The 57,671-nt window shown below is 56.4% G+C and carries 44 protein-coding genes, 1 tRNA gene, 2 rRNA genes and 4 pseudogenes (1 of these 51 only partly in view); 23 read left to right on the top strand and 28 right to left on the bottom strand.

All coding sequences use genetic code 11. The annotated features are described in order from the left end of the window. The 5 genes from ACR3E2_RS16695 to ACR3E2_RS16675 form a co-directional block, all read right to left on the bottom strand. Positions 1-120, bottom strand: partial view of a Bug family tripartite tricarboxylate transporter substrate binding protein gene (locus ACR3E2_RS16695; RefSeq protein ID WP_480482322.1) — the start only. Its footprint begins 831 nt before the window's first position; 120 of the gene's 951 nt are visible here — the first part of the coding sequence; the start codon lies at positions 118-120; the stop codon falls past the left edge of the window. A gap of 20 nt (positions 121-140) precedes the next feature. Beyond that, entirely contained in the window at positions 141-1,670 is a 1,530-nt protein-coding gene (locus ACR3E2_RS16690) for a tripartite tricarboxylate transporter permease (protein WP_480482324.1), read from the bottom strand. Between the two features lie 2 nt (positions 1,671-1,672). Next, positions 1,673-2,170 carry a tripartite tricarboxylate transporter TctB family protein gene (locus ACR3E2_RS16685; RefSeq protein WP_480482326.1) on the bottom strand — a complete coding sequence of 166 codons (498 nt, stop codon included), beginning with the start codon at positions 2,168-2,170 and terminating at the stop codon, positions 1,673-1,675. After that, complete coding sequence (locus ACR3E2_RS16680) at positions 2,160-2,729, bottom strand: 2-oxo-4-hydroxy-4-carboxy-5-ureidoimidazoline decarboxylase (RefSeq protein WP_480482328.1); 570 nt, start codon at positions 2,727-2,729, stop codon at positions 2,160-2,162. The genes ACR3E2_RS16685 and ACR3E2_RS16680 overlap by 11 nt, the downstream gene beginning before the upstream one ends. A gap of 131 nt (positions 2,730-2,860) precedes the next feature. Next, positions 2,861-3,790 carry a LysR family transcriptional regulator gene (locus ACR3E2_RS16675; protein ID WP_480482330.1) on the bottom strand — a complete coding sequence of 310 codons (930 nt, stop codon included), beginning with the start codon at positions 3,788-3,790 and terminating at the stop codon, positions 2,861-2,863. A 201-nt stretch (positions 3,791-3,991) separates the two neighbouring features. Between ACR3E2_RS16675 and ACR3E2_RS16670 the strand changes: the two genes are divergently transcribed. After that, positions 3,992-4,378 (top strand): hydroxyisourate hydrolase, encoded by a 387-nt coding sequence (locus ACR3E2_RS16670; protein ID WP_480482332.1) that lies wholly within the window; start codon positions 3,992-3,994, stop codon positions 4,376-4,378. 493 nt (positions 4,379-4,871) lie between these two features. Here ACR3E2_RS16670 and ACR3E2_RS16665 read toward each other — a convergent pair. The 6 genes and pseudogenes from ACR3E2_RS16665 to ACR3E2_RS16640 form a co-directional block, all read right to left on the bottom strand. After that, positions 4,872-6,261 (bottom strand): annotated as a pseudogene (locus ACR3E2_RS16665) (IS3 family transposase). Between the two features lie 308 nt (positions 6,262-6,569). After that, the gene (locus ACR3E2_RS16660; RefSeq protein ID WP_170582983.1) at positions 6,570-7,427 is read right to left on the bottom strand and encodes a DUF302 domain-containing protein; all 858 of its coding nucleotides are present in this window, start codon (positions 7,425-7,427) and stop codon (positions 6,570-6,572) included. Position 7,428: 1 nt separating this feature from the next. Then, positions 7,429-7,818, bottom strand: a complete 390-nt coding sequence (locus ACR3E2_RS16655) for a DUF4345 domain-containing protein (RefSeq protein WP_170582982.1) — start codon at positions 7,816-7,818, stop codon at positions 7,429-7,431. Between the two features lie 126 nt (positions 7,819-7,944). Then, positions 7,945-9,507 carry an arylsulfatase gene (locus ACR3E2_RS16650; protein ID WP_480484940.1) on the bottom strand — a complete coding sequence of 521 codons (1,563 nt, stop codon included), beginning with the start codon at positions 9,505-9,507 and terminating at the stop codon, positions 7,945-7,947. A 303-nt stretch (positions 9,508-9,810) separates the two neighbouring features. Further along, positions 9,811-11,748, bottom strand: a complete 1,938-nt coding sequence (locus tag ACR3E2_RS16645; RefSeq protein WP_480474018.1) for an adenylate/guanylate cyclase domain-containing protein — start codon at positions 11,746-11,748, stop codon at positions 9,811-9,813. Between the two features lie 13 nt (positions 11,749-11,761). Continuing rightward, entirely contained in the window at positions 11,762-12,220 is a 459-nt protein-coding gene (locus ACR3E2_RS16640) for a hypothetical protein (RefSeq protein ID WP_480484939.1), read from the bottom strand. 550 nt (positions 12,221-12,770) lie between these two features. On the opposite strand from ACR3E2_RS16640, the pseudogene ACR3E2_RS16635 reads away from it, so the two are divergent. Next, a pseudogene (locus ACR3E2_RS16635) lies at positions 12,771-14,116 on the top strand (IS3 family transposase). Here ACR3E2_RS16635 and ACR3E2_RS16630 read toward each other — a convergent pair. The 3 genes from ACR3E2_RS16630 to ACR3E2_RS16620 form a co-directional block, all read right to left on the bottom strand. Next, positions 14,061-14,393, bottom strand: coding sequence for a hypothetical protein (locus ACR3E2_RS16630; protein WP_480492801.1), 333 nt, complete (start codon positions 14,391-14,393; stop codon positions 14,061-14,063). The pseudogene ACR3E2_RS16635 and the gene ACR3E2_RS16630 sit on opposite strands and share 56 nt — an antisense overlap. A gap of 189 nt (positions 14,394-14,582) precedes the next feature. Then, complete coding sequence (locus ACR3E2_RS16625) at positions 14,583-14,861, bottom strand: hypothetical protein (protein WP_170723698.1); 279 nt, start codon at positions 14,859-14,861, stop codon at positions 14,583-14,585. Positions 14,862-15,183: 322 nt separating this feature from the next. Next, positions 15,184-17,466, bottom strand: coding sequence for an adenosylcobalamin-dependent ribonucleoside-diphosphate reductase (locus tag ACR3E2_RS16620; RefSeq protein ID WP_480484817.1), 2,283 nt, complete (start codon positions 17,464-17,466; stop codon positions 15,184-15,186). Between the two features lie 114 nt (positions 17,467-17,580). On the opposite strand from ACR3E2_RS16620, the gene ACR3E2_RS16615 reads away from it, so the two are divergent. Beyond that, entirely contained in the window at positions 17,581-18,012 is a 432-nt protein-coding gene (locus tag ACR3E2_RS16615; RefSeq protein WP_267363648.1) for a DUF1489 family protein, read from the top strand. Here ACR3E2_RS16615 and hisG read toward each other — a convergent pair whose 3' ends face one another. From hisG to hisS, 3 genes are read right to left on the bottom strand one after another with little or no spacing between them, the layout of a single operon-like run. After that, positions 18,013-18,702, bottom strand: a complete 690-nt coding sequence (gene hisG, locus ACR3E2_RS16610) for an ATP phosphoribosyltransferase (protein WP_480484818.1) — start codon at positions 18,700-18,702, stop codon at positions 18,013-18,015. Continuing rightward, complete coding sequence (locus ACR3E2_RS16605; RefSeq protein WP_480484819.1) at positions 18,699-19,787, bottom strand: ATP phosphoribosyltransferase regulatory subunit; 1,089 nt, start codon at positions 19,785-19,787, stop codon at positions 18,699-18,701. The genes hisG and ACR3E2_RS16605 overlap by 4 nt, the downstream gene beginning before the upstream one ends. 3 nt (positions 19,788-19,790) lie before the next feature. After that, positions 19,791-21,278: a histidine--tRNA ligase gene (hisS, locus tag ACR3E2_RS16600; RefSeq protein ID WP_480484820.1), complete on the bottom strand. Its 1,488-nt coding sequence runs from the start codon at positions 21,276-21,278 to the stop codon at positions 19,791-19,793. Positions 21,279-21,409: 131 nt separating this feature from the next. Between hisS and ACR3E2_RS16595 the strand changes: the two genes are divergently transcribed. Further along, positions 21,410-21,604, top strand: a complete 195-nt coding sequence (locus ACR3E2_RS16595) for a SlyX family protein (protein WP_480484821.1) — start codon at positions 21,410-21,412, stop codon at positions 21,602-21,604. A gap of 4 nt (positions 21,605-21,608) precedes the next feature. On the opposite strand, the gene ACR3E2_RS16590 is transcribed toward ACR3E2_RS16595, so the two are convergent. From ACR3E2_RS16590 to dnaE, 3 genes are all read right to left on the bottom strand, one after another. Beyond that, positions 21,609-21,980 (bottom strand): hypothetical protein, encoded by a 372-nt coding sequence (locus ACR3E2_RS16590; protein ID WP_480484822.1) that lies wholly within the window; start codon positions 21,978-21,980, stop codon positions 21,609-21,611. A gap of 11 nt (positions 21,981-21,991) precedes the next feature. Beyond that, positions 21,992-22,210 carry a YMGG-like glycine zipper-containing protein gene (locus ACR3E2_RS16585; RefSeq protein ID WP_480484823.1) on the bottom strand — a complete coding sequence of 73 codons (219 nt, stop codon included), beginning with the start codon at positions 22,208-22,210 and terminating at the stop codon, positions 21,992-21,994. A gap of 85 nt (positions 22,211-22,295) precedes the next feature. After that, positions 22,296-25,796, bottom strand: a complete 3,501-nt coding sequence (dnaE, locus tag ACR3E2_RS16580; RefSeq protein ID WP_480484824.1) for a DNA polymerase III subunit alpha — start codon at positions 25,794-25,796, stop codon at positions 22,296-22,298. Positions 25,797-26,141: 345 nt separating this feature from the next. Between dnaE and xdhA the strand changes: the two genes are divergently transcribed. The 7 genes from xdhA to ACR3E2_RS16545 all read left to right on the top strand — a co-directional run bounded on the left by xdhA (position 26,142) and on the right by ACR3E2_RS16545 (position 35,526). Next, the gene (xdhA, locus tag ACR3E2_RS16575) at positions 26,142-27,503 is read left to right on the top strand and encodes a xanthine dehydrogenase small subunit (RefSeq protein WP_480484825.1); all 1,362 of its coding nucleotides are present in this window, start codon (positions 26,142-26,144) and stop codon (positions 27,501-27,503) included. Continuing rightward, entirely contained in the window at positions 27,500-29,902 is a 2,403-nt protein-coding gene (gene xdhB / locus ACR3E2_RS16570) for a xanthine dehydrogenase molybdopterin binding subunit (protein ID WP_480484826.1), read from the top strand. Before xdhA ends, xdhB begins: the two co-directional genes overlap by 4 nt. After that, positions 29,902-30,837, top strand: coding sequence for a xanthine dehydrogenase accessory protein XdhC (gene xdhC / locus ACR3E2_RS16565; RefSeq protein ID WP_480484827.1), 936 nt, complete (start codon positions 29,902-29,904; stop codon positions 30,835-30,837). Before xdhB ends, xdhC begins: the two co-directional genes overlap by 1 nt. Continuing rightward, complete coding sequence (locus ACR3E2_RS16560; protein WP_480484828.1) at positions 30,834-32,351, top strand: ABC transporter ATP-binding protein; 1,518 nt, start codon at positions 30,834-30,836, stop codon at positions 32,349-32,351. Before xdhC ends, ACR3E2_RS16560 begins: the two co-directional genes overlap by 4 nt. 63 nt (positions 32,352-32,414) lie before the next feature. Further along, positions 32,415-33,497 (top strand): ABC transporter permease, encoded by a 1,083-nt coding sequence (locus ACR3E2_RS16555; protein ID WP_267363631.1) that lies wholly within the window; start codon positions 32,415-32,417, stop codon positions 33,495-33,497. A 2-nt stretch (positions 33,498-33,499) separates the two neighbouring features. Then, on the top strand, positions 33,500-34,420 hold the full coding sequence (locus ACR3E2_RS16550; RefSeq protein WP_209598075.1) for an ABC transporter permease: 921 nt from the start codon (positions 33,500-33,502) through the stop codon (positions 34,418-34,420). A 32-nt stretch (positions 34,421-34,452) separates the two neighbouring features. Beyond that, positions 34,453-35,526, top strand: a complete 1,074-nt coding sequence (locus ACR3E2_RS16545) for a BMP family ABC transporter substrate-binding protein (protein WP_209598076.1) — start codon at positions 34,453-34,455, stop codon at positions 35,524-35,526. A 120-nt stretch (positions 35,527-35,646) separates the two neighbouring features. Here the strand turns inward: ACR3E2_RS16545 and ACR3E2_RS16540 are convergent, their stop codons facing one another. From ACR3E2_RS16540 to ACR3E2_RS16530, 3 genes are read right to left on the bottom strand one after another with little or no spacing between them, the layout of a single operon-like run. Further along, the gene (locus ACR3E2_RS16540) at positions 35,647-36,444 is read right to left on the bottom strand and encodes a metal ABC transporter permease (protein WP_480484829.1); all 798 of its coding nucleotides are present in this window, start codon (positions 36,442-36,444) and stop codon (positions 35,647-35,649) included. Next, positions 36,444-37,190, bottom strand: coding sequence for a metal ABC transporter ATP-binding protein (locus tag ACR3E2_RS16535; RefSeq protein ID WP_480484830.1), 747 nt, complete (start codon positions 37,188-37,190; stop codon positions 36,444-36,446). The genes ACR3E2_RS16540 and ACR3E2_RS16535 overlap by 1 nt, the downstream gene beginning before the upstream one ends. Before the next feature lie 2 nt (positions 37,191-37,192). Beyond that, positions 37,193-37,705, bottom strand: a complete 513-nt coding sequence (locus ACR3E2_RS16530) for a Fur family transcriptional regulator (RefSeq protein WP_480484831.1) — start codon at positions 37,703-37,705, stop codon at positions 37,193-37,195. Between the two features lie 57 nt (positions 37,706-37,762). On the opposite strand from ACR3E2_RS16530, the gene ACR3E2_RS16525 reads away from it, so the two are divergent. From ACR3E2_RS16525 to ACR3E2_RS16515, 3 genes are all read left to right on the top strand, one after another. Further along, the gene (locus tag ACR3E2_RS16525) at positions 37,763-38,725 is read left to right on the top strand and encodes a zinc ABC transporter substrate-binding protein (protein WP_480484832.1); all 963 of its coding nucleotides are present in this window, start codon (positions 37,763-37,765) and stop codon (positions 38,723-38,725) included. A 151-nt stretch (positions 38,726-38,876) separates the two neighbouring features. Next, positions 38,877-40,280, top strand: a complete 1,404-nt coding sequence (locus tag ACR3E2_RS16520; RefSeq protein WP_480484833.1) for a sensor histidine kinase — start codon at positions 38,877-38,879, stop codon at positions 40,278-40,280. Beyond that, positions 40,277-40,924, top strand: coding sequence for a response regulator (locus ACR3E2_RS16515; protein ID WP_480484834.1), 648 nt, complete (start codon positions 40,277-40,279; stop codon positions 40,922-40,924). The genes ACR3E2_RS16520 and ACR3E2_RS16515 overlap by 4 nt, the downstream gene beginning before the upstream one ends. Before the next feature lie 74 nt (positions 40,925-40,998). Here the strand turns inward: ACR3E2_RS16515 and ACR3E2_RS16510 are convergent, their stop codons facing one another. Continuing rightward, positions 40,999-41,751 (bottom strand): hypothetical protein, encoded by a 753-nt coding sequence (locus ACR3E2_RS16510; RefSeq protein WP_480484835.1) that lies wholly within the window; start codon positions 41,749-41,751, stop codon positions 40,999-41,001. Positions 41,752-42,091: 340 nt separating this feature from the next. Between ACR3E2_RS16510 and ACR3E2_RS16505 the strand changes: the two are divergent. The 9 genes and pseudogenes from ACR3E2_RS16505 to ACR3E2_RS16465 all read left to right on the top strand — a co-directional run. Beyond that, positions 42,092-42,728: pseudogene (locus tag ACR3E2_RS16505) on the top strand (IS5 family transposase); the annotation flags it as partial. Between the two features lie 80 nt (positions 42,729-42,808). Beyond that, positions 42,809-43,723: an ATP-binding protein gene (locus ACR3E2_RS16500; RefSeq protein ID WP_480484836.1), complete on the top strand. Its 915-nt coding sequence runs from the start codon at positions 42,809-42,811 to the stop codon at positions 43,721-43,723. Positions 43,724-44,175: 452 nt separating this feature from the next. Further along, positions 44,176-45,340: pseudogene (locus ACR3E2_RS16495) on the top strand (IS3 family transposase). A 464-nt stretch (positions 45,341-45,804) separates the two neighbouring features. Next, positions 45,805-46,989, top strand: coding sequence for a tyrosine-type recombinase/integrase (locus tag ACR3E2_RS16490; protein WP_480484837.1), 1,185 nt, complete (start codon positions 45,805-45,807; stop codon positions 46,987-46,989). Positions 46,990-47,156: 167 nt separating this feature from the next. Next, positions 47,157-48,860 carry a tannase/feruloyl esterase family alpha/beta hydrolase gene (locus tag ACR3E2_RS16485; protein ID WP_480492800.1) on the top strand — a complete coding sequence of 568 codons (1,704 nt, stop codon included), beginning with the start codon at positions 47,157-47,159 and terminating at the stop codon, positions 48,858-48,860. A 395-nt stretch (positions 48,861-49,255) separates the two neighbouring features. After that, positions 49,256-49,822, top strand: a complete 567-nt coding sequence (locus ACR3E2_RS16480; RefSeq protein WP_480484839.1) for a hypothetical protein — start codon at positions 49,256-49,258, stop codon at positions 49,820-49,822. A 120-nt stretch (positions 49,823-49,942) separates the two neighbouring features. Then, a complete protein-coding gene (locus tag ACR3E2_RS16475) occupies positions 49,943-50,182 on the top strand; it encodes a helix-turn-helix domain-containing protein (RefSeq protein ID WP_480474875.1) in 240 nt (79 codons plus the stop codon). A gap of 122 nt (positions 50,183-50,304) precedes the next feature. Continuing rightward, positions 50,305-50,523: a hypothetical protein gene (locus ACR3E2_RS16470; RefSeq protein ID WP_480474874.1), complete on the top strand. Its 219-nt coding sequence runs from the start codon at positions 50,305-50,307 to the stop codon at positions 50,521-50,523. A gap of 187 nt (positions 50,524-50,710) precedes the next feature. Then, entirely contained in the window at positions 50,711-51,859 is a 1,149-nt protein-coding gene (locus ACR3E2_RS16465; protein ID WP_480484840.1) for a hypothetical protein, read from the top strand. A gap of 177 nt (positions 51,860-52,036) precedes the next feature. Here the strand turns inward: ACR3E2_RS16465 and ACR3E2_RS16460 are convergent, their stop codons facing one another. The 4 genes from ACR3E2_RS16460 to ACR3E2_RS16445 form a co-directional block, all read right to left on the bottom strand. Then, on the bottom strand, positions 52,037-53,536 hold the full coding sequence (locus ACR3E2_RS16460) for an anti-phage dCTP deaminase (protein WP_480484841.1): 1,500 nt from the start codon (positions 53,534-53,536) through the stop codon (positions 52,037-52,039). A 625-nt stretch (positions 53,537-54,161) separates the two neighbouring features. Then, positions 54,162-54,238 (bottom strand) — tRNA-Met (locus tag ACR3E2_RS16455). A gap of 52 nt (positions 54,239-54,290) precedes the next feature. Next, positions 54,291-54,405: ribosomal RNA gene (gene rrf, locus ACR3E2_RS16450) — 5S ribosomal RNA — on the bottom strand. 163 nt (positions 54,406-54,568) lie between these two features. Continuing rightward, positions 54,569-57,406: ribosomal RNA gene (locus tag ACR3E2_RS16445) — 23S ribosomal RNA — on the bottom strand. Positions 57,407-57,671 lie beyond the last annotated feature (265 nt).

The raw sequence follows: 57,671 nt of genomic DNA, 5'->3' as shown, positions 1-57,671 counted from the left end.
GCTTGTGCCGCCTGGCGGGAACGTCACAACGATCCTGACCGGCTCATCGCTCCAGGCTCCGGGTTCTGCCAGTGCCGCAGGTGCGTGCAGAAAGAGGGCCGCTGCGGCTCCGGTGCTCATAAGTAGTCTTCGGTCAATTCTCATGTTGGTGTTTCTCCCTGATTGGCTTTCTTGGCCGCGCGACGGCGGCGTCGGTTCTGCTCTGTCTTGAACAGAGCAAATGCGAGAATGGCGACAGTGATTGCGATCAGCGTCGCGCTGATGGGTCTCTGCAGAAACACCATCGGGTCGCCACGAGACAGAAGCATCGAGCGACGCAGCTGTTCTTCCATGAGCGGGCCGAGAACGAACCCTAAGAGCAGGGGCGCAGGCTCGAAGCGGAAGAGTCTCATGACGTAACCGACGGCACCGATCACCAGCGTCAACCAGACGTCGAACACGTTGTTGTTCAGACTGTAGACACCCATGCAGATCAGAACGATAATCGTCGGGTACATATACTTGTAGGGAATTTTAAGAAGCCTAACCCACATGCCGATCAAGGGTACGTTGAGGATCAGCAGCATAATGTTGCCTACGAGAAAGCTCGCGACCAGACCCCAGAACATGTCGGGCTGTTCAGTGAGAAGACGGGGTCCTGGCGTGATCCCGTAGATCATCAGTGCCCCAATAACAATCGCCATTGGCGGGCTGCCGGGCACCCCCAGGGTGAGGGTGGGAATGAAGGCCGTTTGAGTCGCCGAGTTGTTCGCTGCCTCGGGAACTGCCACGCCAGGAACCACACCGGTACCAAAATCCTTCCGCCGGCGGTTCACCCGCTTCTCGACCGCATAGGCAAGGGCCGCAGCAATGGTCTGGCCGGTGCCTGGCAGAGCACCAATGAAGGATCCGATCGCACCGCCACGCAAGATCGGTGCAGGCAGTGATTTCCATTCTTCTTTTGAGGGATAGAAATCGTTGTAGTCGACGGTCTGAGCCGCCTTTCCGCTGGTCGCCGTGCGGATCGACGCGATGACCTCGGTCACGCCGAAGAGACCCATCGCCACGATTACGATGTGTACGCCATCGCGCAGTTCCGGAATGCCCATGGTGAACCTGAGGTCTCCTGTGGTCAGGTCGATGCCGATTGTACCAAGCATCAGGCCGGTCACCACCATCGCGATTCCTTTCAACGCACCGCCGTTACTCACGGCCGAGGCTGCGATCAGGCCTAGAAGAAGGACAGAGAAATAGTCAGGTGGTCCGAAACTGAGCGCGAGCTGCGCCAGGGACGGCGACAGGACGGCGATCACGATCATACCGATAATCCCGCCTCCGAAAGAAGCGGTAGCTGTCGAAAAGAACGCAACGCCTGCGCGGCCTTTTTTCGCGAGGGCGTGCCCCTCGATCGCGGTGATCGAGGCCGCCGGCGTGCCTGGAACGTTCATCAGGATCGAGGCGGTCGATCCGCCGTATTCCGCGCCGTAGAAGACACCGGCAATCATCACCAAGGCGGGTGTCGGATCGAGATAGAAGGTGAGCGGCAAAATCATCGCGATCGCCGCCATCGACCCGATGCCCGGCAGAACACCGATGAAGGTTCCAAGAAACACCCCAATGAAGCAGTACATCAGGTTCTGCGGCTCGAGAACCACCAGCAGGCCTTGGTAAAAGAGTGTTAGGACATCCATAGTCAGCCTCCCGGAAACGGCCGGAGAGGCAGATTTAGCAGTTCGATGAAGACTGCCCAGCATCCGAGCGCCACGACCACCCCGAGGATCAGTTTTCCGATCCAAGAAAGTGTGCGGTCCGGCAGGCTGGCAACGATCACCGTCAGGAAGACTGCGGGAACGAGTCCAAGCCAATCGGCTGTAAGCGCGAACATGGCGAGAGCCCCGCAGATCGCGAAAAGCTCAATCCAGTCCGGTGTCTCGGCGATACCATCGCCGCGCCGCTCTTCCACACAGATGATCAGCGCCAGGATCGCAAGAATGGCTCCGGTGACAAATGGGAAGGCCCCGGTTCCGAGGCGGGTCGGAACCCCGAGCCCCAACTGCCAGCCACCGACCATGAAGATGATGCTCAGACTGAAGAGCACCAACCCTCCGATCTCTTCGCCCCAACCGAGCGCTCCGTGGTTTCCTTCCGGCACCCGGTCGTCGGCGTCCAAATGTTCGGGATCAACTGGCATGCCCGGTCCCTCTTGTCACTGCGCCCCCTTTTCCGTGCATGTCTGGTTTCGAGGCCTGCCTGAAGATCGCAAGAACGCGGGCTGCGCTTACGGCAGAGATTTGGTCGATTGCCGAGCGGATTTCGGAGGCGCGATCGGCCTTTAGACGATCAGTGAACTCAGCGATTACGCTGTCCAAATCAGCATGGCGTGCCAGGGCGGTAATGAATGGAAAACCAAAGCGTTGCCGGTACGCGGCATTCATCGATGCAAGTCGGTCTCGGTATTCGCTTTTGGGAGAGGTGAGATCGAACCGACCCTGCTCGACTTGGGATTCCGCCGTCATGGTCAGGGGATTGTCGGGCGCGAGTTCGGGATGCGCGCAAAACAGGGTAATTCTGTCCGCTTCGCTCAGGGCAATGAGTTCTCGGTGAATGGCCGTCGTCAGCGCATCCAAATCCCGAAAAGGCCGGTGCGAGACCACCCGTTTTGCGACCTCGGGCGCTCGTTCGATCAAGGGTTCGATGTAGCCAAGCGCCGTCTGATCGTCCGCATGATTTAAGTCTTCCAATGATGTCATGTGACGTCCCCCTACGGTACAGCGTAGGCAGAGGCACTATTGTCGTCCATAGAATAAAAGTTTACGATACATTCGCATTTTTAGAATGATCTGAGAATCTCTCTCGAGGCTCGCCGAGATTCAACACCACGTCAGATCGGGTGACCGGACGTTCCAGAGAGGTCATCAAGACACCGGACTGATAGGTCGAGGATCTTCTGACGGAGGGCTGAAATCGGCATCTGAGCGTTGGATATCAGAGAGATGCTCTGACGAAACGCATCCTTGTCGCTAATCGGGACAAAGGCGAACCGGCCGTCCTTTATCTCCGGCCCTGCATCGATCTCCGAAGTGACAGCGACATACCTGCCTGTCGCGACAAGCAGCTTCATGAGTTGAATGGAGTTGACGACAACTGGCGTGCGAGCCTGCTCGAAGAGCCATCCATGACGAACCTCAAGAAGTTTCCGGATGGACAGTGCCGAGCTCTGGAACACGACGGGATTCGCCACGAATTCCGAGAAACTTATCGAGGACTTGGTCGCCACCGGATGATCTCTCGTGGCGATGCATCCCAGCGGAAACTCTCGTCGCCAATGAAAGTCGAGCGTATCGACGGGCGGTGCATTTGCAACAGCAGCGAGATCAAAGTCGCCGTTGAGAACGCCTTTGACGGCGGCGTCCGGGCTCATGATTTCGACATCGACGGTGACCATCGGGAAATCCAAAGCGACGGCTCGCACCACTTCAAGCACGAAACCGTTGACCATGCTATCCATAGCGGCGAACCTGAAATGTCCCTGTTCGATGCCTCGATTTTCCTGGACAGTAGACCACAGGCGCGCGTTGTCGAGGCGCCAACCGCGTGCAAGGTCCAGAACAAGCTTGCCTGTGGGTGTCAAAGTCAGGCCCTTGGGATCTCTGTCAAACAGAGCCTCTCCCAAGTCCTCCTCTATCGCCACGATCTGCCGGTGGACGGCAGATGCAGAGATACCGAGTTCCCGTGACGCCGCCTGGATTGATCCAGATTGCGCGACCTGCTCTAGATATTGAAGTGCGCGCGGAACCAGATGAAGTGCCATTTCTTGAGACCCCCTCCGAGGCATGGGAGAACGAGACGACGCTTTGCGCCAAAGCCGGTCGGCGTAGTCTCGACTAGGCTAACAGCCTATTCTGTATTTTGAAATGGCGCTTCCTTCTCTGTGGCAGATAATGAAATGACAGAACCATATCGATGGAGCTTGCGATCTGCATGGAGCTCCGCAAAGGAGGAGAATTGCGCCGTGACACCTCAGACCAATCCAACCGGTCCGGATGCTGGAGGAATTTCAATTCATGCGGTGGATGTTGCCGAAGGCATACCCGCTGCCGGCCTGGCTGTTCGGCTATGGCACGTGCGTCCTGCGAGAACGGAAATCGCATCCGGAGTCTGTGGTGCGGACGGGCTGCTGCTCCATCCGGTCAGCACGGGCCAAGATGTGCAGCCAGGCCTCTATGAGGTCGAGTTCGAGGTCGGTGACTACTATCGGCAAGCTGGTCGCTTGCTGCCGGATCCCTCGTTCCTCGAGACCGCGGTCTTTCGCTTTGGCATCGAACGTGTTGAGGAACACTTCCATTTGCCATTCAAATTCACCCCATGGGGGTTCTCGCTGTTTCGGGGCGGCGCCTAGAGAGCAGACCCCAGTGGGCAGCTCGGGTTGAATGCTAATGCCTGAGTTGACGCTGTTCAGCCCGTATGAACACTTTGGGAACAGGTGGTCGACAGCCGAGAAAGCTGCGCGGTCTGGCAGTCTTGTGGCGCTGTTGCAATCGCATGATCAGGATTTGCGCATCTGTTAGCATACCCACTATCCTGAAGAAGCGTCTCGACACAGGACAACCCCAGAAGAAATCCGGGGCTGTTCCTCATATCACCTGCCTTAAATGACCTATTAAAACGTTTAGGTCATGTCGCGTGACACGCCACACACATTTGTGTTCCGTTGGGCATATATAGCCCATAATCGGCAGCCATCAAAAACTAAAACATTGATTTTTATATATATTTAATATCACCCTTGGTCATACCGCGGCCACTTCGCCCATCTTGATGTCCGTCATCGAATGATTTGGAACACGAGCGTTTGATTGGCTTAGGAGGATCAGGCTCGCCGCAGTTTCAATCTACGCCGCGTTCTGATGATGCAGCAAGCGGCGTTTCTGGATTGTCTGGTGTTTGATTTCCTTTCTGCGTCTGAGGATTGTTTCGGCTCGACCGAAATAGACATCGGCGGGTGTCAGATTGCTGATGCTCTCGTGGTATCGGTTGTGGTTGTAGTGATTGATGAAGTCGCCGATGGCCTGTTCGAGCGCTCCTGGCAGATAGTAGTTTTCCAGCAGGACACGGTTCTTCATCGTCTGATGCCATCGCTCAATCTTGCCCTGGGGTCTGCGGATGGTTGGGCGCTCCCCGAACATGATCCATACCCTGCTCATCCAGCCATTTCGCCAACTCGCCAGAGATGTAACTGCTGCCGTTGTCGCTGAGCAGCCGGGGCTTGTGGGCAACGGTGACACTGTCACAACCTGATGCAGCCAAAGCGTCTTCCAGCGTTCCTGTGACATCGTCAGCTTTCATCGTGGTGCAAAGGCGCCAAGAGACAACGTAACGGCTGTAATCATCCAGGATCGTAGACAGGTAGAACCAGCCCCAACCGATGACTTTGAGATAGGTGAAGTCGGTCTGCCAAAGCTGGTTCGGCCGCACAGTCTTCTCATGGAATTCATCCGCCGCTTTGATGGTGATGCAGGCTGGGCTAGTGATCAGATCTTGTGCCTTCAGAAGCCTGTAAACACTGGCCTCAGAAACGAAGTAGCGCCTGGTGTCGGTGAACCGCACCGCAAGCTCGCGGGGCGATAACTCGGGTTCTTCCAGAGCCAGTTCCACGATCTGCTTGCGCACCTTGTCGGGGATGCGGTTCCAAACCCTACCTGGCCGGGAATGGCGATCCTCAAGCCCGGCCTCGCCGAAAGACAGATACCTGTCGTACCAGCGGTAGAAGGTCGTTCTGGGAATGCCGAGCTTTTCCAGTGTGCGTTTGATCGGCAGGTGCGAACCGTCAACCAGCCGAATGATCTCAAGCTTTTCGGATGTTGCCCTCTCATCGCTGCAAGCAGCGACTGTTGGGTGACAGATATCTCATTCGTCGTCTCCCCCATCCTCGAACATGCTTTTTTTGAGCAGCCGGTTCTCAAGGGTCAGGTCGGCGACTACCTCTTTCAGCGCCGACGATTCCGCTCTCAAATCCTTCACCTCAGAGCTGGTAGCCTGGCGTGCGGTATCGCCAGCCAACCGCTTCTTACCGGCCTCAAGGAACTCTTTCGACCAGCTGTAATACAGGCTCGTAGCTATTCCTTCACGGCGACACAGCTCCGCTATGCTGTCTTCACCACGAAGCCCATCCAACACAATACGGATCTTCTCCTCTGCCGAATGCTGGCGCCGTGTCTTCCTGCGGATGTCTTTGACAACTCTCTCTGCTGACGCTTTCTGTTTCCCGGATTTCATTCTCATCTCCACTCTCTGATGGTTACGATGAGCCTGAAATCCTCCGCTACGCAATCAACCTAGTCTGTTCCATGGGTGCTGATGGCGGACAACCACATATACGGAAGTCAGCGACGGTCGTTACCGAGTTCAAATTGACTGATGCCGCGCGAAGCTCCAATTACAGCAATGCGCAGAAAGCGGCCTTTGCAAAGTTTAACGAACGGCCCAAAGCGTGGTAGGCCTGTTGCGTTGAGAACCGCTGAAATCAACCCAAAGCGGACGACGAAAAGATGGCCAATCGGCAAAGGTTTTTTGCGTTTTCCTAACAGCGGCTACTCAATTGCCTTGCGAAATGTCTCCGTCAGCCGTTTGTTCAAACCGTGATGAGGTTCGGCTGAAGAACCGTAGTGCAACTCCGCCAAAGCAGCGATGTCATTGAAAATGACTACGGAGCCGCCTTCTTCATTCGCGTAAACCAATAGTTTTTGGCAAAAGGCATCCAAACCAATTGCCGGAAAGTCCGCCATAGCCACACCACCGGGCGCTGGTCCGCCGAATAGCAAGAGAACAGCATCCGGCAGCTCCGTCCCCAGTTGGGACGCTTCGGCCGCAAAATCGATCTCCCCAAACCAGACTGTATCGTCCTGTCCCATCACAGCTGTCCTGACACGTTCCACTGCCTCTGGAACGCTGAGCTCAGATCGCAATTCGATGATGCCATGGTTTGCAACTAATCCTTTGGTCGGCGCTGGTGCTGCATCCAAGTCGTTCAGGACTTCGAGCAACTTGTTCTCAAATGCATTCAACGCTTGGGTATTGATTAGACCATGCCGAACTTTGAGAAACTGAGAGTCTGTGTATTCGATCTGCGGTCGACCATCCTGATCGAATGAAAGAACGCGAAAAGGAAGGTCCAGACCTGCACGTACGTTCTCCTCCAGTATAGGTGTGTTTACCTCTGGATCAGAGAAAACGAGTACACGAGATGCTGGCATTTCGACGCCTTCGGCCTTGGCCAGGCGCGCGTGATCTATCGATGCGATTGGAGCAGCTCCCGCTTCGGAAACGGCAGTCTCAAGCTCTAAGAAGTTTTCGTCCACCGCGGTCTGGACAGATGAAGATTGTGCAAAAGCGGATGCCGAAACTGATAAAGTTGCGATCATCGAGAAAACAAAGCCAGACCTCACCATTTTACCACTTCCTGTTTCCTCGTACTTTTTTCAGAGAAACCGCCGCCAGAGCTGCAAAAGCTATCTCGGCTGCAAGATAAAAGAGAAGTACCCCGTTCGGAACTCCATCGATAAGGATGCTTAGTATGCGCCCAACGGCCAGTCCTGACATAAACAAAAATAGAACCCACAGCGCGGGGCGTTGTAACTCTGGTTTCGAAGCAGCCGCCAACCAAAACAGAGCGTTTGCCATGTAAAGACCCATAATCGCTCGGAAAACATGCGTCAGGTTCGTCCCTTCCACTGGAAATCCCAGCAAAACTGGGATCGAACGGCCGGGCATCAGACCGTATGACAACGCAATTGGCACGAGGCCGACGGCAGCAAGCAGAAGGACTAATCTAGCACTCATGGAGGACTCCTTCTCGTAGAGGTTTCGCTTTTTGCGAAATTCCTAGTCGGTTATTTTGGGCATCCGATGATCCGAGCCGGATGCCCACGCTGCGGTGGGAAAGGCGTATTGGTTGCCTCGCTTCCTCTACTGAGAGATGCCGCCTTCGGTTGATGTTTGTTCTTCAACATGGTCTTGATTGGCGACCGGCTTCCCGCGCGGAGGGAACTCCTCGAAAGTAGCGAGATGTGCCTGCACTAACCGGGCGGCTGGGCCGAATGCCCACATTTTCTCACCCATCCAGCGGACGTACATACCGCTTTCCTCCGCAGCTTTTTCGTAGGGATCGCGGCGGAGGTTGAAAAGCAAGGGGGCGACCAATTCTTCCTTCGGGCCTGACCAGCCGTGGTTTTGAACGACAAAGTGCGCTTTCCAATCGTTGTAGCGTACTGCTTGGAGGTCTGTACCCTGATAGTAAATCAGCTCGCGGCGATTGCTCTCTTCATCCTCACCCGTCAGGTAAGATAGTTGATTGTAGCCATCGAGATGCACTTTATAGCCTTCATATCCCTCTAGGAGCTTTTCTCTTAGATCTGTCGGACCTCCAGCCGCAGCTACAAATGTTGGCATCCAGTCCATTCCGCTGAAGATGCCATTCAAGACTTGACCTTCTGGAATTTTGCCCGGCCAGCGAATAATCGCAGGAACTCTAAAGCCACCTTCCCAAGTAGTACCCTTTTCCCCATGAAACGGTGTCGTACCACCATCAGGCCACGTCAGTGTTTCCGGGCCATTGTCTGCGGTGAACATCACTATGGTATTATCGGCGACTCCCAGATCCTCAAGGTGGCTGAGAACGTTACCAACGTTGTTGTCCAACTCCTTCATGACAACATCCTGAAGTCCGCGCCCATTGCCCAACATAGCTTCGTATTCGGGGCTGAGGTGGGTCCAGACGTGTGCACGGGCTGGAGCCATCCAGACAAAAAACGGAGTGTCCGACTCTACTGCACGAGAAATGAAGTCCTTCGTGTGAGATGTCACTTCGTCATCCAAAGTCTTTTGGCGCTCAGGAGGCGCAGGCCCGTCATCAATAATGCGCTGCTTCCCGACTTTTCCAAATCGCGGGTCGACTGTTTCGTCTACCTCCTCTGTTGCAAATGAATGAATGATGTTGCGAGGCGCAAATTGCGCGTTGAATTCTGGGTCGTCTGGCCAATCCGGATCAGACGTATATTCCATAGCATTCAAGTGATAGAGCCAACCCCAATACTCGTCGAAACCTTTTGCAGTCGGTAGGAACTCATTGAGGTCGCCTAGATGGTTTTTTCCGAACTGCCCCGTCGTATACCCCAACTTTTTCAGGAACATCGGAAGCGTTGGGTCATCTGGGTTTAAACCTACCGGATCTCCCGGCAGTCCAACCGTGTGCATACCAGTCCGTATTGGCAATTGTCCGGTCATGAAAGCTGATCGACCGGCAGTACAACTTGGCTCGGCATAATAATCTGTGAGACGAGCACCCTCAGAGGAGAGGCGATCCAAGTTCGGCGTCTCGATGCTTTTGACACCTCCGTGGTAAACGCCGACGCTCGCCCAACCTACGTCATCTGCCATGATGACAAGAATGTTGGGCGGGGTATGTTCGTCGGCCCAAGCTCCAGTGAAAGCAAAGCAGACGGCACCCGTTACTGAGATAAGCTTGTTCATTAAGACCTCCCGACTTGGTACTTCTTACCAACCATAGGAAAAACATCGGCTTAGAGGAACGGTCTTATTTGTTAACTTTTTGGGCTCAGCACCTTGGTGCAAGAAATTTCTTCGACCAAAAAGCCCGCCAAGCCGGAATTGCAAAGTCCTGGGTTGAATGTCCGTTTTGGGCTGGAAACAGTCGTCGCCGATTGAAGCAATGAGCGATTGCTTAGAACCTTTCGAGGACATTGCGCTAAAATTGGATTGGCCCTTGGCACGATTTGTCTGCGATAGTTTCGAGCTTTGGCATCCTGACCAACTCTACGGCTTAACACCAGCTTTCTTCAAGCCTTCGACCAAAAGCGCATTGTGTTCGGGTAGACGGAAGAGGATCAAAGCTCCGGAGACAATGCTGTCTAGGAACGCTGGGGCGAAATCCGCCAGCGCCTGCTCATGTGGCAGGCCTGCTTCGGCGCGCCCGAGGTGGGCGGCACTGGCGATCATAAGAGCCCGGCGGATCGGCGCACGCGGCGTCATCTGAATGGCGTGCTCACCCCAACGCATTGCGTCTTCAAAATCAGCGTCGGCGAAGGCAGCTTGGGCGAGCGCCAGATAGGCGTCTCCTACCCAGAGGTCAGTGTCGCGTGGGGAAAGCTGGAGGGCAAGGTGGGCATGTTCGCGCGCCTGTGTGGTTCGGCCGACCAAAGATTCATGCCAGGCCATGAAGAAGATGTTCCGGGCAAAGTTCGGGTTCAGTGTGAAGCCCAAACTGAAGTCGGCGTTGGCCCCGTCAAAATCTCCACGGAAATGACGAACCATACCGCGAACGCATAAGGCGCGCGGGTCGAGTTGACCACCAAGAAACAGAGGTTCAACGCTTTTATCAGCTAGGCCCAGGTTTTCGGTGGGGTCCTCATCGAACTGGTATAGATAACGCATCAGGTAGGCAAACGCTTTGATCCAATGGGCCTGGACGTTGCGCGGGTCGAGATCAATGGCGCGATCAGAGACCGATATGACCTCATCGAACTTATCCTGAGAGTAGAAGCCTCCCGCGTAGAAGATCGCCATTGCACGTAGCGAGAGGTCGTAGGAGTTGAAGTCGATATCTCGAGCCACAGACGCGCGATCTATTTCGGCAATGGATATCTGGGGGGCGATGGCGCCGACCACGCTGCGTGTAATCTCATCCTGTAACGCGAAGATGTCGTCTAGCGTGCGGTCGTAGCGCTCGGCCCAAACATGGGCTCCATTTGTGCAGTCGATGAGTTGGGCAGTAATGCGTACGCGGTTTTGGGCTCGACGGAGGCTACCCTCTAGCATGTAGCGAACACCGAGTTCTCGAGCGATATCTATATGGGTGACGGGGCGACCCCTGAACGAAAATGAGGAGTTGCGGGCGATGACGAAAAGCTCGGGAAAGCGCGAGAGCTCTGTGATGATGTCTTCGGAAACGCCGTCACAGAAGTATTCCTGTTCTGGATCATTGGACATGTTCTGGAAGGGCAAGACAGCGATGGAGGGTTTGTCAGTGGGTTGAGATTGGTTTTGCGTGGAATCTGATTTGCCCTCCATCGCCAATTTGTAGGCGCGAACTGGCTCGGAGATGTTTTTGAGCGCTACTTCGCCAAGGTCTATGATGTCGTGTTCGATTTTGCCTCGAACCTGCCGGCATGCGTCGTCAGACAGTATGACACCGCCTGGGTCAGCGATGCCTTCGAGTCTTGCGGCAAGATTAACACCCTCGCCATAAATGTCGCCCTCGTCCAAGATTACGTCTCCAATGTGCAACCCTATTCGGAAGCTGATCCGGCTTTCGGTGGGGCTCTCGGCTTCGGCGGCGTGCAGCGCCTTCTGGAGCGTCGCTGCGGCCTCAACGGCAGAAACGACCGAGCTAAAAAGTGCAAACAGGCCATCACCGGTAAGCTTGATAATCTCACCTCCGGCACTTTCGATACTTGGATTGATGATGTCCCGTCGTAGGTCTTTGAGACGAGCAAGTGTTCCCGCCTCGTTAGCCGCCATAAGCCGTGAGTAGCCGACCATATCGGCGGCAAGTATGGCGGCAAGTCGGCGTGTCATGCGCATTTCCCAATAGCAACCTTTTTTCGAATCTATCAAGTTCGGCAGTAGTGTGCCAACTTTCGAGAATGTCCGCTTCGGGCTGCCACCGGTCATTAATGTGAAAAGTAACGAAAGGCGACAACAAGCCCAATGCGGGCTTTGCCAACCTTTCAAATCAGCATCATCCCCGACCATTTCAGTTCGAGTTTCAATCCCTAGCGGGCAAGGCAACCTCGCCTTCCCAGTCAGAAATACGGTGCGGTAGCGCCAGGAAATTTGACGCCACACGTGTTTTGGTCGTTCCACTTCCAGTCATCCCCGAATATTTGCCGGTGGAGGAAACAATCCGCCAGTTGTTGACGCCGAAGGCAACAACCTCCCATCTCATGGTGAACGTGTCCTCTTCTTCACCATAAACACAGACGCCACCGCCGCTGACACCGCTGGGTCCGCCGAAACCCGAGCCCACGCACCGGACAAAACCAGGATCGATTGGTCCCTCGTCAACGGTATAAGTCCCATAGTTGTCCTCTTTCCAGAACACGTCCTCGCCCGCGGAAATTTGCTCTTGGTTGACGACATAGAAGTTCGTTGCCGACACTTTCTCTGCAGCAGTCAGACAATGAGGCGCAAAGAGAACTGCGGGGATAAGCATTGAACGCAACATGTTGTTTCCTTCGACAGTGGGGCAAAACCAGCATGATAGAGACTACGAAATTTATTGCTAGGTAAGGAACGCATAGCCGGACCTGAAAAGTCAGCTTCGTCCCGCATCTCAGAGATTGCAAAGCTTAGTGATGAAGGTCCGCTTTGGGCTGCGACCAGCTATTCATGCAGGCCGCGGAGAATGGCCAAGTCGACTCTAAACCTACCGAATGCTGCGACCTGTACGAATTCCGGCGCAGCACAGAAAGCTGACTTTGCAAAGTCAAAAGACAGCCCAAAGCGGCATTCGTGGTACACTCTTGCGCCGAGGCGCGTTCAGCCACTTAAACGTGAGGTGGCGAAAGTCGACCGCCAACTCATAACTGTCTGAACGCGCAGGAAGAAACGAAACATCGAACGCAGAAGTTGGCCAATGTACTGGCGGCAACATCCGTTACGGCCCGGATCAGGGGGCTCGCTCACACCATGTCCGCCATCAGCACCCATGGAACAGACTAGGTTGATTGCGTAGCGGAGGATTTCAGGCTCATCGTAACCATCAGAGAGTGGAGATGAGAATGAAATCCGGGAAACAGAAAGCGTCAGCAGAGAGAGTTGTCAAAGACATCCGCAGGAAGACACGGCGCCAGCATTCGGCAGAGGAGAAGATCCGTATTGTGTTGGATGGGCTTCGTGGTGAAGACAGCATAGCGGAGCTGTGTCGCCGTGAAGGAATAGCTACGAGCCTGTATTACAGCTGGTCGAAAGAGTTCCTTGAGGCCGGTAAGAAGCGGTTGGCTGGCGATACCGCACGCCAGGCTACCAGCTCTGAGGTGAAGGATTTGAGAGCGGAATCGTCGGCGCTGAGGTAGTCGCCGACCTGACCCTTGAGAACCGGCTGCTCAAAAAAAGCATGTTCGAGGATGGGGGAGACGACGAATGAGATATCCCGCATCCGAAAAGCTTGAGATCATCCGGCTGGTTGACGGTTCGCACCTGCCGATCAAACGCACACTGGAAAAGCTCGGCATTCCCAGAACGACCTTCTACCGCTGGTACGACAGGTATCTGTCTTTCGGCGAGGCCGGGCTTGAGGATCGCCATTCCCGGCCGGTAGGGTTTGGAACCGCATCCCCGACAAGGTGCGCAAGCAGATCGTGGAACTGGCTCTGGAAGAACCCGAGTTATCGCCCCGCGAGCTTGCGGTGCGGTTCACCGACACCAGGCGCTACTTCGTTTCTGAGGCCAGTGTTTACAGGCTTCTGAAGGCACAAGATCTGATCACTAGCCCAGCCTGCATCACCATCAAAGCGGCGGATGAATTCCATGAGAAGACTGTGCGGCCGAACCAGCTTTGGCAGACCGACTTCACCTATCTCAAAGTCATCGGTTGGGGCTGGTTCTACCTGTCTACGATCCTGGATGATTACAGCCGTTACGTTGTCTCTTGGCGCCTTTGCACCACGATGAAAGCTGACGATGTCACAGGAACGCTGGAAGACGCTTTGGCTGCATCAGGTTGTGACAGTGTCACCGTTGCCCACAAGCCCCGGCTGCTCAGCGACAACGGCAGCAGTTACATCTCTGGCGAGTTGGCGAAATGGCTGGATGAGCAGGGTATGGATCATGTTCGGGAGCGCCCAACCATCCGCAGACCCAGGGCAAGATTGAGCGATGGCATCAGACGATGAAGAACCGTGTCCTGCTGGAAAACTACTATCTGCCAGGAGCGCTCGAACAGGCCATCGGCGACTTCATCAATCACTACAACCACAACCGATACCACGAGAGCATCAGCAATCTGACACCCGCCGATGTCTATTTCGGTCGAGCCGAAACAATCCTCAGACGCAGAAAGGAAATCAAACACCAGACAATCCAGAAACGCCGCTTGCTGCATCATCAGAACGCGGCGTAGATTGAAACTGCGGCGAGCCTGATCCTCCTAAGCCAATCAAACGCTCGTGTTCCAAATCATTCGATGACGGACAGTTGTCTGCAAAGTATGTTGCCAAACTTTCTAGAGAGTGCTTTTCAAAGGTATCTGCTTCTAAAATTTCAAGTTCAAGTGTCGGCAACAACCCGTGTGAGGCACCTGAGCCGATAAGAAAGTTCAGGTTTTTGTCGTAAATGTCGCTTCTATTAATTTTAGTCACATTCAAACTCCGCAGCAAATGTCGCAGTGATACTTTCATGCTGCACTGCCCACAAGTAAAAGCTGTCTGTTGGTTGGCCTTTCGCGTCGACCGTTCTAACGTTTTGTTTTGGCATCGACATACGGAATCTTCGACCACGCCACAGAGCGTCACACTGAACCGAGAACTGGTTTACTTGATTGTGTGAACGTCAGATTGGTCTACACGCCAGTTTCACGCCTTCCGGCCTCATTCGTCTTGTAGCTCAGAGCCCGCTTCGGGGCGGAGAAGTACAGACAATACTCGGCGGTGAATACGATCTAGATCGTAATCGGTTAGTTCTAATCCCTCAGTCATCCGCGCTTTGAATGATTGAAAGTCTCCGCGAGTAATCTCGTCACGGTTTTTGTCGTCTCCGGCGAGTTGCTGCGCGAGTTTTTCCTTTCGGAAGTCCAGCAGAAAACGGGAAAATCGAGCGTTCAATTCGGAGTACTGAGGGGACTCCTCGATAGGCGATTTGTTTTTCATCAATTCGGTATCCGATAGCCATGGAACTGCCCGAGCGGTTTTGCTGGGCAAGTACAACATTCTGGTCAGCTTTTGCGTGTGACGCGTATGAGACGATTTGGTTCCATGGCCACAGTCTTGAGATTTTCTGGTCTTGGTCAATAGCGCGAATGTTATCGACGGTCGCCTAACGCAGAACAATCTCAGAACTCTACAGGAATCTTTTTTATTTTATTTCAAAGTCTTAAGAATCTGCGGGCATTAAAGACCGTTCAAATGGGCGCAAAAATCAACCTTATGGGCTATTTATGCCCACCCACACAATTTGTGCAGCGCTTCATACCTATCCGCATTTGGAATGACCGCAGCTGCGGCAGGTCATGCAGCCTTCGATCATGACCATGTCGTACTGACCGCAGGACGGGCAGGCTTTGCCACGTGGCGCGTCCAGGTTCACCACTTGCGCCTGGGGATCGGATTTCAACCCCATCCCTTCGCCTTCCAGAAAGCCGATGGCGACCATGTGCTGTTCGATCACGCCCCCGATCGCGGCCAGGATCGATGGGATATACTTGCCTTTGACCCACGCCCCGCCGCGCGGGTCGAAAACGGCTTTCAGCTCTTCGACCACAAAGGACACGTCCCCACCCCGACGGAACACGGCCGAGATCATCCGCGTCAGCGCCAGTGTCCAGGCGTAATGTTCCATGTTCTTGGAGTTGATGAACACTTCGAACGGGCGGCGGCGGCCCGAGATGATGATGTCGTTGATGGTCAGATAAATCGCGTGCTCGCTATCGGGCCATTTCAGCTTGTAGGTCGACCCCTCCAGCGATTGCGGGCGATCCAGCGGTTCGGACATGTAGATGACGTCGCCGCCTTCAATTTCATGAGGCGCATTCGCGCTTTCCCCCGGCACCTTGTCATCGCTTTCCGAAACGGTCAGAACCGAGCCGGTCACATCGTTGGGGCGATAGGTCGTGCACCCTTTGCAGCCCTGATCCCAGGCCTGCATGTAGACATCCTTGAATGCGTCAAAGCTGATATCTTCCGGGCAGTTGATGGTCTTGGAGATCGAGCTGTCGATCCATTTCTGCGCTGCCGCCTGCATCTTGACGTGATCCGACGGCGTCAGGGTCTGGGCATTGACGAAATAGTCCGGCAGAGCTGCGTCGCCAAACTTGTCGCGCCACATCTGAACGGCGTAATCCACGACCTCTTCTTCGGTGCGCGAGCCGTCTTTTTGCAGAACCTTGCGGGTGTAGGCATAGGCAAAGACCGGTTCAATCCCTGACGACACGTTCCCGGCATAAAGCGAAATCGTGCCCGTGGGCGCAATCGAGGTCAGCAGAGCGTTGCGGATACCATGTTCGCGGATCGCATCGCGGACGTCGTCATCCATTTGCTGCATCGTGCCGCTGGCCAGATATTTCTCGGCGTCGAACAGGGGGAACGCGCCTTTCTCCTTAGCCAGATCGACCGAGGCCAGATATGCGGCGCGGGCGATTGCGTGCAACCAGCGTTCCGTCTGGCGCGCCGCCTCGTTGGACCCATAGCGCAGGCCCAGCATCAGCAGCGCATCCGCAAGACCCGTCACGCCCAGCCCGATGCGGCGCTTGTCCTGCGCTTCCGCCTCTTGCTCGGCCAGCGGGAATTTCGAGGCGTCCACGACGTTATCCATCATGCGCACGGCTGTCGCGACCAGTTCCTGCAACGCCGGTTCATCCAGATGCGCGGCATCCCCAAATGGTTCGGCAACCAGCCGCGCCAGATTGATCGAGCCCAGCAGGCAAGCCCCGTACGGCGGCAGAGGCTGTTCGCCACAGGGGTTCGTCGCGGCGATGGTTTCAACATAGCTCAGGTTGTTGGCCTGATTGATGCGGTCGATGAAGATCACGCCCGGTTCAGCATAATCATATGTGGCCTGCATGATCTTGTTCCACAGATCGCGCGCCTGAACGGTATGATAGATCTTGCCGTCAAACTGCAACTCCCACGGGCCGTCGGCCTTGACCGCCTCCATGAAGGGATCGGTCACCAGCACCGACATGTTGAACATGCGCAGGCGGGCCGGGTCGGATTTGGCGGTGATGAACTGTTCGATATCAGGGTGATCACAGCGCATGGTGGCCATCATCGCCCCCCGGCGCGAGCCCGCGGACATGATTGTGCGGCACATTGCGTCCCACACATCCATGAAGCTGAGCGGGCCAGAGGCATCTGCCGCCACACCTTTCACATCCGCGCCGCGCGGGCGAATGGTCGAGAAATCATAGCCGATCCCGCCCCCCTGCTGCATGGTCAGCGCGGCCTCTTTCAGCATGTCAAAGATACCGCCCATGCTGTCGGGGATGGTGCCCATAACGAAGCAGTTGAACAGTGTCACCTGCCGCGCGGTGCCTGCGCCAGCAGTGATGCGCCCGGCGGGCAGATATTTGAAATCTTCCAGTGCCTCGTAGAACCTGTCTTCCCAATGATCCGGGTCGTCCTCGACCCGCGCGAGGTCACGGGCGATGCGTCGCCAGCTGTCTTCAACCGTCTGATCGATGGGCGTGCCATCCGCCTGTTTGAAGCGGTATTTCATGTCCCAGATCTGCTCGGCGATGGGGGCGGCAAAGCGGCTCATTGGTGATTCCCTGTGCTGAAAGAGGTATCCAGACTAACACCCACTACACCTTGATGAAAGCCAATCCTGAGCTACAATGGATAGATAGCAAAGGGACGACTCTGTGGGAAAGCTGTGGATAAGTACGTGAACCTCATCAAACTTTCGGTTGGTTCGGAAAGCGTGGACTCTCTGATCGCGTGGCAAGACAGCCGCAAACCGCTTTATGAGGACGGATATCCGCGCCACGTAACCCGCATGTGGCCCAAACGTGATGCCGAGATTCTGAATGGCGGATCAATCTATTGGGTCATCAAGGGTGTCGTACAGTGCCGTCAGCGTATTCTGCGCCTGGACGAGGTGATCGGCGAGGACGGTATCCGCCGCTGCGCCATCGTTCTCGACCCTAACGTACATCGGACCCAGAACGCCTTGAAACGCCCGTTTCAGGGTTGGCGATACCTGAAGCCCGAAGATACACCAGCCGACTTGCCGAAAGGGCGCGCGCAGGATGACACCCTGCCCGATGATCTGAACCGCGCCCTTGCGGATATCGGTGTGCTGTAGTTACCGCAGCCGATCCAGCAATTCCGTCAGAACCGCCTTATCCGCCGCGTCGACCTTTGCAACCCGGCTGCGCCACAACGTGGCCTGCGATTGCAGGATCAGACCGTCCGACAGGATCTTGAGGTGGTTTGCCCGCAGGGTTTCACCTGAGGAGGTGATATCAGCAATTGCCTCGGCTGTTTCGTTCATGACCGTACCTTCGGTCGCCCCCTGGCTGTCGACCAGAGTGTAGTCGGCCACGCCCGCGTCGGTCAGGAACTCCCGCACCAGTCGGTGATATTTGGTGGCGATCCGCAGCCGGTGGCCGTGGGTGTTGCGAAATGCTGCTGCCGCCGCATCGAGATCGTCCAGCGTGTCCACATCGACCCAGCAGGCGGGTGTGGCAATGATCAGATCGGCTTTGCCAAAGCCCAGCTGCGCAATCTCTTCGACCTGCTGTTCCCAGCGTGGCAGCTTCTCATGCACCAGATCGATGCCGGTGACGCCCAGATGAATACGTCCCGACGCAAGTTCGCGCGGAATCTCACCCGCCGACAACAGAACCAGCGAGACGCCGTCAATCCCGTCAACCCTACCCGCATATTCCCTGTCCGAGCCGTTGCGGGACAGCATGATGCCATGTTTTTCGAACCATGAAACGGTCTTTTCCATCAACCGGCCCTTCGAGGGCACGCCCAGTTTCACACTCATTGCGCGGCCTCCTCGATTTCAAGCATCAGGTCCGGGCGGATCACGCCACCGATTGCGGGGATTTCGGCTCCATCGCCCAAGCGGCGCGTCAGCGCATCATAGCGCCCACCGGTGGCGACAGGCGGCAGGTCGGGACGGCCTTCGGCGTAGAACCCAAAGACAAACCCGTCATAATATTCCATTGATGTCCGGCCATAAGACGCTTCGAAATCCAGCCGTGCGACATCGACACCACGCGCCTGCAGGGCTGCGATCCGCGCCTCCAACCGGTCCAGAGCCGGGGTGATCTGCGGCAGATCCACTGCCACATCCCTCAGCTGTTCCAACGCGAAGGGCATGGTTTCACGCACATTCAGCAGCGTTTCCAACCCGGCCAGCTCATTGTCAGAGATCGGCGGCGCAGCGCGATCTTCACGCAGGGCTTTGATCCGGTCGGCAATCTCGGGCCCGCGGCGCTTGCCGATCATCGGAACATCAACCGCCATCGGGTCGTCCGCGTCCAAAAGCGCGTCACGGCCTTCGGGCCCCGGTTTACGCCCTGCAAACCGGTCCAGCAGCGCACGAAACCGGCGCGGCCGCCACAGGTGCCGCATCAGCGCGGCCTTGCGGCGGTCTGTGGTCCGAAGCCCTTCGACAGCCGCGGTTAGGATACCGATATCCCCGGTCGCTGCGCGCAGAGGCAGCCCGCGCAGTTGCATTGCCATCAGCGAAAACACTTCGGCATCGGCACCAGCGGGATCATCGCGGTCAAAAACCTCGTACCCCACCTGAATATATTCGTTCGAACGGTCCGGGTCGTGTTCCTGACGGCGGAACACCTCACCTGAATAGGTATAGCGCGCTGGCTCGGCCCTGTCCCGCATGTGCATCTGAACAACAGGCAGGGTGAAATCCGGGCGCAGCATCTGCTCGCCCCGCAGCGCGTCCGAGGTGACGTAGGCACGGGCGCGGATATCCTCGCCATAGAGGTCCAGCAACATTTCAGCGGGTTGCAGCAGCGGGGTATCCACCACCTGCGCGCCCGCAGCCTCGAACCGGACACGCATCATCGCGGCACGGGCCTGTATCTGGGAACGGTTGGGCATGGGTCAGTCCTGACTGTTCAGAATTTCACGCACTTTCGCGACCAGATCAGCGCGCGATACTTCGAACTGGCTGGGGCGTTCTTTCCATTCCTCCAGCGTGGCGCTTTCGGCGATCTTAGCCCCAAGGATCAGGTCCTTGATCTGCACGATGCCTTTTGCCTTTTCGTCCCCGCCTTCGATCACCGCAACCGGAGAGTTGCGCTTGTCCGCGTATTTCAACTGATTGCCAAAGTTCTTGGGATTGCCCAGATACACCTCGGCCCGGATGCCCGCATTGCGCAGCTCGGCCACCATCGCCTGATAATCGGCCATCCTGTCGCGATCCATGACGGTGACGACCACGGGGCCTTTGGCCTGGGCGCTGATCCGGCCCTTTTCGCGCAGCGCCGCCAGTAACCGATCGACGCCGATGGACACCCCGGTCGCGGGCACTTCCTGCCCGGTGAACCGCTTGACCAGATCGTCATAGCGCCCGCCGCCCGCAACCGAGCCGAATTGCCGCTTGCGGCCTTTCTCGTTGAAGATTTCGAACGTCAGTTCGGCCTCGTAGACCGGACCGGTGTAATAGCCCAGGCCACGGACGACGGAGGGGTCAATGACAATGCGGTCGGGGCCGTAGCCGCCAGCGGAGAGAAGTTCAGCGATCTGTTCCAGTTCAGCAATCCCATCCGCCCCAATCTTGCTGTCACCCACGGCAATGCGGAGGTTGGCCAATGTACCAGCGGTATCGACGGCCTTGGAAGTCAGGAAGGCGATAACCGGGTCTGCCTGATCATCGCTGAGACCAACGCCGTCGATAAACGCGCCCGACGCGTCCAGACGGCCCTTGGTCAGCAACTCGCGCACACCCTGCTCACCCACCTTGTCGAATTTGTCGATGGTGCGAAGAACATTGTCTCGTGCGGCTTGATCATCGCCAAGCCCCATCGCCTCCAGCACACCGTTCAAAACCTTCCGGTTATTCACCCGGATGATGTAGTCACCGCGCGGGATGCCAACCTCTTCCAGCGTGTCGGCCAGCATTGCACAGATCTCGGCATCAGCAGCCATCGAGGCGGTTCCAACCGTATCTGCATCGCATTGATAGAACTGCCGATACCGCCCCGGCCCCGGCTTTTCGTTGCGCCAGACCGGACCCATCGCATAGCGGCGATAAGGCGTCGGCAGGTCGTTGCGGTGCTGGGCGTAAACCCGGGCCAGAGGCGCGGTCAGGTCATAGCGCAGGGCCATCCAGTCGCCATTTCCGCCCTCGTCAAACTCCTGCCACGCAAAGACGCCTTCGTTCGGGCGGTCCACGTCGGGCAGGAACTTGCCCAGCGCCTCGACGGTTTCGACCGCACTGCTCTCAAGCGCGTCAAACCCGTACCGATGATAGACGCCCGCAATCGTCCGCAGCATCTCGGTGCGCTGCGTGACTTCCTCGCCGAAATAGTCACGGAACCCTTTCGGCGTTTCGGCCTTGGGGCGGGGCTGTTTCTTGGGCTTGGCCATGTGGGGCGTCCTTGGGAGTGTACCTGTTCCGCGCGCGGTCTATCCCATGGCCCGCATCTGGGCAAGGCGCGCTTTCTCTGGCCAAGGCGTCACGGGGTCGCTATGTGCAGCCTGAAAGACAGGAGCATTCCATGCAGCATCTGGAAGAACAGATTGCCCATCTGACCCGCACGGTTGACGAATTGAACGCGGTTGTCACCCGGCAACAGGCCGAGATTGACCGGCTGACCCGCCGTGTCGAGATGCTGCTGCACCGTGAGGCCGAGCGCGCACAGGAAGGGTCAGGCGGCGTTGTCCTTGGTGACGAACGCCCGCCACATTACTGAAAGCTTACAGCCCCAGCGTTGATTTCACCGCATCGTCGACGACGCCACCCAGCAGGGCGTTTTCATCCCCGGCGCAGCCGTCTTTCAGAGCCGCCACAAATGTTTCGCGCAGCGCGGCCTTTTCCTCGTCCGAACCGGCATGAGCTTCGAGGTCGATCTGACGGTTATAAAGTGACAACGCCGTCATCTTGCCGACCACGTCCACAATGTATTCTTCATTCCCGTCAGCCTCTTCGATGACCGACGCGCATGTGTGATACATGAGCGGCAGCGCCGCTTGCACCATCTGTTCGGCTTCCTCGTCCGCAAGTGCAAAACCGGGCCCTGTAAGCAGCGCGGCGGTTGTGATCACTTTCATCGCGTTCAAACGCATCATCCCGCCCCCGCTTATTTCGAGTTCGCGCCGATCAGCGCACCAGCAATTGCCCCTGCGGCGGCACCCTTGCCGTCGCCGATCAAGGCCCCGACACCGGCCCCGATCACAGCACCTTTGATCGTGTTCTCTTTCTTCTTGTCGTCCGCAAGCGTGGCTGTCGCCGAAACCAAAACCAGCGATGCCGCCGCCCCCAATACAATCGTTCTGAGATTGAGACCTGCAATCGTCATATCAACGCCCTCCCGTGGCATGATCAGAAGACATATTTGCAAGGTCAGCCTAGCGATGCGCTAACTGTCTGGCAACAAAGCGGTGTCAGATCTCTTCGACGGTCATAACACCTTCCAGCGATTTGATCGCGCCCTTGATCTGGGGATTGATCGGGAACACACGCCCCAAGTCGATTTCGACGTCGCCGGGCAGGCCGGGGTCCAGCAACAGCAGTTGGATCGGGCCGCGGGCCGCACCCTTGGCGGCGGTTGCGGCTTCTTCAAGAACCGTTGCAATCGTTGGCACCGCCCGCGCTTCGTCTACAAAAATGCGCAGTCCCGTCGCCCCGGCTTCGGCCACTACAGAATCCGCTGGTCCAACCGAACGACCCAGCAGCTTGAGCTGATCGGACTCCATCGTCGCCTCGACGGTCAGAACCACCTGAGCGCCGGTTTCCAGAAACTCGCGGCATTTCTCCAGCGTGTCGGAAAACAGCGTGACCTCATAAGCGCCGGTCGGGTCCGAAAGCTGGGCAAAGGCGAACCGGTTGCCCTTGGCCGATTTCCGTTCCTGCCGCCCGGCAACCACTCCGGCCATCTTGGCAATCAGCGGGCCAGAACGGGCTTTCTCGGTCACCTCGTCCAGCGTCAGAACCTGTTTACGCTTCAAGGCCGGCATATAGTCATCCAGCGGATGACCAGAGAGGTAGAAGCCGATGGCCTTGAACTCTTCGCTCAGACGTTCAGCCGGCAGCCAGTCGGGGGTCGGCGACAGGCGTGGTTCGGGCAGGTCATCTCCGGCCTCGCCAAACAGCGACACCTGGTTCGAATTCTTCTGTTCATGGATCGCTGCCGAATACTGCACCAGCGCATCTAGGCTTTCAAACACGCGGCGGCGGTTTCGGTCCAGCTCATCAAAAGCCCCGGCGCGGGCCAGCATCTCAAGCGGGCGTTTGCCCACTTTTTTCAAATCCACGCGGCGGGCGAAATCGAACAGGTTGACAAATGGCTTGTCCGCGCGACCCGCAACGATCAGGTTCATCGCCTCGACACCCACATTCTTGAGCGCGCCCAGCGCATAGACCAGATGTCCGTTATCAACATCGAACGTGGCCTGAGAGCGGTTCACACAAGGTGGAATATACGGCAGTTCCAGCCCTTTTCGGACCTCTTCGAAATAGATCGCCAGCTTGTCGGTCAGATGAATATCGCAATTCATGACACCCGCCATGAATTCGACCGGATGGTTCGCCTTCAACCAGCCGGTTTGATAGCTGACCACCGCATAGGCGGCAGCGTGGGATTTGTTGAAGCCGTAATTGGCGAATTTTTCCAGCAGGTCGAAGACTTCGCTGGCTTTCTTGGCATCCACCCCGTTTTCTGCCGCGCCTTTTTCGAACTTGGGGCGTTCGGCATCCATCGCCTCTTTGATCTTTTTACCCATCGCGCGGCGCAGCAGGTCCGCGCCGCCCAGGCTGTACCCGGCCATAACCTGCGCGATCTGCATCACCTGTTCCTGATAGACGATAATGCCTTGAGTTTCCTCAAGAATGTGGTCGATCAGCGGATGAACGGATGTAATCTCGCGCAGCCCGTTCTTGACCTCGCAATAGGTCGGGATGTTTTCCATCGGGCCGGGGCGGTAGAGCGCCACAAGGGCCACGATATCCTCGATGCAGGTGGGTTTCATGCGCTTGAGCGCGTCCATCATGCCCGAGCTTTCCACCTGGAACACCGCGACCGTCTTGGCCGCTGAATAGAGCTTATACGTCGCCTCGTCATCCAGCGGGATGGCGTTGATCTGGTTCTCGGCCCCCTCGGCAGGTTCGTAAAGCTCGGTGCCATCGGCGGCGATATGCAGCTTCCGTCCGGACTTGAAGATCAGGTCCATCGCGTTCTGGATCACGGTCAGGGTTTTCAGACCCAGAAAGTCGAACTTTACCAGCCCGGCCTGTTCCACCCATTTCATGTTGAATTGGGTCGCAGGCATGTCGGATCGCGGGTCCTGATAGATCGGCACCAGCGCGTCCAGTGGCCGGTCGCCAATCACAACCCCAGCCGCGTGGGTCGAGGCGTTGCGCAGCAGCCCTTCGACCTGCTGGCCGTATGTCAGCAGACGATCCACCACCTCTTCGTTGCGCGCTTCTTCCCGCAGGCGCGGCTCGTCCTTCAGGGCTTTTTCGATGGAAACCGGTTTGACACCTTCCACGGGGATCATCTTAGACAGACGGTCCACCTGCCCGTACGGCATTTGCAGCACCCGCCCGATGTCGCGCACGGCGGCCTTTGACAGCAAGGCACCAAAAGTGATGATCTGCCCCACCTTGTCGCGCCCGTATTTCTGCTGCACGTAACGGATCACCTCTTCTCGGCGATCCATGCAGAAGTCGATATCGAAGTCGGGCATCGAAACCCGTTCGGGATTCAGGAACCGTTCAAACAGCAGGCTATAACGCAGCGGGTCGAGGTCGGTAATTGTCAGCGCATAAGCCACCAGCGAGCCCGCACCCGATCCCCGCCCCGGTCCAACCGGAATATCGTGATCCTTGGCCCATTGGATAAAGTCGGCAACGATCAGGAAGTAACCAGGAAAGCCCATGCCTTCGATGATGCCAAGTTCGAAATCCAACCGCTCCTGATACTCCTCGGGCGTCACCGCATGGGGGATTACCGCCAAACGTTTCTGCAAGCCTTCATTCGCGATGCGGCGCAGTTCAGCGACCTCGTCATCGGCGAATTTCGGCAGGATGGGATCGCGGCGATAAGCCATAAAGGCGCAACGCCGCGCGATCTCGACCGTGTTCTTAATGGCCTCGGGCAGATCAGCGAACAGCGTCACCATTTCCTGCTGCGACTTGAAATAATGCTGCGCGGTCAGGCGGCGGCGACCTTCCTGCTGGTCGACATAAGCCCCTTCGGCGATACAGATCAGCGCATCATGGGCCTCGTGCATATCCGAGGTCGGGAAATAGACGTCATTGGTGGCAACCAGCGGCAGGTTCTTGGCATAGGCCATCTCGATATGGCCGCGCTCGGTCTGGCGTTCGGCCTCGGGTTGGCCGTCTTCACCTGGGTGACGCTGGAGTTCGATATACAGACGATCCGGGAAAATCGCGGCCAACCGATCCACCAGCGCCTCGGCCGCCGGACGTTGCCCCTGTTGCAACAGGCGGCCCACCGGCCCGTCAGGCCCTCCGGACAGGCAGATCAGCCCGTCGGCGCGGTCCGCAAGCTCGTCCAGCGTGACCTGCGGCAACTGCCCGCCCTTGTCCACGTAAAGGCACGTGCTCAGCTTCATCAGGTTCTCGTACCCCGCCTCGGACTGTGCCAGCAGAACAAGCGGCGCGGGCGATTTTTGTTTTTCCCCCGGTTGCGACTGCACATAAGTCAGATCAACCTGACATCCCATGATCGGCTGGACACCAGCCTGACTGGCTGTCACCGAAAATTCCAGCGCCGAAAACATGGAATTCGTGTCAGTCACTGCAACGGCAGGCATCTCCATCTTCTCGCACAGGGCGGGCAGTTTTTTCAGCCGCACAGCGCCTTCCAGAAGGGAATATTCGGTGTGAACACGTAGGTGAATGAATCGGGGGGTACTGCTCATGAACGGCAGGCTACCCTAGCCGCGAGGCATGCAAAAGCCGGAACCTGCGCCGTTGTTTGGCAAAATAATCATTTTCGATTATTCGGATTTTCCAGAAGGTGCTTCGGAAAGCGACATCTTCACTGACAAAAAAACGCTTTAGTTTCAAACAACTGATATTTACACAGGGTGCGCAATTCCACGCCGATTGGCTGTAATGATGCATCATACAGGCAGTTTTTCTTGCCAGATCACGCATGCTGTTTCTAACATCCATTGGCAAGCTATCCGCCCGCCACTCTTTCTACGTCGCATCGAAGGAGGGCACCACCAGGGCGCAACCGGGTAAGGCGACGGGTTTCTCGAATGGACATCACGTTTCTTCTGAACGGAGAGACAGTGGAGCTGACGGACATCGATCCGACAGCCACTCTGCTGGATTGGCTGCGTGAAGATCGTGGCCTGACCGGCACCAAGGAAGGCTGCAACGAAGGCGATTGCGGTGCCTGCACTGTCATGGTGACGGATGCGGGTGGTGCAAAGGCCCTGAACTCGTGCATCCTTTTCTTGCCGCAACTGCATGGCAAGGCGGTTCGAACCGTCGAAGGCGCCAGCAGCCCCGATGGCGAGGTCCATCCGGTTCAGCAGGCCATGGTTGACCTGCACGGTTCGCAATGCGGCTTTTGCACGCCCGGTTTTGTCATGTCGATGGTGGCCGGTCACACCAATGGCGCGACGGATCACGATACACAGCTTGCCGGTAATCTGTGCCGTTGCACGGGTTACGCTCCCATTATTCGCGCAGCCGAAGCGGCCGAGAAACAGCCCGTGCCTGTCTGGGTTAAAGACAAGCCTGTCGCAACGCCCGCCACCTCACCCATGCTGCCGGGCTCGTCCGACGCGCTGGCTGCCGTATATGCCGAGAACCCGAATGCCACTTTGGTTGCGGGCGCAACAGACGTTGGGCTTTGGGTGACCAAGCAACTACGCGATCTTGATCCGGTGATCTTCCTGAACCGCTGTGACGATCTCAAAGAGATCACGATCACCGACGAAGAAATTCGTTTCGGTGCCATGGTCGATATGAACCGTATGGGCGAAGCCTTGGCGGACATTCACCCATCCTATGCAGAAATGATCCGGCGCTATGCCAGTGTTCAGGTCCGTCACGCGGCCACTGTGGGCGGCAACATCGCCAATGGCTCGCCAATCGGAGACAACCCGCCCGCGCTGATTGCATTGGGTGCGACGCTGCACCTGCGCAAAGGTGATGAGCGCCGGTCAGTCCTGCTGGAAGACTTCTTCATCGATTACGGCAAACAGGACCGCGCACCGGGTGAGTTTGTCGAAGCCGTCAGCTTCCTGCGTCAGGCGGACCGGCTGAAATGCTACAAGCTGAGCAAACGGTTCGATCAGGATATCTCGGCGGTGTGCGGATGTTTCAACATTACCATTTCGGACGGACAGGTAGCGGATGCGCGCATCGCGTTTGGCGGTATGGCTGGCATTCCGAAACGGGCAACCCATGTCGAGGCCGCGCTGATCGGCAAACCGTGGGCGCGCGAGGCGATTGACGCCGCTCTACCCGCTTTTGCCGACGATTATTCACCGCTTACGGATATGCGCGCCTCGGCCACGTACAGGCTTGAGACCGCCAAAGCGATGCTGGAACGGTACTTCCTTGAGGATCAGGGCCAAGTGACCAACGTGCTGGAGGTATCGGCATGAGCGTAACCAAACCCCTTCCCCATGACGCGGCACCGCTGCACGTATCCGGTTCCGCCCGGTATGTGGACGACATCCCGACGCCAAAGGGCACATTGCATCTGGCCTTTGGCCTGAGCCCGATCGCCAAGGGTACGATTACCGCGATGGACCTGTCTGCCGTGAAAGCGGCGGCCGGGGTCGTCAAGGTCATGACGGCACAGGACCTGCCCTTTGCCAACGATGTTTCGCCCTCGATCCATGACGAGCCTTTGCTGTCCGACGGGACGGTTCACTATATCGGTCAGCCTGTTTTCCTTGTGGTTGCCACCAGCCATCTGGCCGCCCGCAAGGCGGTTCGGCTGGGCAAGATCGACTATGCCGAGGAAACACCGATCCTGACGGTTGAAGAAGCTCTGGCCGCAAACAGCCGATTTGAAGACGGGCCCCGCATCTATGCCAAGGGCGATGCGGACGCCGCGATTGAAAGCGCCGCCCACGTCATCGACGGAACGTTCGAGATCGGCGGTCAGGAGCATTTCTATCTGGAAGGTCAGGCTGCGCTTGCCGTGCCGAATGAAGGCGGTGACATGCTTGTCCACAGCTCGACCCAGCACCCGACCGAGATACAGCACAAGGTGGCGGACGCTCTGGGCCTGCCCATGCATGCGATCCGCGTCGAAACCCGGCGCATGGGTGGCGGATTCGGCGGCAAGGAAAGCCAGGGGAATGCGCTGGCCGTCGCCTGCGCGGTGGCTGCACGGGCAACCGGCAAAGCCTGCAAGATGCGCTATGACCGCGATGATGACATGATCATCACCGGCAAACGCCACGCCTTCCGGATTTCCTATCGCGCGGGATTTGACGAACAGGGTCACATTCAGGGCGTGTCCTTTCTGCAATACGCAATCTGCGGCTGGGCGCAGGACCTGTCCCTGCCCGTCGCCGACCGTGCGATGCTGCATTCTGACAATGCATACCTGTTGCCCAATGCCCGGATTGAAAGCCATCGGTTGAAGACCAACACGCAGTCAGCCACCGCCTATCGCGGGTTTGGTGGCCCGCAGGGGATGGTTGCCATCGAACGTGTGATGGACCACGCCGCGCATGAACTTGGGCTGGACCCGGTGGAATTGCGCCGTCGCAACTATTACGAGCCCGCGCATAAGGTTGCCGAAGTCCAACCTCACGAAAAACCGCTGGGTCATCCCGACCCGCACGAAGACCTGACCAGCCGTGGCGCGGTGGAAACAGGGACGGCCCCGGTCCGCCCCCTGCCCGCTGGTGGCAACACGACGCCCTACGGCATGGAGGTCAGCGATTTCGAACTGCATGGCATGACCGAAGCGCTGATGAAGTCCAGCAACTATGCCGCGCGCAAAGCGGCCATCGAGAAATGGAATGCCGAAAACAGCGTGATCAAGAAGGGCATCGCCTTTTCTCCGGTCAAGTTCGGTATTTCCTTCACACTGACCCATCTGAACCAAGCCGGTGCGCTGGTGCATGTGTATCAGGATGGTTCGGTCCACCTGAATCATGGTGGCACCGAGATGGGGCAGGGCCTGTTCCAGAAAGTCGCGCAAGTGGCCGCGTCGCGTTTCGGCATCCCGCTTGAGATGGTCAAGATCACCGCCACGGATACAGCCAAAGTGCCGAATACGTCAGCCACGGCGGCGTCTTCGGGCAGCGATCTGAACGGCATGGCAGTGAAAGCGGCTTGCGATACGATCCGCGACCGGATGGCCGATTATCTGGCTGAACGGCATCAGGCCGACCCCTCTGCCGTCACTTTCACGGATGGCCACGTTTCGGTTGGTGAAGAACGGTACACGTTCGCCGAAGCTGCCGCACTGGCCTATCAGGGTCGGATAAGCCTGTCGGCCACTGGCTTCTATAAAACGCCCAAGATCGAATGGGACCGGATCGCGGGGCGTGGTCGCCCGTTTTACTACTTCGCCTATGGCGCTTCGGTCACCGAGGTGGCTGTGGACACATTGACGGGCGAGAACCGCATTCTGCGCACAGATATCCTGCATGACGCGGGCGCTTCGCTGAACCCGGCGCTGGATGTCGGACAGGTCGAAGGCGGTTACGTGCAAGGTGCGGGCTGGCTGACGACCGAGGAACTGGTCTGGGACGGAAACGGCAACCTGCGCACGCATGCGCCCTCAACCTACAAGATCCCGGCCTGTTCCGACCGGCCCGACATATTCAACGTCGCACTTTGGGATGGCGAGAACCGAGAGGACACCATCTATCGCTCGAAAGCCGTGGGGGAACCCCCGTTCATGCTGGGAATATCAGCCTGGCTGGCGCTTTCGAATGCGGTGGCGGCCTGCGGGGATACTTATCCGGCACTCAATGCGCCCGCCACCGCCGAAGAAGTCTGGCGCGGCGTCCAGAGGATGAAGGGAGGCATCTGATGGGATTTGACCTTGAGGCTTTGAGGGAGGCGGTCAAAACCCACGGCAAAGTGGTCCGGGTGGTCATCGCCGGGATCAAAGGGTCGTCTCCACGTGAAGTTGGTGCCGCCATGCTGGTCTGGGACGGCGGGCAAAGCGGCACAATCGGCGGCGGAACACTGGAATACCAGGCGGCACATGCCGCGCGGTTGCAAACCACGCCAACCCGCCTGACGCATCATGCGCTTGGACCCGAGTTGGGGCAATGCTGCGGCGGTGCCGTGTCGCTGCTGAGCGAAGTCTACGACGCAAAAACCGTCAATGATCTGGACGATGCCGTCATCGCGCGCCCGACCAAGGATGGCGCGATGCCCCTGTCGGTCAAGCGAATGCTGGCGACGGCGCGCGGACAGGGGATTGCGCCTGAACCGCAGCTGATTGACGGCTGGATGGTTGAACCCGTTCACAAGCCCACGCGCAATCTGTGGATCTGGGGCGCGGGCCATGTCGGCCGGGCGCTGGTGGATGTGCTGTCCCCGCTTCCTGATCTTGCGATCACCTGGGTGGACACCAGCCGTCAGCGCTTTCCGGCAGCTGTGCCAGTGGGCGTGACAATTGTTCCGGCGGCAAAACCGGCCGAGCTGGTCCGCCACGCCCCATGTGCCGCCGAACATCTTGTGCTGACATACTCGCATAGCCTTGACTTTGAACTGTGCAACAGACTGCTTTTGCACGATTTTGGCTTTGCGGGGCTGATCGGCTCGGCTACGAAATGGGCGCGATTCCGGTCGCGGTTGGCCGCCCTTGGACATCCGCCTGAACGGATAAGCCGGATCACCTGCCCGATCGGTGACCCGTCGATGGGGAAGCATCCGCATATGATCGCCGTGGGCGTCGCTGCACAATTGCTGCGCCCGGCCCTGCAAAACAAGTTGAAGAAGGACCTGAGCGCGTGACCATTCCACTTTTGAGCTTGCAAGGGCTGACCAAAGCCTACCCCGGTGTTGTGGCCAATGATCAGGTGTCCTTTGACATCGGTAAAGGCGAAGTGCACGCGCTGCTGGGTGAAAACGGCGCGGGGAAATCCACGCTGGTAAAAATGATCTATGGGCTTGTGAAGCCGGACAGCGGCACCATGAAACTGCGCGGCAATCCGTTTGCGCCGCCCGAACCCCGCGCGGCCCGTGCGGATGGGATCGCGATGGTGTTCCAGCATTTTTCGCTGTTTGACGCGCTGAACGTGGCCGAGAATATCGCGCTGGGGATGGAGAATCCGCCCCCGATGGGGGATCTGGCATCGCGCATTCGCGAAGTGTCGGAAACTTATGGCCTTCCGCTGGACCCGTTTCGCACGGTTGGGGACCTGTCCGCAGGCGAACGCCAGCGGGTCGAGATCATCCGCTGCCTGTTGCAGGACCCCAAACTGCTGATCATGGACGAACCGACCTCGGTTCTGACCCCGCAGGAGGTCGATATCCTGTTTGAGACGCTGAACAAGCTACGCTCCGAGGGAACTTCGATCCTGTATATCTCGCATAAACTGGAGGAAATCCGAACGCTATGCGACCATGCCACGATCCTGCGGCTGGGCAAGAACGTGGGCGAATGTGTCCCCGCTGAAACCTCGGCGCGTGACATGGCCGAGATGATGGTCGGGTCGACGTTGCAGACGCCTGAACGCTCGGGCCGGGAACTGGGCGAGGTCGCGCTGGATGTCAGTGGGCTGTCAGTCCCCTCGCCTTCGGAATTCGGCACCGCATTGCGCAATGTGCACATGACGGTCCGCAAGGGCGAGGTTCTGGGCATCGGCGGCGTTGCCGGAAACGGGCAGGATGAATTGCTGGGCGTGCTGTCCGGGGAAATCCTGACATCGGCGGATGCAATCAAGTTCAACGGTCAGGCGATCGGCAAGCTCGGCCCGACGGCGCGCCGTAAGCTGGGCGTTCTGACCGCGCCCGAGGAACGGTTAGGCCACGCAGCGGCACCCGACATGAGCCTGACCGAAAACGCTTTGCTGACCGGATCTGTGCGGGAAGGGCTTGAGAAAAATGGCTTCTTGAAATGGACCGAAACTCGGAGTTTTGCCGAAAAGATCATCGAAGCCTTCGACGTTCGCACGCCCGGGCCCGAAAACGCAGCGCGGTCCTTGTCCGGCGGCAATCTGCAGAAATTCGTGATTGGACGCGAAGTGCTGCAAAACCCTGATGTGTTGGTGGTAAACCAGCCGACCTGGGGGGTGGATGCCGCGGCGGCCGCGTCGATCCGGCAAGCCATACTCGATCTTGCGGCGAAAGGCACAGCGGTGATCTGCATCTCGCAGGATCTGGATGAGCTGATGGAAATCTCGGACAGTTTTGCAGCCTTGAACGAAGGCAGACTAAGCGCACCGCGCCCGACAACCGGCCTGACCGTGGATGAGATTGGCCTGATGATGGGCGGCGCCCATGGCATGGAGGTGGCACATGTGTGATCTGCTGGGCCGCCTTCGGCGAGAGTATTTGCGAAAAGATGAAACATCTGGGGGGATGAGCAGATGATTGTGTTGGAGAAACGGCCACAGCCGTCCAGGGCCTGGTCTTACGCGACCCCCCTTGTGGCGGTGCTGGCGACAATGGTGTTTGGCGGGTTGCTGTTTGCCATCTTGGGAAAAAATCCGGTCGAAGCCATCGGTACCATCTTCTGGGAGCCGCTGTTTGGCGAGTTCGCATTCTATTACCGCCCTCAATTGCTGGTCAAAGGCGCGCCCCTAGTGCTGATCGCAATCGGATTGTCGCTGGGTTTTCGGGCCGGTATCTGGAATATCGGGGCCGAAGGACAATACATCATGGGCGCCATATTCGGCGCGGGCGCAGGTCTGGCCTTCTATCCGCTCGACGCCTGGTACATCTTCCCGATCATGGTGGTCGCAGGCGCATTTGGCGGGTGGCTGTGGGCAACGATCCCGGCCTTGCTGAAGGTGCGTTTCGGCACCAACGAAATCCTTGTGTCGCTAATGCTGGTCTACGTGGCCGAGCAGATGCTGGCCTCGGTCTCGCTGGGTCTTCTCAAAAACCCCGAAGGGTTCGGCTTTCCCGGATCGCGCAACCTGCAATCCTATGAAAGCGCGCATAATGCCGAGCTGATTGCCGGTTCCGGGATGCATTGGGGTGTTGTCGCGGCCTTCATCGCGGTGATCTTTGCCTATGTATTGCTGAACCGTCACATGCTGGGCTTCCATATCCGTCTGACGGGTGAGGCCCCCCGCGCGGCAAAGTTTGCAGGTGTGAATCCGGCGCGCCTGATCCTGTTCTGCCTTGGGATTTCGGGCGCTTTGGCCGGGCTGGCCGGTATGTTCGAGGTGTCCGGCCCGTCCGGTCAGATCAGCATCGATTTCAACGTGGGCTATGGCTTTACCGCGATCATCGTCGCGTTTCTGGGCCGCCTGCATCCGGTGGGTATCCTGTTGGCCGGGGGCCTGATGGCGCTGACCTATATTGGCGGCGAAATTGCACAATCGCAGCTGGGTCTGCCTGCCGCTGCCATTCAGGTGTTTCAGGGAATGCTGCTGTTTTTCCTGCTGGCCTTCGATCTTCTGACAAACTTCCGCATCCGTGCGGCGCGTAGCGAGGTGGCGTGATCATGGACCTTGGTCAAATCAATCCCGTTCTTCTGGTTGCCTCGCTTATGGTGGCCGCAACCCCCCTTCTGCTGGCCGCGATCGGAGAGCTTGTCGTGGAAAAGGCAGGCGTTCTGAACCTTGGTGTCGAGGGCATGATGATCGTTGGCGCGATCAGCGGTTTTGCGATCTCGGTCGAAACCGGCTCGCCCTGGCTGGGCTTTGTTGCTGCCGCCATTGGCGGGGCCGTGCTGTCGCTGCTGTTCGTCCTGCTGACACAGTTTGCATTGGCCAACCAGGTTGCAAGCGGCCTTGCGCTGACCCTGTTTGGACTGGGGTTCAGCGCCTTGATGGGGCAAAGCTATGTGGGCGTCAAACCCCCCAGCATGGGCGATATCCACATCCCTTTGATTAGCGATATTCCGGTCATCGGCCCGATCCTGTTTCGGCACGACCCCATCCTGTATCTGGGCATTGCGCTGACCGCTGTGGTCTGGGCCGTCCTGAAATACACCCGCGTCGGGTTGATCCTGCGGGCGGTTGGTGAAAACCACGATGCCGCCCATGCGCTTGGCTACAAGGTTATCAAAATCCGTATCATGGCGATCCTGTTCGGCGGGGCCTGCGCGGGCCTGGGTGGGGCTTACATCAGCCTGATCCGTGTACCGCAATGGACCGAGGGCATGACCGCAGGTGTCGGCTGGATCGCGCTGGCGCTGGTGGTGTTTGCCAGCTGGAAACCATGGCGGGTCCTGCTGGGTGCATATTTGTTCGGCGGCATTACCGTCTTGCAGCTTAATTTGCAGGCAGCGGGCGTTGCCATTCCCGTCGAGTATCTGGCAATGTCACCCTATCTCATCACGATCCTTGTGCTTGTGATCCTTTCGGCCGACAAGAGCAGCGCACCTGCCTCACTGGGCCGGACCTTCCATGCCTCACACTAGAGGCCAACTGAACCAACTTGGGGAGTAACTACATGAAATTCAAATCACTTCTGACAACTGCCGCGATAGCGCTTGGTCTTGCGACCGGCGCAGTGGCGCAAGACAAGACCAAGGTCGGTTTTGTCTATGTCGGCCCTGTCGGCGACGGTGGCTGGACCTATGAACACAACAAAGGCCGTTTGGCGATCGAAGAAGAGTTCGGCGACAAGGTCGAGACTGTATTCGTTGAATCGGTGCCGGAAGGCCCGGACGCCGAACGCGTGATGACACAGATGGCGCTGGAAGGCGCAGATCTGATCTTTACCACCTCATTTGGCTATATGGATCCAACCATCAATGTGGCCAAGAAATTCCCGAACGTGAAGTTCGAGCACGCGACCGGCTACAAGATGGCCGACAACGTCTCGGTCTATTCGGCGCGTTTCTACGAAGGTCGTGCGGTTCAGGGGCATATCGCGGGTAGAATGACCGAATCGAACATCATCGGCTATATCGGGTCTTATCCGATCCCCGAGGTGATCCGCGGTATCAACTCGGCCTATATCCACGCCAAGAAGGCAAACCCGGATGTCCAGTTCAAGATCGTCTGGGCCTATACCTGGTTCGACCCGGCAAAAGAGGCTGACGCCGCCTCGGTTCTGATCGAACAGGGCGCCGACGTGATCCTGCAGCACACTGACTCGACCGCTCCGCAGGCCGCCGCACAAGAGGCGGGTAACGTGATCACCTTCGGTCAGGCTTCGGATATGAGCGAATACGCCCCCAAACCGCGTGTTTCCTCGATCATCGACAACTGGGGACCCTATTACATTGCGCGCACGCGAGCTGTGATGGACGGCACCTGGACCTCGTCCAACACCTGGGACGGTATCGGGCCGGGCATGGTAGAAATCGGTGAGATTTCGGATGCAGTTCCTGCGGACATCAAGGAAGAGGCACTGGCGCTGAAAGCGGCGCTGGCCGATGGCAGCTATCATGCCTTTACCGGACCGCTGAAGAAGCAGGACGGCAGCGACTGGCTGGCCGAGGGCGAAGTGGCCGACGACGGTACGCTGGCTGGCATGAACTTCTATGTTGAAGGGCTGGAAGGCGATATCCCGCAGTAAACGACGCGGGTAGAAATGCATCAAGGCCCGCAGGTTTGCGGGCCTTTTTTCGTGGCGTTTTCGCTTTGGTCACATTACCGGATGACCGGGATGCTACGGCCGCGAAGACCTATGGAACCATTAAGCCCTGTCCTGTGTTCGCCATCCAATCAGGCTAAGGCACGCGAACACGATCGCGGCAACGCAGACGATCGAAGGCCCTGCCGGAGTGTCGAAAACATACGCAGCCCTTAACCCCGTGATGGCTGAAAGCGCGCCTATTCCCGCCGCGATCAAGGCCATCGTTTCTGGTGACCGCGCAAGGTTACGCGCCGCTGCCGCCGGAATGATCAGCATTGCGGCAATCAGCAAAACACCCACAACCTTGATCGCCACCGCCACGGTCACGGCAAGAGACAGGGTCAGGATCAGTTGCTCTCGTCTTGGATCGAATCCGCTGGCGTAAGCCAGTTCTTCGTTCAATGTCGCGGTCAGAAGTTGCGCCCAACGCCAGACAATCAGCGCCACGACAAGCGCCGCACCGCCCCAGATCACGATCAGATCAGAACGGGAGACCGCCAGAATATCCCCAAACAGATACGCCATAAGGTCAATCCGGAGACCGGACAGGAATGAAACTGCAACCAGCCCGAAGGCCAACGCAGAATGTGCCAGAACGCCCAGCAGCGTGTCCATCGCATATCCGCGACCGGCCAAAAGCGAAACGGTCAGCGCCATGACCAAAGCGACAGCCAACGCGCCCGTGAAGATCGACATCTGAAACGTCAGGGACAGGGCCACGCCCAAAATTGCGGCATGTGCGGTTGCATCGCCGAAATACGCCATGCGACGCCATACGACAAAACACCCAAGGGGGGCCGCGGCAAACGCCACGCCAATACCGGCGAGCGTTGCCCGCATCATGAAATCATCCAGCATTATTCCGCCGCTTCCTGTGTACTCGCATCATGGTCATGATCATGATGGTGATCATGTTCATGACGATAAAGGGCAAGCGCACCGCCTGTTCCGGTTCCGAACAAGGCCCGATATTCGGGCGCCGAGGCGACCACAGCCGGCGATCCTTCGCAACAGACATGCCCATTGAGGCATATCACCCGGTCCGACGCACTCATGACCACGTGCAGTTCGTGGCTGATCATCAGAATGGCGCATCCGGTCTCGCGCCGGACAGCCTCGATCTGCTGGTAAAAGCTGGCCGACCCCCGTTGGTCCAACCCCTGTGTCGCTTCGTCCAGCAACAGAATATCCGGGCGGTTGATCAAAGCCCGAGCCAGCAGCACCCGCTGGAACTGTCCACCGGACAGTTGCGACATCTGGCGTTTCAACAGATCCGGCACACCCGCCGATTCAAGCGCCTCGACACATTGCCTGCGCGACACAGGATCGGTCAGACGCATGAACCGTTCGACAGAAATCGGTAGTGTCGGATCGACATGCAGTTTCTGCGGCACATAGCCGATTTTCAATCCGGGCTTCAGTGACACTTGACCGGCACAAGGCCGTGTCGCACCGATAATGGCGCGCAGCAGGCTGGTCTTTCCTGATCCGTTCGGGCCAACGATGGTTACGATTTCACCCGGCTCAATGACCATGTCCACATGATGCAGTACGGTATGCGCGCCATAGCGGACGCTGAGTTTCTCGACAGTGATCAGCGCCATCTTTATGCCTTTTCGGTGCAGTCGGGGCAGAGACCTTCAGCCTCTACAACCGTTCGCTCGATCTCGAAACCCGCCGCGCGCGCGGCAGCGCCAAGAACACCTTTGGACGGGGCAGATTGCGCCTCGGCTACGGCGTCGCATTTTCGGCAGATCATGAAAGCAGGTGAATGCGCCGCACCGGGATGAGAGCAGGCGACAAACGCGTTCAGCCGCTCGATCTTGTGGACAAATCCGTTTTGTACAAGAAACTCCAGCGCCCGATAAGCGACCGGAGGCTGGGACCCGAACCCTTCGTCGCGCAACCGGTCAAGGATTGCATAGGCACCTTGGGCGCGATGTTCGTGCAATAACATCTCAAGAACCTTGCGCCGAACCGGCGTCAGCCGCAGCCCTTCCGCTTTGCACCGGACTTCGGCGGATGTCAGAGCCGTTGCGACGCAGCTCTGGTGGTCATGTTCCTGAAACCCGACCGGAGCCGCGTCTTTGCCAATAACTGGGTGCACATCACTTGTCATGTTATTACATATCATGTATTGCCGCTTGAAATGTTATAAAATCACACAGAGGGCCCGATGTCCAGAACGCTTCTTCTTCCATTATCTATCACAGTTGCACTGCTGGGTGGACCGGCCCGCGCAGATGCGCCAAACGTTGCCGCGGACATTGCCCCGGTTCATTCGCTGGTGGCCCGTGTCATGGCGGGTGTGGGAACACCTGCCCTGATCGTCGCACCGGGTGCCTCGCCGCATGAATACAATCTGCGCCCGTCCGAGGCAGCCGCGTTGCAAAACGCCGATCTGGTGTTCTGGGTAGGAGAAGACCTGACACCCTGGCTGGAAAGTGCGATAGAAACTCTTGCCCAAGGTGCGACCGCCACAGCCCTATTGGACGCAAAGGGTACGGGGCTTCTTGAGTTCCGGGAAGACGCATTGTTTGAGGCGCATGATCACGCGGACGATGCGGGTCACGAAGACCATGACGACCATGGCGATCACGAAGGCCATGATGATCATGACTCTCATGACCCACATGCCTGGCTTTCGCCAACGAATGCCAAAGCCTGGCTGACCCTGATCGCGGATCAACTGTCGTCAGCGGATCCCGACAACGCCGCTGCGTATTTAGCAAATGCCGAAGCGGCGCGCGAAGAAATGAACGTGCTTTCCGCAGAAGTGAAAGAGTTGCTTGAACCGGTTCGCGGCGGCAGCTTCATCGTGTTTCATGATGCCTACCAGTATTTTGAGGTTGCGTTTGGTTTCCCTGCATCGGGCGCGATTTCCCTGAGCGACGCGTCCGACCCAAGCCCCGCGCGAGTTGCCGCCATTCAAGGTCGCATTCACGCCGAAGGCATCAACTGCGTATTGTCTGAACCACAGTTCAATCCGGGCATCGTCGAAACCGTGTTGGATGGAACATCGGCACAATCCGGTGTGATCGATCCACTGGGCTCGGCTCTGGAACCCGGGCCGTCTCTGTACCCGCAAGTCATTCGTAACATGGCGCAAACCCTGTCGGAGTGTTTGAAAACCCGTTGAACCGGGACTGGGATCGGGACGCGGAAACCTGCCGGGGTGCACCCAAAAGGGCCAAGTCCCGATCTGCGCATCAGGTTTGGAACATTGGAGAAGCGCATCAGACCATGGTCTGTAGCGCGTCAAACAATTGTCGTTCATAGTCGATTGCGAAATGAGACCCAAAATTACCGACCTGACAATTGGCAACTGGTCTTTGTCGCGCGTTTTTCTCGCGGCAAGTGTTGTGGTCATGGGGACTGCAACGGTGTTTGTTGGTCACTGGGTATCGAACCGGATCGAAAATGCGGTTGTACAAAATTCCGCCAACTCTGCGGCATTGTACATGGAAAGCATTTTGTCCCCACTCAGCCAGGAGCTGGCGCATGGAGACCGCCTTTCCGAACAGGCCAGCCGGGCGCTGGACGAGATTTTCATGACCCAGCCGATGCGCGAACGCATTGCCTCGTACAAGTTCTGGAAACAGGATGGCGAGATTGCATACGCATCGGATTCCGCCATCATCGGTCGCCGCTTCGAGCCGACAGATGACCTGAAACGCGCATGGGCTGGAGAAATCTCGGGCTCATTTGAAGAGCTGGACGACGAAGAAAGCGCGGCAGAGGCTGCGCTTGGCATTCCATTGCTGGAAGTCTACAGCCCCATTCGCGAAATCTGGTCGGGGAAAATCATCGCGGTCGCCGAGTTTTATGAAAAGGCCGATCAGCTGGAACTGGACATGGCCAGAGCCAGAAGAACAAGCTGGTTGATCGTTGGCTCGGCCTTTGCGGCAAGCACGATTGTTCTGTTTTCCATTGTCGCAATCGGCGACAACACCATTCGACGGCAAGGGCGCCTTCTGAATGATCGTCTTGCCGAAAGTGAAAAGATGGCCGCACAGAATGCCATGCTGCGGTCGCGCGTCATTGATGCATCGGAAAGATATGCTGCGCAAACGGACAGGTTCCTCAGGAAACTCGGCGCGGAACTGCATGACGGCCCTGCCCAATACCTGTCCCTCGCCGCCCTTCGACTGGAGGCTGCATTCGGCGACAAGCCGGAGATGCCCACCGAGGCCGAAGAAATTCAGCAATCTTTGCAGAAGTCTTTGGCAGAAATTCGCGCCTTGTCACGGGGGTTGTTCGCGCCAGACATCGAAAATCTGGCGCTCGTTGATGTGGTAAAAAGAGCTGTCGAGGACCATTCTGAACACAGCCCTTTTCGCCCCGGTATTTCCTTTCAGGGCAATCCGTCGCCCGACTTGTCGATCTCGGGCAAGTTGTGCGTTTTCCGGTTCCTGCAGGAAACGCTTTCCAATGCCGCAAGATATGCGCCCGCGTCCCAGTGCACTGTCACCTGCAACGTACAAGGTGATCGCATCACCGTTCAGGTCAGCGACGACGGCCCCGGGTTCGCCCCCTCCGGCGAGACGGTTCTGCGTGAGGACGGGGGCCAGGGCCTTGTCGGCTTGCGTGACCGGGTCGAAAGCATCGGTGGCCGGTTCGAGGTGACATCAACCCCGGGCGAGGGCACCACCGTTGCTATGACATTGTTTCCCAGAAAGATGAGTGCATCATGACAACATCCGTCGTTATCGCAGATGATCACCCGATTTTCAGGGACGGTTTGCACCGCACTTTAGAGGAAGCCGACGGCTTCAAGGTTCTCGCCGCCGGATCAAATGCGGATGAGGCCGTTTCCCTTGTCCGAACCCATCAGCCTGACATCGCCATCCTCGACCTGTCGATGCCCGGTGGCGGCATTAGCGCGACCCGTCGAATTGCTGAAATGGCAAACCCGCCTTTCATTGCGATATTGACGGTCTCTGAAAACAGCAGTGACGTTGCAGACGCTTTGGAGGCGGGTGCCATTGGCTATATCGTCAAGGGCGTGACAGCACGCGAATTGACAGCTTCGCTGCGCAGTATCGCCTCGGGCGAAGGGTTCGTCTCGCCGGGTCTTGCTTCGCGTATGCTGCTTCAGATCAATCGCAGAAACGGGTCGCAGCAAGAAGCTGACGCCATAGATGATCTTACCCATCGCGAAGAAGAAATCCTAAGACGCGTCGCCAAAGGGCTGAGCAATCGGGAAATAGCCGATGAGTTGGGAATACAGGAGAAAACCGTCAAGCATTACATGACGGCGATCCTGTCCAAGCTCCATGCGCGAAACCGGGTGGAGGCCGCTCTTATCGCGCATGAGGCCTGGAACAAGAAAGACTAGGGGTCAGGCGCTCAAAGACCGGGGCGGTCTCTCAAGAAAAGAAACCGCCCCGCACAATCGTCAAAATTAGTTACTCAGTTGGCAATCGCCTGAAGTCTGCTGCGATCCGCCGCAGTTGCGGTTCTTTCTACGACGGTCCGGTTGAACGGGTCTTTCAACTCGTAACGCCCGCCCTCGATCTCTTCTTTCCAGCCGTTTGCGTAACTGACTTCGATATTGTTGCCCTGAATTTCGATTTTTGCCGGGTTACTTCCAGCGCCACCACTCTGCCCGGGCGAGCGCACGCTGTCGATTGAGATACCGTTTGCCAGTGACCGAAGGCGCGAAACGTCGGCACCGGTGGCCGGTCGTTCCTCGACTGTTCGGTTCTGCGCGTTCTTTCTTTCGTACCGGCCGTTTTCAATCTCTTCCTTGGTGCCGTCAGCATAGCGTACTTCTATGCCGCTCGCGCTTGTCTCGACCTTTGTTATTCCAGCCGACCCCGATGACTGCCCCCCAGACTGGGACCGGTCCTTCTTATCGCCCCGGCCCGAGCGTGACGAACCATCGGCATCATCATCATCGTCGTCGTCATCATCATCGTGACCACCTTTACCCGATCCGGAATTGTCGTCACGATCACCGCCGCTGCCCGACCCGGAATTGCTGTCATGGTCATCATCCCCGCCGTTGCCGTCACTCCCTTTCCCGCTCTTTGCAAACGCGTAAGCAGGTTCCAACCGCAGATGACCGTCTGCGTCAAAAGCCGGCACATAGGGTGTCATCACAATCAGCGACGCCAGCGCTACCGTGCTGAGAAGCTGACCAGTTCTTTTCCGGTTATTCATTCTCGTCTCCAATCCTGTTCGAGGCGTTATCCTGTATTGGAGGCAGAATATCCCGGGCCCGGCTTCGCTACATCGGGCTTAGGTCTGATGATTTTCCGGCCGATTGTCCGGGTCCGAGGAATGAGAGTTTCAAATATCCATCACTTAAAAAGACCTGGTGATCCAATTTAGGCCTTGGGCAATGAGGTGTTGCCGCGTTGCTTTCCATGTTTTGCGGAACTCGGCTTCAGCGGTTGGCGGGTCTTGATTTGACAGCTGTCGTTTTCTTCCCGATTAGGGTCAGGATGCATTGATTCTCAAGGCGCTGCATGATTCACGGCTCGAAAAATGGAGTGGTGATATGAGCGACCTTTTCTGGCTGACCGACGAGCAGATGGCCAAATTTTCCCCTTTCTTCCCGCGGTCGCACGGCAAGCCACGGGTCGATGACAAGAGGGTGCTGAGCGGGATTATCTTCATCAATCGCAATGGGTTGCGGTGGCGAGACGCTCCCAAAGAATACGGACCGCACAAGACGCTTTATAGCCGGTGGAAGCGTTGGAGTGAGAAAGGCATCTTCGCGCGGATGATGACCGGCCTGGCCGCCGAACACGGCGAGGAAAAGACCGTGATGATCCCCTCTCGGGACATTGCTCCGCAATGCCCTGCCGGGCAGTGGACGCGACCTATCTGAAAGCACATCGCACCGCGACCAGCAGGGCCGCGAAAAAGGGGGGCGTGGCCGCCTGATTGGCCGAACCAAGGGCGGCATGAATACTAAACTGCATGCTATCTGTGACAGCCAAGGGCGACCGATCAGCCTTTTTGTCACCGCTGGCCAAGTCAGTGACTACATCGGTGCGCGAGCGCTAATGAGCAGCATACCAGAAGTCGACTGGCTGCTCGGGGATCGCGGCTATGATGCAGACCGGTTCCGAGACGCGTTGAAAGACAAAGGAATAAGCGCCTGCATCCCAGGTCGAAAGCAACGCAACCGTCATCTATTGGTTATGAATCCTGACCCTACGACACACCGGTCTACTTTTCGATCACGGAGGTACACCGGTACATCGACAACATGAACCGTGAGGTCATCGGTCGACTGGACGGCGAGAACAAACCCAAGCTTTCTGATGGAACACTAATAGAAGATCGAAAACTTCATTACTTCGAAAACTCATGTACTTTCGTCCCGACATCCACGGCCAAAGCGGATAAGGCAACCAGCGGTCCGTTTTATGGAGAATTCAATCGCTTCCTCTCACGTCTTGAAACCAAACTCTCCGACAAGCGCCTACGCTTCTTGCTACAAGCCAAGAAAGATGATGGGAAGTGTTTCCAGACTGATGACTTTGAACAAATCATGAAGCAATTCATCGGTTACCTCAATCGATCCAATGTCACCATTGTCGACCTAAGTGGCATACCATTTGAGGTGTTGAGTATTACGGTGAGCCTAGTTTCTCGACTGATCTTCGATTTCTGTTTTCACTACTCGAAGCTGCTACAAAGACAAGAATTACTGAATGATGTACCAGTCATGCTTGTCTGCGAGGAAGCTCATAACTACATCCCTCAGAGAGACGACGCTGCATATCGTTCTTCTAGAAAATCGTTGGAGCGCATTGCAAAAGAAGGAAGAAAGTACGGGCTCAGTTTGATGGTTGTGAGCAAGCGACCGTCAGAGGTTTCGGAGACTATCTTCGCGCAATGCAACAATTTTTTGGCGCTTCGGCTGACCAACAATACCGACCAAAACTATGTGAAGCGGCTCTTTCCGGACAACTCCAGCGGCATTACGGACATCTTACCCAATCTTGCCCCTGGTGAATGTGTCGTTGTCGGAGATGCTGTGTTGCTGCCAGCGATTGTGCAGATGCCGATGCAGAATCCCGAGCCACAATCCCAAGGCGTTCGCTTCCACAAAGAATGGCAGGAACCTTGGCGCGAATTTACTTTTGGGGATGTGATAAGTCGCTGGCGGAAAGAATGATACGCCTAGTGGTAGGCTGTGCGCGCGTCTGAACTTGACGAACAATCCGGTTTGCTGACCCGACGGATATCTGCTTTCGGGTTACTATAACGCAGCGACTGGCGCTGTTGCCAGGGATCGGACTTGGCCGGAGAATGAGCACTAACGCCAAAGCAGTAAATCTAGCATCCTATTCGAGGGAGCATTCAAACTCTTCGAGGAGGGTTTGCATTGCATTTTCAGTTCCAGTTTGCGTTCTTACCCTTTCCTCCAACTGGTCAATCAACAATACCTGCTGAGTTATTTCATCCGCCAACTTTGTGAGATTGGCGTTTAACTCAGACAACTCTTCATCGGCACCAAATGCGCGATAGGTGTTGCTCCAGCTACCATCCCTCCACATCCAGCTAGAATGAGTGAGCCTCCCCAACTGAACTGGTCCACCGCTATGTTTAGGAAACGGAGGACCACGAATGGCAAACAAGCGACCGAAGCCCGAAGAGATTGTCTCGAAGTTACGGCAGGTTGAAGTTCTGATGGGGCAAGGCATGTCCCGTCTTGATGCGATCAGGCAGATCGGCGTTGTTGAACAAACCTATTACCGCTGGCGCAAGAAGTACGGCGGAATGGGCGTAGATCAGTTGAAAGAACTGAAACGGCTTCAGAAAGAGAATGAGCGACTGCGACGTGCGGTATCCGATCTGACGTTGGACAAGCTGATCCTGACGGAAGCCGCGAAGGGAAACTACTGAGCTCCGCTCGTCGTCGTGCTTGTATTGACCATGTTCGCAACCAATTGAACGTTTCCGAGAGACGCGCCTGCCGCGTGCTTGGACAACACAGATCCACGCAACGGCGTGTCCCACAAGGTCGCGCAGACGAAGACCGATTGGTGGCCGACATGATCGAGCTGACCCGTCAATACGGCCGATATGGCTATCGCAGGATCGCTGCATTGCTGAGAGAGGCTGGATGGTCTGTCAGCGATGGGCGAATTGAACGGCTTTGGCGACGAGAGGGGCTGAAAGTGCCAGTGAAACAACCGAAGAAAGGACGGCTTTGGCTGAACCCCTCTCATCGATACTGCGTATCGACTGCCGGGCAGTGGATGGGTCGTGTGTTCGGCTGAGGCCGGAGTATCGCAATCATGTATGGAGCTATGATTTCGTCCATTGTCGAACCGACGATGGCAAAGCTTTTCGGACGCTGAACATCCTTGATGAGCACAGCCGGGAGTGCCTGGCGATTAGAGTGAAGCGCAAGCTGAACTCGGTCGACGTGATCGACGCCCTGACGGATCTGTTCATCCTTCGTGGCGCACCCGGTTTCATACGTTCGGATAACGGGCCGGAATTTGTCGCCCAGGCCGTCCGAGACTGGATCGCCGCCGTCGGCGCCAAGACGGCTTACATCGAACCTGGCAGCCCGTGGGAGAACGGATACTGTGAAAGTTTCAATGGCCGGTTCAGGGACGAACTACTCAACGGCGAAATCTTCTACAGCCTGCGCGAAGCACAAATCCTGATCGAACAATGGAGGAGACACTACAATACAAAACGCCCCCACAGTGCACTGGGCTATCACCCGCCGGCACCTGAAACCATCATCCCGATGAATCACAGGCCGATGATGCACTAACAATCAACTTGGACCAGTCAGATGAGGCTGCTCAGCAGATCTGGCACAGGCGCTATCGGATCCGTCGATCCGCACCGGGGCCTTGGAGATTATCCGGGGCCTGATTGAACGTGTTACGATCAAACATGAACGGGATGGCGTCCAGATCGAACTGGAGGGTGTCCTGGCAGCGATGATTGGGTTGGCCCAGAATGAACAAAGCCGCCCTGAGGCGGCTTGTTCGAGACTCTGTTCGACCGAAGTGGTTGCGGGAGCAGGATTTGAACCTGCGACCTTCAGGTTATGAGATAGCTTACGCCCACCTGCCCCAACTACGCCCGAAAACGCTGACTTAATCTATCTTATTGGAATTGTTTATTTATTATTGACGACCGCCACCCTTCATTCCTACCCCTTACGCCATGAGCCGCTTCCAGTTGCTTCCACAATGCTTCCACGGGGCGATGAAAGAGAAAGGATGAGGGATGCCCAAACTGACCAAACGTGCCGTAGAAGCCCTGCCTGTTGAGGCGAAAGATTACTTTGTCTGGGACGGCCAGATAGCCGGGTTCGGGGTGCGTGTGATGCCCTCCGGGGCCAAGACCTATCAAGCTCAGTATCGCAAAGGCGGACGGACACGGCGCGTTTCCATCGGTCGACATGGCAAGATCACGGTCGACGAGGCGCGCAAACTGGCCAAGGAACTGATGGGCCAAGTCGCCAAGGGCGAGAACCCAGCCGAAGAAATTGCACAGCATCGCCGTGCGCCCACGGTCGCTGCCCTGTGTGAGCGGTTCTTTGACTCTCACGTCAAGGAGCGCTGCAAGCCGTCCACCCAAGGGGAATACCGCAGGGCCATCGACCTATTCATTGTTCCGGCCATTGGCAGCTTCAAAGTGGTCGATGTGGAACGAAAAGACATAGCCGAGTTGCACCACAAGTTTCGGGGCAAACCCTATCAAGCCAATCGGACATTGGGCGTGTTGTCCAAGATGTTCAATCTCGCGGAAATCTGGGGCTTGCGGCCTGACGGATCAAACCCCTGTCGCCATGTCCCGAAGTACCGCGAAGAGAAACGAGAACGGTTTCTGAGCCCAGACGAATTGCAACGACTCGGACAGGCTCTGACGGATTCGGAGCAGGATGGATCGGAGACGCCCTTTGTTGTCGCTGCCTTCCGATTACTGATCCTGACTGGATGCCGCCTTGGTGAAATCCAAACCTTGCAATGGTCCTTCATCACAGACGCCGGAATGGAGCTTCCAGACACCAAAACAGGCGCGCGGCGGATTCCCCTGCCCCAAGCGGCCCGAGCGGTTCTGAGCGCGCTGCCACGGCTTCCTGACAACACTTACGTTATAGCCGGGGCTGTTCCCGGCCATTACGCGACCGACCTGCAAAAACCATGGCGTCGTATACGTAAGCGGGCCGGTTTGAATGATGTTCGTATTCATGACCTACGCCACACCTATGCGTCGAATGCCGTGTCGTCGGGCATGCCAATCCAGATGGTCGGTCGGCTGCTAGGTCACAGTCAGATTCAAACCACGATGCGGTATGCGCATCTGGCTGATGATCCGGTACGGCGAGCGGCGGAAGAAAACGCCGCGCGGCTCAACACATTCGTCGGTGCGCAGGAACCCAGCCATGGGCTGCGCCTAGTTAGGTAAGGCATTTTGCGGGACCGGCCCCATAAACGTATACATAGGCGGGCTACATTACGTAGGGCGTCTACGTATACAATACGTTACATAGGGATTTCCTCCCTACCCGGGGTATACGCGGGGCCGGGTATACCCCGGGTAGGGTAAAGCTACGCCTCAAGCCGATTTCTCGAATGACGGGTCTGAGCCCAGAGCGGGCCTTGATCTTACCCTTGACGTCTGTTGTTAGGTTCCTGTCGCGTGTTAGGGTGCCGGAGAAATCACCATTTTCCAAAAGGTATGTGATGCGGGTATCTCTCTGGCAGCTGTTTCCGAATCCCAGTTTTATACAACGGACCTGCGCGCTCATTCTTGCCTGGATTGTGTCGACGGGAGCTCCGGTCCTCGCAAGTGAGGCTGAGTGCGAGAAAAAGCGTTTTGATCCGCTTCCAGAACTTCGCCTTGTTTCGGTGGAGCCGTTGGCAGACCCCGTGCCGCATTGCAGGGTCGAGGGTGTGATCGGTAGCAAGATACATTTCGAGCTACTGCTTCCAGACAATTGGAACAGCAAATTCGTCATGGGTGGCGGGGGTGGTTTTGTCGGGTCCGTGATGAATACAGCGCTTCTGTACGGAGCACTTCAATCTGGCTATGCGACGGTTGGTACCGATACAGGGCATCAGGGCCACCCAGCAGACGCCAGCTGGGCCCTCAATGATTTGGAAGCCTTGGTCAACTTCGGGCATCTGGCGGTACACCGAACGGCGGTCACGGCCAAAGCCCTTATCAACTCATACTACGAGACATCGATTGCCCGGAGCTACTTCACAGGTTGCTCGCGGGGCGGGGGTCAGGCAATCATGTCCGCTCTACGCTATCCCGAGGATTTCGACGCGGTTGCCGCTGGCGCCTACGCCATTGATTGGACGGGAATTGCGGTGCAGGCGACCAGCATCAATCAGGTGATGTACCCTGATCCCAAGGACTTGGAACAAGCGGTTCTGGGTCCGAAGGCCCAGAAATTGGTTGAGACATCCTATCTGGCCGCTTGCGATGGGTTGGATGGACTCGAAGACGGTATTCTCAATGACCCGCGCCAGTGCAAGTTCGACGTGTCCAGCCTCCAATGCGATGCTGAAAAATCCGAAGTCTGCTTGAGCGCCGAGGAAGTTGCAGCATTCAAGGTCGTTTACGAAGGGCCAAGGGACACCGACGGCAATCAACTTTATTTCGGGTTTCCGTTTGGCGGTGAGACTGCCGAAGGCGGCTGGAGTCGCTGGCTGACCGGCGGCCTAAAATATCAGGAAGATGAAGGAGATTTTCAGGAAGGCGTCGGATCCGGCGGATTCGAGGCTCCGGTCTCGCCGAACGCCTTCTTCAGCTTTGGCAACGGGATCATGCAGAGCTTCGTCTATCACGACCCGACTTGGACATACGAGAATTTCGATTTCAGAACCTACGCGAAGGATTCATCAGCAGCAGCGGAAACCTTGAATGCAACTAACCCTGATCTTTCTGAGTTTCGTGGGCGCGGGGGCAAGATGCTGTTGTATTCCGGCTGGTCCGACAACGCGCAATCCGGGCTGGCGATGGTTGGCTACTATGACGACGTAATCGCGCATGATCCGAGCGCCGCCGAGGATGTCCGCCTGTTCATGATGCCCGGAGTGGAACATTGTTTTGGAGGCCCCGGCCCGTCGTGGGTGAATTTCCTTACCGAGATCGACAAGTGGGCGGAAACGGGTGAAGCACCTGACGAGATCATCGCGTTTTGGCTAGACGGTCAGGCTCAGCCAGCCGGGGCCAGACCCATTTGCGCCTATCCGGAAGTCGCAAAGTATGACGGCAATGGTGACCCTCGGGACCCATCGAGCTTTTCGTGCCGTTCCGGCAATTGACGCTGTTCGCAAAAATATTGAATGGCCGCAAAGTCCCGCATAACAAACTTTCAAGCTATTGGCCTGTCAGCCTCTAGTTAGCGCAACATTGGGTTACACCGCAGTATGCGCCCGTTCTCAAACTAGTGGCTATACTTTGCGCCTCGTCATACCTACCAGACGCATGCCTTACCCGATAAAAGGCAAACCCAGATAAGAAGAATCGGAACCCGGTTAAGCTCGTCCACGATAGAAGAGGCAGTCCCATACTTATCGTACCCGAAAACCAAGTAGTTCCACCAAGATTCTACAACGACACATACGATGCCAACGACGTTCAATACCTTTGTGAAGTTGGGGAGCTCTACCCTGCGAACATCGGGGTTTTCACGGAAAAACTTGAACACAGCGCTGCTATGTACCGCTGGGAAACTGCGAAATATGAGAACCTTCCTCGAAACAGCGACGTTGCGCGCGAGCTGAAGGACATTGCGAAACAAGCCAATCGGCTGAAATCTTCACTTGAGCAGTTGTCATGGAAAGCACAGTCGGAACTCGACAGGCACGCTGATAGTGACGCGGAGAAAAGTATTACTGGATCATTAGCCGCCCCAAGCGAGCCCTCTCTGGCGGTGTCTTTGAAGCATCTGGAAATTGGTGTCCCTTGCGTGATTTTGGATGTTCCAGCGCTGCGTTCAGTGATTGAAGGATTGGAAATCGCAGCCAGCAACAAGAGCGCGAACCTCCCGAAAGGAAGACCCGGACAAGTCCGCTCATACGGGTTGCGTCTATGGATGCGTAACATCGCTGAACTTTGGGATGGAACGACCAGTCAGGCGTTTACACGGGACGTTACTTCGTCAGGCGAGCCGATAACAAACGCCGCTCGCTTTTGCACTGAGGCATTTCGGAAAGTCGATCCAAGCATTCCAACGTCGCGCGTCATGAGGGAGTTAAAAGATTGCATCCGTGAGCGCGCTTAGCCTACTAAACGAATTGTTGTTCAAATTCGCGGTTAATTCGTCCAGCGGTTTCGCTCGAAATTCGCACCCAAGCGCTCCTATGTTCGCCCCATAGCATTTTGCACTGAAAGGACGAACAACATGCAACAGCAGGCAATCGCCACCGAGCAGATCATCCCCACATCAGACTATTGGGATGGATTTATCACTGAGACCGAGGCAGCAGACTATCTCTGCCAAAGCGTGCGCACCATGCAGAAATGGCGCGTCACAGGCTTTGGCCCTTCCTTCTACAAACCGGGCCGGTCAGTTCGCTACCGCCGTCGCGATCTGCGCATTTGGGCCGAAGGTCGCCGCCGCCGTAACACCTCGCAAGTCTGAGTTTTGCCCGCACGGGGTTGGCAGCGCCGTGCGGGATTTTGGGGCCGGAATGGCTCTGACGGGGCGCGGGCGAAACGGTCCTGCGCCCCTTTTCACAAACATCAACAGAAAGACACTGAACCATGGCAAACCAGCCAGCACAGAAATTCAAGATTGGCCTGATCACCGCAACCATCTGGGACAATGATGGCTTCTACTCGGTCGATATGTCCCGCTCTTACAAGACCGATACCGGCGAATGGCGGAGTTCGACCAGCTTCCACCATTCGGACCTGCTCAATATCGCCAAATGCGCGGAGCGCGCCGAAATCTGGATTGGCCGTCAAACCAATGCCAGGTAGTGGCAGCACCGGAGCGGCTTCGCTCCGGCCCCAAAACAAATGCTGCTCCGCCGGAGGCACTAAGGGGGCAAAAGCCCCCGCAATCTTTTCCCCACATCGCCAACTATCCCAGCGGCAGGGCATGCCGCGATAGAGGGGGGTCTTGTAACACCCCCCTCCACGAATACGAAAGCGAAGGTCAGCGCAAATGGAGGCAACAATCCTGCATTCCGGGTTTGATGGGCTGAAGTTCACAATCCAAGCCGATATCCTGGAGGAGTTTCGCGAAGAACTGGCATCCGCCAAACAGCATGCCAAAGAAACCTATAGCGATTGCGTTCTAGAATTCGGCTCCGTGTCTCTCAATGTGACCAGCAAGGGCGCGCGAGGCTTCACCGCTAATACCGGCGACCATGGGGCTGTGTGGCTGTTCCAAGACCCGCAAGACCGCATTCCAAACAATCCCGGCATCACTTTTGATTTCCGCGCTTTTGGCCTCGCCACAGGCGGCCTTGAAGGGGCCGAGCGACACTTTCGCGAATGCATGGAAGCGTTTGGGATCAAATATGTAGAGACGCAATTGCGGGTCGCACGGGCTGACTTCGCCGTAGACTTGCTGGCCCCTTGGTTTGAACCCGACCGCGAAGGCTTGGTGGTTCCACCCGGAACCAAGGTCACGGAGTATACGGGCGTTGATGAGACCGCGACGGTATCCAGCGGCGCGCGTGTGGTTGGTTTGCGGGCCGGGGCAGTCGCCAATCGGCAATTGGCTATCTATGACAAGCGGGCCGAAGTGATCCAGCAGAACAAGATGGGCTGGCTGACCATCTGGAATGCAGCACTTGAAGCCGCAGGCAAACAGCCCCTTGATCTGACCGACCGGGCCTCAAGTCAGGTCTGGCGCTTTGAGATGCGGCTTGGTTCCAAGCAACTCCGCAATCGCTTCGAAATGCGCAACTGGCAGGACGTGCACGACATCATCGGAGACGCCTTCACAGACGCGCTGGGGCGCATTCGTTATTGCCTGCCCGTCGCAGACGGAAACCGCGCCCGGTGGCCCACTCATGAGCTTTGGCACCAATTTGAGGCTGTGGTTGGCAACGACCTATTGCAGAACTGTGCGGGCGTTCTGCCCAACGACGTGATGGAAGCCAACCGCGCGGCAAAGATGCGAGAGCTGGATGCGCAGCTTGCGGGATTGTTTGTCACCCGAGCCGCGATTTCCGAGGTATCAGCGGACAACTTTTTTGAGTTCATGGAAAATCACGTTGAGGTATTGGCAAGGCTTGTAAAGGAAAACACTATGCCCGTCGAAAAGCGTCTTTTGAAAGCGCAGTGTAAATATCGACTACGTTGAATCGACACATAATTTGTTAGAACTTCTTAGATAGGTGATGCGTAATCATCAAAAAATTAATCACATAGGGAACACTTGGCTAAACAGACTTGACCGGCCCAGCTTCAGCTGTCGAACTAACCGCCTGACCTTGGTCAGTGTAATCCGCTCTACTCGGTGAGTTGGTGCAAAAGCGGATTAACTATAGAGATTTTCGATGATCGCCACTAGCTCACGAGGCGTGCCACCTACCGCAATATTCCCGAGCCTCGGAGCGCGTTCGTTTTCATACCAATGCTCGACTTCGCCATCATCATTCTGACGGCTGGCCTTTTCGAAGATGTCCCGATAGCGCCTTGGTGAAATCCCATAGAAGTGCTCAATTGATACAGTTTCCCTATCTGCTGAATCTGGAACAACAATATCTTGAAACAGGCTTTCAGCCTTACTTTTAGGATATGGCTCAATGAAGACAATTCGTTCTATTCCAGAGGCGACTAAGTGTTTTGCGCAATTGTGGCACGGGTAGGTGGTCACATAGATAGTTGCCCCCTTCACGGAGCGTCCCAAGCGCACTGCGTCGCTTAGTGCGTTCATTTCCGCATGTACCATGCGCCCGTACTCAGTGACGCTTGCAACAAGGGACTTTTTGATAGACTTGCGGTGTTTAGGGTCACTTAAGATTTCTTCGACACTTTGGTTATCAGCGATTAGCTCACGTTTTCTCAGGACTTCCAAGAAGTCGAAAATCATGCGGTTGATTTCGTTTTTGTTCGCTTCACCGCCTAAGTCGATGTCGCGCATTTTGGTTTTTTCTTCGTCCCAGTAGTTGCCGCCGCCGAACTTCGGTACTTCGTTGCAACCGATTGAGATAAGGTCACCTTCGGGAGTGGTAATGGCAGCTCCAACTTGGCGTGAAAGATCCACTGAGCGTAGGGATGCTGCTTTGGCCATGTAGCTACCAAATTCGTCGCGGGTCGGCGCTATGTTGTTTCGCCCAAAGAAAGCCTTTACAAAACGTTGGCTTGAAGCTTCAAGAGTAGCCTCTGTGTCCCCAGAGAAGAAGACATCGCCCAGATGAAAAATCTTCGAGATTCGCTGACCACGTTCATGTAGCTTTTCGTTTTGATCGAGCGCGATAAGCTCATCTGCGTGTGCGTCGCATTTTTTGTTATCCCAGCCATGTTGCGTCGAGTGCAAGCGAGACACCAGTGACTGCTTTCTCTTTTCCAGCGGAGCAACCACCGATACTTGCACAAACCGCTTACCGAAAGCCTTAACAAGAAGTTCGATTTCTTCTGGTCGCTTGAGTTGGTCTATGATGAATGCGTGCTCGTCCAGAGGAACAACAGCCAGCTCATCAAGCTTTTTCTCGTCTTTTTCTCCTGCGTCTTCAGCGTATGACCTCCGGTACTCGACTATTTGCCGGATCGCTTCAGACGCCAAAACTGCATCGTTCTTAAACGCGCTACGAACTTCGTTTCCCTTTATTATCTTAGTGTGAAGAACTGAATCGCCATGGTTGGTGATCGTTACGCCCTTTGCGGCCAACAGCCGGTCCATCTCACTGCTAAGACTTATGGTAATTGGTTTGTAGTCCATCTTTTTTAAAGTTGAAGCAAGGATTTCTCCAGCTTCGTGTATCGGACAGCCAATCGGTCCAACCAAACCGAAAACGAGTTCAACGCGATTTGTCATAAAAAACCTTTTCCTTGATATCGACACAATATCTTGCTGATAAACACTAGAGGTCAAGACAAGTATTGATGTAATTGACGTCTTGCTTCAGAGTGAATCCACAGACGGGAGGACCAAAAATGGAACGCGAGAGTGACCAAGTGGTAAACCGGGATCAAGAAACAAACAAAAATCAAGAACGTGATTTAGAACAAGAACGTATGGCATACGAGCGAATGCTGAGCCGCCAGTCGGAAGCATCTCGTATGTATACAAGCGGAAAGTTTCGCTCTGCATCGTGACTACAAATTTGTTTTTTTGACCTAACCAAAACAGTATAGTGCCACGGATCAAACTCTAAGTTGTACGGATAGGATCGGTGCTACCTTAACTAAGCCAGCCACAGTATCAAAACTAACGCAATAATACGCTACTCAGCACAGAATTTTTGCTGAGTAGCTTTTTTTCACACTTTTTCTACTCATAGCGACACTTTTGCGGGAAATTGCCTAATTTATTTCTGTTGCTGTGCAGCCACACGATATTTTTGCCCCGCTTGCTTCCACAGTGCTTCCACACGCTGTCGCACAACACAAAAAGCCTCGCGTGATGCGAGGCTAAGTGTTTGATATCTGACTGGAAGTATTGGTTGCGGGAGTAGGATTTGAACCTACGACCTTCAGGTTATGAGCCTGACGAGCTACCGGGCTGCTCCATCCCGCGTCAGAGTCAGATTTGTTTTCATCGTTTTAGAGAGATTTGGGGATTTTGCTAGGTTTGGCGGTGACCTACTCTCCCGGGGCTTAAGCCCAAGTACCATTGGCGCGGCAGTGCTTAACTTCCGGGTTCGGGATGGGACCGGGTGTTTCACTTGCGCTATGACCACCAAACCGAGGAAAATCCCCACGTCGCTGTTTTTGCGGAGCAAAAGCGACGGGCAGGAGGCAGCGTATTCGCGAAGCGGATGCGCGGTCCTGCACGGTTGTGTTAATCAGATCAACGTTGTCCAACTCAGGGTGTGTATGTCTTTGATTTGTCTTTCCATTACTGGATCAAATCAAGCCTATCGGGCGATTAGTACCGGTCAACTGAACGCATTACTGCGCTTACATCTCCGGCCTATTGACGTGGTGGTCTTCCACGGCCCTCAGGGAGACCTTGTTTTGAGGGGGCTTCCGCTTAGATGCCTTCAGCGGTTATCCTGTCCGATCATAGCTACCCAGCACTGCCGTTGGCACGACAACTGGTCCACCAGTGGATCGTTCACCCCGGTCCTCTCGTACTAGGGGCAACTCCTCTCAAGTCTCCTACACCCACGGCAGATAGGGACCGAACTGTCTCACGACGTTCTAAACCCAGCTCACGTACCTCTTTAAACGGCGAACAGCCGTACCCTTGGGACCTGCTCCAGCCCCAGGATGAGATGAGCCGACATCGAGGTGCCAAACACTGCCGTCGATATGGACTCTTGGGCAGTATCAGCCTGTTATCCCCGGCGTACCTTTTATCCGTTGAGCGATGGCCCTTCCACTCGGGACCACCGGATCACTATGGCCGTCTTTCGACTCTGCTCGACTTGTCAGTCTTGCAGTCAGGCTGGCTTCTGCCATTGCACTCAACGAGCGATTTCCGACCGCTCTGAGCCAACCTTCGCGCGCCTCCGTTACGCTTTAGGAGGCGACCGCCCCAGTCAAACTACCCGCCACGCAGGGTCCCGGATCCGGATAACGGACCGCGGTTAGACATCAAGAGTGCGAAGGGTGGTATCTCAAGGGAGGCTCCACGGATACTTGCGTTTCCGCTTCAAAGCCTACCACCTATCCTGCACATCACAATCCTGATGCCAGTGCGAAGCTGTAGTAAAGGTGCACGGGGTCTTTCCGTCTAACCGCGGGAAGCCTGCATCTTGACAGGCAATTCAATTTCGCTGAGTCGATGTTGGAGACAGCGGGGAAGTCGTTACGCCATTCGTGCAGGTCGGAACTTACCCGACAAGGAATTTCGCTACCTTAGGACCGTTATAGTTACGGCCGCCGTTTACCTGGGCTTCAATTCAAGGCTCTCACCTCTCCTTTTAACCTTCAGGCACCGGGCAGGCGTCAGACCCTATACGTCGTCTTGCGACTTCGCAGAGCCCTGTGTTTTTAATAAACAGTCGCCACCCCCTGGTTTGTGCCCCCAGCCCCTAGTTGCCTAGGAACCGGGCCTCCTTCTCGCGAACTTACGGAGGTATTTTGCCGAGTTCCTTCAACATCGTTCTCTCAAGCGCCTTGGTATGCTCTACCAGTCCACCTGTGTCGGTTTAGGGTACGGTCTGATGGAGGGCTATTTCCAGGAACCACTCAGCAGCCCAATCAATCCGATAAGATTGAACTACACCTGTGATCCGTCACATCCTCCTGGCCTAGGAATATTAACCTAGTTCCCATCGCCTACGCCTTTCGGCCTCGGCTTAGGGGCCGGCTTACCCTGCTCAGATTAGCTTTAAGCAGGAACCCTTGACTTTCGGCGAGTGTCTCTCACACTCTTTGTCGCTACTCATGTCATCATTCTCACTAGTGATCTCTCCACCGGATCCCTCACAGGCCGGCTTCATCGAAAGAACTCGATCCGTCATTACATCCCGCTGCTGTTACACAACACAGATGCAAATACGGATGAGTTCTATGTCACACTACGCTCTGCTACCATGCCTTACGGCATCCTAAGCTTCGGCTCATGGCTTGAGCCCCGTTACATCTTCGCCGCAGGACAACTTATTTAGACCAGTGAGCTGTTACGCTATCTTTAAAGGATGGCTGCTTCTAAGCCAACCTCCTGGTTGTTTTGGTCGTCCCACCTGCTTTCCCACTTAGCCATGAATTGGGGGCCTTAGCTGTAGGTCAGGGTTGTTTCCCTCTCCACTACGGACGTTAGCATCCGCAGTGTGTCTGCCATCTAGTACTCCCGGGTATTCGGAGTTTGGTTAGGATCAGTAAGCCTGTGGGGCCCCATTACCCATCCAGTGCTCTACCCCCCGGGGTATTCGGATGACGCTCTACCTAAATAGATTTCGCAGAGAACCAGCTATCTCCGAGTTTGATTGGCCTTTCACCCCTAGGCACAGCTCATCCCGATCCTTTTCAACGGATGTGGGTTCGGTCCTCCAGTAAGTGTTACCTTACCTTCAACCTGGCCATGCCTAGATCACTCGGTTTCGGGTCTGATCCCACGAACTCATTCGCCCTATTAAGACTCGCTTTCGCTACGCCTACACCTAACGGCTTAAGCTTGCTCGTGAGACCAAGTCGATGACCCATTATACAAAAGGTACGCCGTCACCCCGCAAGGAGGCTCCGACTGATTGTAGGCGTTCGGTTTCAGGTACTGTTTCACTCCCCTCGTCGGGGTGCTTTTCACCTTTCCTCACGGTACTGGTTCGCTATCGGTCAGCAAGGAGTACTTAGCCTTCGAAGGTGGTCCTCCGATCTTCAGACAGAATTTCACGTGTTCCGCCCTACTTAATACGTCCGATCATGCTTCATATACGGGACTGTCACCTCTATGGTCCTGCTTCCCAACAGGTTCTATTCACACTCACGGCTCGGCTGGTCCCCGTTCGCTCGCCACTACTAGGGGAGTATCAATTGATTTCCTTTCCTCCGGGTACTTAGATGTTTCAGTTCCCCGGGTTTGCTCTTAAAACCCTATGTATTCAGGTCTTAAGTACCTGGTCATGCTCATTATTGATCAGCTGTGCCAACAATAACAAACATTCAGGTGGGTTGCCCCATTCAGAAATCCATGGATCAAAGCTTATTCTCAGCTCCCCATGGCTTATCGCAGAGTATCACGTCTTTCATCGCCTCTTGCTGCCAAGGCATTCACCAAACGCCCTTCTCGCGCTTGATTTGATCCAGAAAAAGAAAGACATAACATGTTGCGCTACCGCCTGTTCGGCTACTTGAGCGCGTGAAGCCTTTCGGCCTTTCGGCCTGCAGGCTTCGACTATGTCGATCGTGATCACCCAGCTGGTAACTAAAGGCGATCGTTCTTCTGAACCAAAAACATACATTTCCCGCCCCCGCCACTTGGACGAGGACAATTGAGCAACCCCATATGGTCTCCCAGCCGTGCAGCTGATCAACGCAGGTCGCTCGGGTTAGTATATTTGACT

This window comes from Ruegeria sp. AL7, from assembly GCF_056536105.1.
The sequence above is the reverse complement of the archived record's forward strand: the minus strand, read 5'-3'. Positions and strand labels throughout refer to the sequence as shown.

Coding starts and splice junctions, on each gene's coding strand:
- ACR3E2_RS16690 (WP_480482324.1), bottom strand. CDS start 1,670: ATGGATGTCCTAACACTCTTTTACCAAGGCCTGCTGGTGGTTCTCGAG.
- ACR3E2_RS16685 (WP_480482326.1), bottom strand. CDS start 2,170: ATGCCAGTTGATCCCGAACATTTGGACGCCGACGACCGGGTGCCGGAA.
- ACR3E2_RS16680 (WP_480482328.1), bottom strand. CDS start 2,729: ATGACATCATTGGAAGACTTAAATCATGCGGACGATCAGACGGCGCTT.
- ACR3E2_RS16675 (WP_480482330.1), bottom strand. CDS start 3,790: ATGGCACTTCATCTGGTTCCGCGCGCACTTCAATATCTAGAGCAGGTC.
- ACR3E2_RS16660 (WP_170582983.1), bottom strand. CDS start 7,427: ATGGTGAGGTCTGGCTTTGTTTTCTCGATGATCGCAACTTTATCAGTT.
- ACR3E2_RS16655 (WP_170582982.1), bottom strand. CDS start 7,818: ATGAGTGCTAGATTAGTCCTTCTGCTTGCTGCCGTCGGCCTCGTGCCA.
- ACR3E2_RS16650 (WP_480484940.1), bottom strand. CDS start 9,507: ATGAACAAGCTTATCTCAGTAACGGGTGCCGTCTGCTTTGCTTTCACT.
- ACR3E2_RS16645 (WP_480474018.1), bottom strand. CDS start 11,748: ATGGTCGGGGATGATGCTGATTTGAAAGGTTGGCAAAGCCCGCATTGG.
- ACR3E2_RS16640 (WP_480484939.1), bottom strand. CDS start 12,220: ATGTTGCGTTCAATGCTTATCCCCGCAGTTCTCTTTGCGCCTCATTGT.
- ACR3E2_RS16630 (WP_480492801.1), bottom strand. CDS start 14,393: ATGAAAGTATCACTGCGACATTTGCTGCGGAGTTTGAATGTGACTAAA.
- ACR3E2_RS16625 (WP_170723698.1), bottom strand. CDS start 14,861: ATGAAAAACAAATCGCCTATCGAGGAGTCCCCTCAGTACTCCGAATTG.
- ACR3E2_RS16620 (WP_480484817.1), bottom strand. CDS start 17,466: ATGAGCCGCTTTGCCGCCCCCATCGCCGAGCAGATCTGGGACATGAAA.
- hisG (WP_480484818.1), bottom strand. CDS start 18,702: ATGAGTGTGAAACTGGGCGTGCCCTCGAAGGGCCGGTTGATGGAAAAG.
- ACR3E2_RS16605 (WP_480484819.1), bottom strand. CDS start 19,787: ATGCCCAACCGTTCCCAGATACAGGCCCGTGCCGCGATGATGCGTGTC.
- hisS (WP_480484820.1), bottom strand. CDS start 21,278: ATGGCCAAGCCCAAGAAACAGCCCCGCCCCAAGGCCGAAACGCCGAAA.
- ACR3E2_RS16595 (WP_480484821.1), top strand. CDS start 21,410: ATGCAGCATCTGGAAGAACAGATTGCCCATCTGACCCGCACGGTTGAC.
- ACR3E2_RS16590 (WP_480484822.1), bottom strand. CDS start 21,980: ATGATGCGTTTGAACGCGATGAAAGTGATCACAACCGCCGCGCTGCTT.
- ACR3E2_RS16585 (WP_480484823.1), bottom strand. CDS start 22,210: ATGACGATTGCAGGTCTCAATCTCAGAACGATTGTATTGGGGGCGGCG.
- dnaE (WP_480484824.1), bottom strand. CDS start 25,796: ATGAGCAGTACCCCCCGATTCATTCACCTACGTGTTCACACCGAATAT.
- xdhA (WP_480484825.1), top strand. CDS start 26,142: ATGGACATCACGTTTCTTCTGAACGGAGAGACAGTGGAGCTGACGGAC.
- xdhB (WP_480484826.1), top strand. CDS start 27,500: ATGAGCGTAACCAAACCCCTTCCCCATGACGCGGCACCGCTGCACGTA.
- xdhC (WP_480484827.1), top strand. CDS start 29,902: ATGGGATTTGACCTTGAGGCTTTGAGGGAGGCGGTCAAAACCCACGGC.
- ACR3E2_RS16555 (WP_267363631.1), top strand. CDS start 32,415: ATGATTGTGTTGGAGAAACGGCCACAGCCGTCCAGGGCCTGGTCTTAC.
- ACR3E2_RS16550 (WP_209598075.1), top strand. CDS start 33,500: ATGGACCTTGGTCAAATCAATCCCGTTCTTCTGGTTGCCTCGCTTATG.
- ACR3E2_RS16545 (WP_209598076.1), top strand. CDS start 34,453: ATGAAATTCAAATCACTTCTGACAACTGCCGCGATAGCGCTTGGTCTT.
- ACR3E2_RS16540 (WP_480484829.1), bottom strand. CDS start 36,444: ATGCTGGATGATTTCATGATGCGGGCAACGCTCGCCGGTATTGGCGTG.
- ACR3E2_RS16535 (WP_480484830.1), bottom strand. CDS start 37,190: ATGGCGCTGATCACTGTCGAGAAACTCAGCGTCCGCTATGGCGCGCAT.
- ACR3E2_RS16530 (WP_480484831.1), bottom strand. CDS start 37,705: ATGACAAGTGATGTGCACCCAGTTATTGGCAAAGACGCGGCTCCGGTC.
- ACR3E2_RS16525 (WP_480484832.1), top strand. CDS start 37,763: ATGTCCAGAACGCTTCTTCTTCCATTATCTATCACAGTTGCACTGCTG.
- ACR3E2_RS16520 (WP_480484833.1), top strand. CDS start 38,877: ATGAGACCCAAAATTACCGACCTGACAATTGGCAACTGGTCTTTGTCG.
- ACR3E2_RS16515 (WP_480484834.1), top strand. CDS start 40,277: ATGACAACATCCGTCGTTATCGCAGATGATCACCCGATTTTCAGGGAC.
- ACR3E2_RS16510 (WP_480484835.1), bottom strand. CDS start 41,751: ATGAATAACCGGAAAAGAACTGGTCAGCTTCTCAGCACGGTAGCGCTG.
- ACR3E2_RS16500 (WP_480484836.1), top strand. CDS start 42,809: ATGAACCGTGAGGTCATCGGTCGACTGGACGGCGAGAACAAACCCAAG.
- ACR3E2_RS16490 (WP_480484837.1), top strand. CDS start 45,805: ATGCCCAAACTGACCAAACGTGCCGTAGAAGCCCTGCCTGTTGAGGCG.
- ACR3E2_RS16485 (WP_480492800.1), top strand. CDS start 47,157: ATGACGGGTCTGAGCCCAGAGCGGGCCTTGATCTTACCCTTGACGTCT.
- ACR3E2_RS16480 (WP_480484839.1), top strand. CDS start 49,256: ATGTACCGCTGGGAAACTGCGAAATATGAGAACCTTCCTCGAAACAGC.
- ACR3E2_RS16475 (WP_480474875.1), top strand. CDS start 49,943: ATGCAACAGCAGGCAATCGCCACCGAGCAGATCATCCCCACATCAGAC.
- ACR3E2_RS16470 (WP_480474874.1), top strand. CDS start 50,305: ATGGCAAACCAGCCAGCACAGAAATTCAAGATTGGCCTGATCACCGCA.
- ACR3E2_RS16465 (WP_480484840.1), top strand. CDS start 50,711: ATGGAGGCAACAATCCTGCATTCCGGGTTTGATGGGCTGAAGTTCACA.
- ACR3E2_RS16460 (WP_480484841.1), bottom strand. CDS start 53,536: ATGACAAATCGCGTTGAACTCGTTTTCGGTTTGGTTGGACCGATTGGC.